47 protein-coding genes (1 of these 47 only partly in view) are annotated in these 56,870 nt (G+C 46.7%); 21 read left to right on the forward strand and 26 right to left on the reverse strand.

All coding sequences use genetic code 11. The features are described from left to right. From EIZ48_RS19875 to EIZ48_RS19895, 5 genes are all read left to right on the forward strand, one after another. Nucleotides 1-476 carry the end of a glyceraldehyde-3-phosphate dehydrogenase gene (locus EIZ48_RS19875; protein ID WP_160655240.1) on the forward strand. Its footprint begins 964 nt before the window's first position, so 476 of the gene's 1,440 nt are visible here — the last part of the coding sequence; its start codon lies beyond the left edge, outside the window; the stop codon is at nucleotides 474-476. Nucleotides 477-851: 375 nt separating this feature from the next. Beyond that, on the forward strand, nucleotides 852-1,718 hold the full coding sequence (locus EIZ48_RS19880; RefSeq protein ID WP_160655243.1) for an ABC transporter six-transmembrane domain-containing protein: 867 nt from the start codon (nucleotides 852-854) through the stop codon (nucleotides 1,716-1,718). 10 nt (nucleotides 1,719-1,728) lie between these two features. Further along, entirely contained in the window at nucleotides 1,729-2,892 is a 1,164-nt protein-coding gene (locus EIZ48_RS19885) for an efflux RND transporter periplasmic adaptor subunit (RefSeq protein ID WP_160655246.1), read from the forward strand. Beyond that, nucleotides 2,889-6,023, forward strand: coding sequence for an efflux RND transporter permease subunit (locus EIZ48_RS19890; protein WP_160655249.1), 3,135 nt, complete (start codon nucleotides 2,889-2,891; stop codon nucleotides 6,021-6,023). The genes EIZ48_RS19885 and EIZ48_RS19890 overlap by 4 nt, the downstream gene beginning before the upstream one ends. 16 nt (nucleotides 6,024-6,039) lie before the next feature. Continuing rightward, nucleotides 6,040-6,942 carry a helix-turn-helix transcriptional regulator gene (locus EIZ48_RS19895; protein WP_160655252.1) on the forward strand — a complete coding sequence of 301 codons (903 nt, stop codon included), beginning with the start codon at nucleotides 6,040-6,042 and terminating at the stop codon, nucleotides 6,940-6,942. A gap of 10 nt (nucleotides 6,943-6,952) precedes the next feature. Here EIZ48_RS19895 and EIZ48_RS19900 read toward each other — a convergent pair whose 3' ends face one another. Beyond that, nucleotides 6,953-7,885 carry a LysR family transcriptional regulator gene (locus EIZ48_RS19900; protein ID WP_160655255.1) on the reverse strand — a complete coding sequence of 311 codons (933 nt, stop codon included), beginning with the start codon at nucleotides 7,883-7,885 and terminating at the stop codon, nucleotides 6,953-6,955. Nucleotides 7,886-8,052: 167 nt separating this feature from the next. Here EIZ48_RS19900 and EIZ48_RS19905 point away from each other — a divergent pair, with 167 nt between their 5' ends. Next, nucleotides 8,053-9,078, forward strand: a complete 1,026-nt coding sequence (locus tag EIZ48_RS19905; protein WP_160655257.1) for a zinc-binding alcohol dehydrogenase family protein — start codon at nucleotides 8,053-8,055, stop codon at nucleotides 9,076-9,078. Between the two features lie 87 nt (nucleotides 9,079-9,165). On the opposite strand, the gene EIZ48_RS19910 is transcribed toward EIZ48_RS19905, so the two are convergent. Then, on the reverse strand, nucleotides 9,166-9,657 hold the full coding sequence (locus EIZ48_RS19910) for a hypothetical protein (protein WP_240153032.1): 492 nt from the start codon (nucleotides 9,655-9,657) through the stop codon (nucleotides 9,166-9,168). 394 nt (nucleotides 9,658-10,051) lie between these two features. Between EIZ48_RS19910 and EIZ48_RS19915 the strand changes: the two genes are divergently transcribed. From EIZ48_RS19915 to gntH (EIZ48_RS19925), 3 genes are all read left to right on the forward strand, one after another. After that, nucleotides 10,052-10,858, forward strand: a complete 807-nt coding sequence (locus tag EIZ48_RS19915) for a hypothetical protein (RefSeq protein ID WP_160655261.1) — start codon at nucleotides 10,052-10,054, stop codon at nucleotides 10,856-10,858. Nucleotides 10,859-11,046: 188 nt separating this feature from the next. Beyond that, on the forward strand, nucleotides 11,047-12,288 hold the full coding sequence (gene gntH / locus EIZ48_RS19920; RefSeq protein ID WP_160655264.1) for a guanitoxin biosynthesis MBL fold metallo-hydrolase GntH: 1,242 nt from the start codon (nucleotides 11,047-11,049) through the stop codon (nucleotides 12,286-12,288). Nucleotides 12,289-12,416: 128 nt separating this feature from the next. Then, the gene (gene gntH / locus EIZ48_RS19925) at nucleotides 12,417-13,544 is read left to right on the forward strand and encodes a guanitoxin biosynthesis MBL fold metallo-hydrolase GntH (protein WP_160655267.1); all 1,128 of its coding nucleotides are present in this window, start codon (nucleotides 12,417-12,419) and stop codon (nucleotides 13,542-13,544) included. Between the two features lie 122 nt (nucleotides 13,545-13,666). Here the strand turns inward: gntH (EIZ48_RS19925) and EIZ48_RS19930 are convergent, their stop codons facing one another. From EIZ48_RS19930 to EIZ48_RS19965, 8 genes are all read right to left on the reverse strand, one after another. Then, nucleotides 13,667-14,614, reverse strand: coding sequence for a metal ABC transporter substrate-binding protein (locus EIZ48_RS19930; RefSeq protein WP_160655270.1), 948 nt, complete (start codon nucleotides 14,612-14,614; stop codon nucleotides 13,667-13,669). 20 nt (nucleotides 14,615-14,634) lie between these two features. Next, entirely contained in the window at nucleotides 14,635-15,813 is a 1,179-nt protein-coding gene (locus EIZ48_RS19935; RefSeq protein WP_338046934.1) for an ABC transporter permease, read from the reverse strand. A 3-nt stretch (nucleotides 15,814-15,816) separates the two neighbouring features. Beyond that, entirely contained in the window at nucleotides 15,817-16,485 is a 669-nt protein-coding gene (locus tag EIZ48_RS19940; RefSeq protein WP_160655276.1) for an ABC transporter ATP-binding protein, read from the reverse strand. Nucleotides 16,486-16,493: 8 nt separating this feature from the next. Continuing rightward, a complete protein-coding gene (locus EIZ48_RS19945) occupies nucleotides 16,494-18,212 on the reverse strand; it encodes a hypothetical protein (protein ID WP_160655279.1) in 1,719 nt (572 codons plus the stop codon). Between the two features lie 354 nt (nucleotides 18,213-18,566). Next, the gene (locus EIZ48_RS19950) at nucleotides 18,567-19,754 is read right to left on the reverse strand and encodes a MerR family transcriptional regulator (protein ID WP_160655282.1); all 1,188 of its coding nucleotides are present in this window, start codon (nucleotides 19,752-19,754) and stop codon (nucleotides 18,567-18,569) included. Nucleotides 19,755-19,780: 26 nt separating this feature from the next. Then, the gene (locus tag EIZ48_RS19955; protein WP_160655285.1) at nucleotides 19,781-20,317 is read right to left on the reverse strand and encodes a GNAT family N-acetyltransferase; all 537 of its coding nucleotides are present in this window, start codon (nucleotides 20,315-20,317) and stop codon (nucleotides 19,781-19,783) included. Nucleotides 20,318-20,455: 138 nt separating this feature from the next. After that, entirely contained in the window at nucleotides 20,456-21,706 is a 1,251-nt protein-coding gene (locus tag EIZ48_RS19960; RefSeq protein WP_160655288.1) for a hypothetical protein, read from the reverse strand. A gap of 3 nt (nucleotides 21,707-21,709) precedes the next feature. Next, entirely contained in the window at nucleotides 21,710-22,297 is a 588-nt protein-coding gene (locus EIZ48_RS19965) for an AAA family ATPase (RefSeq protein WP_075765575.1), read from the reverse strand. 156 nt (nucleotides 22,298-22,453) lie between these two features. On the opposite strand from EIZ48_RS19965, the gene EIZ48_RS19970 reads away from it, so the two are divergent. From EIZ48_RS19970 to EIZ48_RS19980, 3 genes are all read left to right on the forward strand, one after another. Then, nucleotides 22,454-23,068 (forward strand): LysE family translocator, encoded by a 615-nt coding sequence (locus EIZ48_RS19970; RefSeq protein ID WP_160655291.1) that lies wholly within the window; start codon nucleotides 22,454-22,456, stop codon nucleotides 23,066-23,068. Between the two features lie 109 nt (nucleotides 23,069-23,177). Continuing rightward, nucleotides 23,178-23,411 carry a hypothetical protein gene (locus EIZ48_RS19975; protein ID WP_160655294.1) on the forward strand — a complete coding sequence of 78 codons (234 nt, stop codon included), beginning with the start codon at nucleotides 23,178-23,180 and terminating at the stop codon, nucleotides 23,409-23,411. Between the two features lie 236 nt (nucleotides 23,412-23,647). Next, the gene (locus EIZ48_RS19980) at nucleotides 23,648-24,049 is read left to right on the forward strand and encodes an H-NS family histone-like protein (RefSeq protein WP_075765569.1); all 402 of its coding nucleotides are present in this window, start codon (nucleotides 23,648-23,650) and stop codon (nucleotides 24,047-24,049) included. A 93-nt stretch (nucleotides 24,050-24,142) separates the two neighbouring features. On the opposite strand, the gene EIZ48_RS19985 is transcribed toward EIZ48_RS19980, so the two are convergent. Next, nucleotides 24,143-24,694, reverse strand: a complete 552-nt coding sequence (locus EIZ48_RS19985; RefSeq protein ID WP_160655297.1) for a dihydrofolate reductase family protein — start codon at nucleotides 24,692-24,694, stop codon at nucleotides 24,143-24,145. Nucleotides 24,695-24,815: 121 nt separating this feature from the next. Here EIZ48_RS19985 and EIZ48_RS19990 point away from each other — a divergent pair, with 121 nt between their 5' ends. Beyond that, nucleotides 24,816-25,376 (forward strand): TetR/AcrR family transcriptional regulator, encoded by a 561-nt coding sequence (locus EIZ48_RS19990; protein WP_160655300.1) that lies wholly within the window; start codon nucleotides 24,816-24,818, stop codon nucleotides 25,374-25,376. A gap of 11 nt (nucleotides 25,377-25,387) precedes the next feature. On the opposite strand, the gene EIZ48_RS19995 is transcribed toward EIZ48_RS19990, so the two are convergent. After that, on the reverse strand, nucleotides 25,388-26,524 hold the full coding sequence (locus EIZ48_RS19995; protein WP_160655303.1) for a diguanylate cyclase: 1,137 nt from the start codon (nucleotides 26,522-26,524) through the stop codon (nucleotides 25,388-25,390). A 273-nt stretch (nucleotides 26,525-26,797) separates the two neighbouring features. On the opposite strand from EIZ48_RS19995, the gene EIZ48_RS20000 reads away from it, so the two are divergent. Next, entirely contained in the window at nucleotides 26,798-26,950 is a 153-nt protein-coding gene (locus tag EIZ48_RS20000; protein ID WP_160655306.1) for a hypothetical protein, read from the forward strand. Between the two features lie 246 nt (nucleotides 26,951-27,196). Here EIZ48_RS20000 and EIZ48_RS20005 read toward each other — a convergent pair whose 3' ends face one another. Beyond that, the gene (locus EIZ48_RS20005; RefSeq protein ID WP_160655309.1) at nucleotides 27,197-29,440 is read right to left on the reverse strand and encodes a peptidase U32 family protein; all 2,244 of its coding nucleotides are present in this window, start codon (nucleotides 29,438-29,440) and stop codon (nucleotides 27,197-27,199) included. A 244-nt stretch (nucleotides 29,441-29,684) separates the two neighbouring features. After that, nucleotides 29,685-32,054: a phosphoenolpyruvate synthase gene (gene ppsA / locus EIZ48_RS20010; RefSeq protein ID WP_160655312.1), complete on the reverse strand. Its 2,370-nt coding sequence runs from the start codon at nucleotides 32,052-32,054 to the stop codon at nucleotides 29,685-29,687. A 219-nt stretch (nucleotides 32,055-32,273) separates the two neighbouring features. On the opposite strand from ppsA, the gene ppsR reads away from it, so the two are divergent. Both ppsR and EIZ48_RS20020 read left to right on the forward strand, forming a co-directional pair. Further along, nucleotides 32,274-33,107, forward strand: coding sequence for a posphoenolpyruvate synthetase regulatory kinase/phosphorylase PpsR (ppsR, locus tag EIZ48_RS20015; protein WP_160655315.1), 834 nt, complete (start codon nucleotides 32,274-32,276; stop codon nucleotides 33,105-33,107). 409 nt (nucleotides 33,108-33,516) lie between these two features. Beyond that, nucleotides 33,517-34,125, forward strand: a complete 609-nt coding sequence (locus EIZ48_RS20020) for a hypothetical protein (RefSeq protein ID WP_160655318.1) — start codon at nucleotides 33,517-33,519, stop codon at nucleotides 34,123-34,125. A gap of 298 nt (nucleotides 34,126-34,423) precedes the next feature. On the opposite strand, the gene fruA is transcribed toward EIZ48_RS20020, so the two are convergent. The 3 genes from fruA to fruB are packed head-to-tail and all read right to left on the reverse strand — an operon-like array spanning nucleotide 34,424 to nucleotide 38,309. Then, nucleotides 34,424-36,175 carry a PTS fructose transporter subunit IIBC gene (gene fruA, locus EIZ48_RS20025; protein WP_160655374.1) on the reverse strand — a complete coding sequence of 584 codons (1,752 nt, stop codon included), beginning with the start codon at nucleotides 36,173-36,175 and terminating at the stop codon, nucleotides 34,424-34,426. Beyond that, entirely contained in the window at nucleotides 36,175-37,155 is a 981-nt protein-coding gene (pfkB, locus tag EIZ48_RS20030; RefSeq protein ID WP_160655377.1) for a 1-phosphofructokinase, read from the reverse strand. Before pfkB ends, fruA begins: the two co-directional genes overlap by 1 nt. Before the next feature lie 35 nt (nucleotides 37,156-37,190). Further along, nucleotides 37,191-38,309: a fused PTS fructose transporter subunit IIA/HPr protein gene (gene fruB, locus EIZ48_RS20035; protein WP_160655321.1), complete on the reverse strand. Its 1,119-nt coding sequence runs from the start codon at nucleotides 38,307-38,309 to the stop codon at nucleotides 37,191-37,193. 272 nt (nucleotides 38,310-38,581) lie between these two features. On the opposite strand from fruB, the gene cra reads away from it, so the two are divergent. Further along, nucleotides 38,582-39,565: a catabolite repressor/activator gene (cra, locus tag EIZ48_RS20040; RefSeq protein ID WP_160655324.1), complete on the forward strand. Its 984-nt coding sequence runs from the start codon at nucleotides 38,582-38,584 to the stop codon at nucleotides 39,563-39,565. 66 nt (nucleotides 39,566-39,631) lie between these two features. Here the strand turns inward: cra and EIZ48_RS20045 are convergent, their stop codons facing one another. Continuing rightward, nucleotides 39,632-41,197 carry a methyl-accepting chemotaxis protein gene (locus EIZ48_RS20045; protein ID WP_160655327.1) on the reverse strand — a complete coding sequence of 522 codons (1,566 nt, stop codon included), beginning with the start codon at nucleotides 41,195-41,197 and terminating at the stop codon, nucleotides 39,632-39,634. A 514-nt stretch (nucleotides 41,198-41,711) separates the two neighbouring features. Between EIZ48_RS20045 and EIZ48_RS20050 the strand changes: the two genes are divergently transcribed. The 4 genes from EIZ48_RS20050 (at nucleotide 41,712) to EIZ48_RS20065 (ending at nucleotide 47,286) form a co-directional block, all read left to right on the forward strand. Further along, on the forward strand, nucleotides 41,712-43,745 hold the full coding sequence (locus EIZ48_RS20050) for a S8 family serine peptidase (RefSeq protein ID WP_160655330.1): 2,034 nt from the start codon (nucleotides 41,712-41,714) through the stop codon (nucleotides 43,743-43,745). Between the two features lie 9 nt (nucleotides 43,746-43,754). Continuing rightward, on the forward strand, nucleotides 43,755-44,159 hold the full coding sequence (locus tag EIZ48_RS20055) for a hypothetical protein (RefSeq protein WP_160655333.1): 405 nt from the start codon (nucleotides 43,755-43,757) through the stop codon (nucleotides 44,157-44,159). 304 nt (nucleotides 44,160-44,463) lie between these two features. Then, the gene (locus EIZ48_RS20060; RefSeq protein ID WP_160655336.1) at nucleotides 44,464-45,621 is read left to right on the forward strand and encodes a cyclic di-GMP phosphodiesterase; all 1,158 of its coding nucleotides are present in this window, start codon (nucleotides 44,464-44,466) and stop codon (nucleotides 45,619-45,621) included. A 129-nt stretch (nucleotides 45,622-45,750) separates the two neighbouring features. Beyond that, complete coding sequence (locus tag EIZ48_RS20065; RefSeq protein ID WP_160655339.1) at nucleotides 45,751-47,286, forward strand: bifunctional GNAT family N-acetyltransferase/carbon-nitrogen hydrolase family protein; 1,536 nt, start codon at nucleotides 45,751-45,753, stop codon at nucleotides 47,284-47,286. A gap of 4 nt (nucleotides 47,287-47,290) precedes the next feature. Here the strand turns inward: EIZ48_RS20065 and EIZ48_RS20070 are convergent, their stop codons facing one another. The 8 genes from EIZ48_RS20070 to EIZ48_RS20105 all read right to left on the reverse strand — a co-directional run bounded on the left by EIZ48_RS20070 (nucleotide 47,291) and on the right by EIZ48_RS20105 (nucleotide 56,541). Continuing rightward, the gene (locus EIZ48_RS20070) at nucleotides 47,291-48,118 is read right to left on the reverse strand and encodes a phytanoyl-CoA dioxygenase family protein (RefSeq protein ID WP_160655341.1); all 828 of its coding nucleotides are present in this window, start codon (nucleotides 48,116-48,118) and stop codon (nucleotides 47,291-47,293) included. A 358-nt stretch (nucleotides 48,119-48,476) separates the two neighbouring features. Next, nucleotides 48,477-49,427 (reverse strand): hypothetical protein, encoded by a 951-nt coding sequence (locus EIZ48_RS20075; protein ID WP_160655344.1) that lies wholly within the window; start codon nucleotides 49,425-49,427, stop codon nucleotides 48,477-48,479. A 251-nt stretch (nucleotides 49,428-49,678) separates the two neighbouring features. Continuing rightward, complete coding sequence (gene can / locus EIZ48_RS20080; RefSeq protein ID WP_160655347.1) at nucleotides 49,679-50,332, reverse strand: carbonate dehydratase; 654 nt, start codon at nucleotides 50,330-50,332, stop codon at nucleotides 49,679-49,681. Between the two features lie 117 nt (nucleotides 50,333-50,449). After that, complete coding sequence (locus tag EIZ48_RS20085) at nucleotides 50,450-51,463, reverse strand: SLAC1 anion channel family protein (RefSeq protein ID WP_240153033.1); 1,014 nt, start codon at nucleotides 51,461-51,463, stop codon at nucleotides 50,450-50,452. A gap of 273 nt (nucleotides 51,464-51,736) precedes the next feature. Then, entirely contained in the window at nucleotides 51,737-52,582 is an 846-nt protein-coding gene (modD, locus tag EIZ48_RS20090; RefSeq protein WP_160655350.1) for a ModD protein, read from the reverse strand. A 189-nt stretch (nucleotides 52,583-52,771) separates the two neighbouring features. Continuing rightward, nucleotides 52,772-54,325 carry a GTPase family protein gene (locus tag EIZ48_RS20095; protein WP_160655352.1) on the reverse strand — a complete coding sequence of 518 codons (1,554 nt, stop codon included), beginning with the start codon at nucleotides 54,323-54,325 and terminating at the stop codon, nucleotides 52,772-52,774. After that, complete coding sequence (locus EIZ48_RS20100) at nucleotides 54,306-55,415, reverse strand: YcjF family protein (protein WP_160655355.1); 1,110 nt, start codon at nucleotides 55,413-55,415, stop codon at nucleotides 54,306-54,308. The genes EIZ48_RS20095 and EIZ48_RS20100 overlap by 20 nt, the downstream gene beginning before the upstream one ends. A gap of 175 nt (nucleotides 55,416-55,590) precedes the next feature. Beyond that, a complete protein-coding gene (locus tag EIZ48_RS20105) occupies nucleotides 55,591-56,541 on the reverse strand; it encodes an SDR family oxidoreductase (RefSeq protein ID WP_160655358.1) in 951 nt (316 codons plus the stop codon). Between the last annotated feature and the right edge of the window lie 329 nt (nucleotides 56,542-56,870).

A 56,870-nucleotide genomic window follows, 5' to 3' on the forward strand; every position in this document is an offset into this window, starting at 1 on the left:
ACCTGATCGATAACTTCCACAGCGGCGAACGTCGTGGTCGCTCTGCTGCATTGAACATGGTTCTTACCTCTACAGGTGCTGCTAAGGCCGTTGCCAAGGCGCTGCCTGAGCTAGCCGGAAAACTGACGGGTAATGCTATTCGCGTTCCGACCCCGAACGTTTCTATGGCTATTGCCAACCTCAACCTGGATTCTGACGTTGATGCCGAAGCGCTTAACACGTACCTGCGTGAAATGGCCCTGAACTCACCGCTTTCCGGCCAGATTGATTACACGCAGTCTACCGAGATTGTATCAACCGATATCGTTGGTTCTCGTCATGCCGGTGTGGTTGATGGCGCCGCGACTATCGCGCAGGACAAACGCTGTGTACTCTACATTTGGTACGACAACGAATTTGGCTACAGCTGCCAGGTTGTACACTGCATGGAACAAATGATGGGTGTGCGTTACAAAACCTACCCTGAAGCTAAATAACACTGCTATAAGATAACTATAATATCCCCTCTTGCTATTTGCCGCCTACGCTCCACTAGGCGGCTTTTTCATCTCATAGTCCAGAATATTCTCCCTGTCATTCAATTACCTGAACTCAATCTTCACAACTAGTACCTTCAGATTTATTCACCCAGAGCATAAATTCGTCAGCATTACAGCAAAAGCGGACACGTTTTTCCTGTTTGGAGCAGGGACAATAGCGCCATGACCAAATTTTACCTAGAAGTCGATACCCGATTTTTATGCTTTGGAATCAATGCTCTGAAATATGTTAACTCACAAACATTCGCCTGTTAACCGTCATCCCGGTGTAACGCCCTTTCCTGCAGATCCACTAAACAGGGAGAACAACTAATGTGGCCTTATCACATCGACCTTATCGCCATTATCAAAATGTTTAAATGGCGAATGCTCATCACCTGGCTACTCGTCATCGTCGAAAATGTACTGTTAGCCTTGATCCCGCTTTTTATCGGCCTGTCGATAGACGGTCTGCTGGCAGGTGATATTCACTCCCTCCAACTATTAGCGATTGTACTGGCAAGTATTACTGTGGTTAGCGTAGCTAGACGCCTGTATGACACCCGTGCCTATGGACAGATCCGGGTGGAGCTAGCTCGAGAAATTAACGTTCGTCTGTCACGCCTCCCGGTTTCGATCCGCAACGCCCGGCTCGAAATGTCCCGTGAACTGGTCGATTTTCTTGAAGAGGAACTACCGCCACTGTTTACCGCCTGTATCCAAATCATCGCTTCGGTTGTCATCCTGTTTGGGTTTTCCCAGTCACTAGCGGTGTCAGCTTGTATCTCAACTATCTTGATGCTGGTGATGTACAGCTTGTTCCATCAGCGATTTATCCGGTTAAACAGCGCGTTAAACGAACAGAAAGAAAAGCAGGTCCATATTCTTCACAGTCGGAATCCTCGACAGCTGTTAACCCACCTTCGACGTTTGTGTCAGCGTGAGATCCAGCTCTCCGACGCCGAGGCCATCCTATATGGCATGATCTTTCTCGTTCAGTTCGGCTTTATCGTCGCCAACCTTTGGCTGGCAGCTTCATTACCAAGCATTACACCCGGCAGTATTTTTTCCATCATCAGCTATTCGTGGGAGTACGTAGAGTCAGCCATCATGCTGCCTGTCGCACTGCAGACGTTATCCCGGTTACATGAAATTACAGCAAGAATTAACTGTGTTCAGCTTGCACCTGTAAACAAATAAGGTGAGAAACATGAAATCAATCAAAAAGAAAGTCCCTATCACCTTGGCGGTGTTATCTCTAGCCGGCGTCTTGCTGGTGCTGGACTCACTCCCCGATAGCTCATTACCGGTAACTACAGGAGTTCCCGCGGCTCAAGTCGTGACGGTACTACCATCGTCACCGGCGAAGCGACAGCTCTCCGTATCAACAGTTGGTATCACCCAGTCCCGCTGGCAAACAGAGCTAAAAGCGACAACCAACGGCAACCTGACGGAGTTCAACACTGACATTGAGCCGGGCAGCTTGATAGAGAAAGGTGACTTTCTCGCACAAATTGACCCGACGCACATAGCAGCCGAAGTTGAACAAGCCAAAAGCCATCTGGCCAGTACTCGCCTGAAGCTTGAGCGAGAAAATCACGAACAGACCGTCGCCAAGAAAATACTGCCACAAAACGTAAGTTCTGCCTTTGCCCGCCGTGAGCCACAGGTCGCCGCGGCAGCTGCCGAAGTTCATCATGCCGAACAGGCTTTGGCCAGCGTGAGACAACGACTGATCGAAAGCCGTGTAGCCGCGCCGTTTGATGCCGTCATTCTCAAGCGATTTGCCTCGCCAGCCCAGCATGTCGAATCAGGTACGCCTCTCTACATCATTGCTTCGAGTCACAGCGTCGATATTGAGGTATCACTCTCTAAACGCCTATGGCAAAGACTCGGTGGCAAGATAGAGCCAAGCCAGATCTCCGTTGTCGATAGAGATAACAACACCTGGCCGGTAAAGCTGCGCTACATTGCTCCGGAGTTCGATGCGGCTACCCGCCAGCGTCAGTTGGTTCTTGCCGTGGAAAATCCATTCCAGCAGCCTAAGGCTTTACTACCACTGCAACAGGTTAAGGTCATATTTAACATCACCCCCGATGCGCCTGTTCATCGCCTGCCAATCTCAGTTTTAACTCTCGACGGCGCGGTTTGGTGCGTCAATGGTGATAACAAGCTCGTACTCGAGCCAATTATCCAGCTCAATGAAGACGGCAACGAGGTGTGGTTCCAGTTCAACAAAGAGCCTGAACGCAGTCGAAACATTGTCAAATACCCCTTATTGACCATGTTACCCGGATCTAAAGTCGAGCCTATTTATACCAATAGCAACTCTGCCAATAACAGCTATGCCAATAACAGCGAGGAATCGCAATGAAATGGTTAACACGCTGGTTTCTGGATAACCCCGTTGCAGCTAATTTATTAATGGTCGCGATTCTGGCCCTGGGTGCGCTCTCGCTTACCACACTACGAGTAGAAAGTTTTCCGCAAACCAAGCCAACTAGCCTGGTAGTGAGTGTCACTTACCCCGGCGGAACGGCTAGTCAAGTCGATGAAGGGATCACACAACGAATCGAGGAAGCAATCAGTGATCTTGCGGGAATAAAACAAATTACCAGCCGCTCTTCAGTTGGCCTGTCTACTGTCAGGGTGAAAAAACGCACAGATACCAACCTGGAACGCCTGATCGAGGATGTCAGAAACCGGGTAAACAGCATTGTTGGCTTCCCTGAACTGGCAGAGAATCCGCAGATCTTTCGTGATGAATTTAGCAACCTGGCCTCATTTGTCGTGATCTCTGGTGAACGAAGTGATGACGAGCTGCAGCCCGTAGCAAGACAGCTAGAGATTGCATTAAAAAAACATGCTGCCATCTCCGCTGTCAAAAACTGGGGCAAACGCACATCACAACTGGTAATCGAACCGGATCCGGATAGTCTTCGTCATTACGGGATCTCATTTAACGATCTTGCGTACCATATCCGCCAGGCATCGTTGGAAACCAGAAGCGGTACCATTAAAAATGGTCAGGGCAAGCTGCTGCTGCGCGGAGACGGCTATGCTGATACAGTCAGAAAACTTCGCAAAGTCGTTGTAAAAACAACCCCAACCAGCGAAGTGCTACTTGAAGATATTGCCCAGATCCGCCGTGAATACGTCAAGACTGATGCCTTGGTTCGCAACAATGGTAATAATGCAATCGCACTACTGGTTTCCACCAGTAGAAAAGACAACCTGTTGCGTGTCAGCGAGGCGATAGAAGAAGTCCTGCAGCAGCAACGAGCCCTATTGCCTGATGATATTTACCTCGACACCATGGCCGATATGGCTCCCTATGTCGAAGACCAACTTGCCCGCCTCGGCAACAATGCATGGCAAGGGCTGCTGATTGTCGTCGTACTCCTTGGCCTGTTTCTCAATCTAAAACTCGCTTTCTGGGTTGCTATCGGGATCCCGGTCTCGATTGCCGGCACACTCGGTGTGATGGGTTTACCGGCGCTGGATTACAGCATTAACGACATCACCTTGTTTGGTCTGATTTTAGTACTGGGGATCCTGGTTGATGATGCCGTTGTCGTCGGCGAGAGTATTCATCAGGCACGCGGCAAATATTCCGATCCCAAACAGGCCGCCGGAAAAGGTGTGGAGGCCGTTAGCGTTGCCACCGTCTTCGGTGTACTCACCACCATTGCCGCATTCTCGCCCATGCTATGGATCGAAAATGAACTGGCAAAAGTACTGGCCGGGTTCTCGGCGGTAGTCATTCTGGCGCTGCTGTTTTCACTGGTAGAAAGTAAGTTCATTCTTCCCGCTCACCTAAGCTCACCGCCAGAGGGAGAGCCTAAGCATTGGCTAAGCCGCAACTTCAAGCGTCTGCAGCAGTTTTGCGATAAGCAGCTCCAGCGCTTTACTTTCGAGGTGTACAAACCGATGCTGGATTACGTCATTCGCTATCGGTATGCGAGCCTGATTGGCTTTATCAGTACCCTGGTTCTTGCCTATGGCCTGTGGTTCAGCGGCAACATCAAATCAAGCCTGTTTCCGGAGATCCCCGGACGATATTTAAGTGCCGATATCTCTCTGGAAGACGGTGCGCCTCATGAATTACTGGCTCTGCATGCCAAACAGCTTGAGGGCGCGGCTAGCTCGCTGAACAACAAAATACGCGCTGAATTTGGTCTGGAAGAGTCGCCAATCATTAACCTGCTTGTTGCAACAAACGGCAGTAGCAATGTCGAAGCCACCGTCGAGCTCACAACCGAAGCACTGAGTAAGCTACCCAACAACTATCTGCTTAATGAATGGAAAGGGGCCAGCGGTCGCTTTGAAGGCGCTTATGCCGTTAAATTTACCGCTACCGATGACTGGTCTGGCGGTACCGCTATCAGTATCAGAGCGCCTGAACGCCGAATAGCCAAGCAGGCTGCTGAGGCGTTACGCCACCAGCTCAGTAATATCCCGGGAGTTAATGATATCTATGACGACGGACAATCTGGCCTACCTCAGCTTCGTTTTACCCTAAACCGATATGGAAAGCACCTTGGGCTGACCCAGTCAGATCTTGCCAATATCATTAGCGGTGCTTTCGGCCAATATGATATCCACCGCCTGCTCCACCAGGCTGAGGAAACCAAGGTTGTCCTGCAGTTTAGTGACGACAAACGACGCAGCCTGCAAAGTGTACTCGACTCTCCGGTATTCTTACCGTCTGGGCAGTACCTGACACTGGGAGACATTGCCAATGCAGCCTACGAACAAGAGCCGCATACCCTATACCGACGAAACCGCAATGAGGTTATCACGGTGTACTGGCGCCAAGACCGAACCGTTCAGGCACCGGAAGCGGTGTGGAAGACTGTTGAGCAGGATATTTTGCCAACACTCAGCAAACAATATCCAAGTGCCGTCGTAAAGCCCGTTGGTGAGTTTGAAGAGATCAACGAAGTGCAGACAGGTTTTAAAAAGGCCATGATCCTCACTCTGCTGCTGATCTATACCCTGCTGGCGATCCCGCTTAAATCTTACTGGCAGCCACTAATTATTATGGCGGTGATCCCATTCGGCTTTGCGGGCGCCATATTTGGCCATGCCATAATGGGTCTGCCTATCAGCATACTGTCTTTGTTCGGTATGATGGCAATGACCGGTGTTGTGGTAAACGACTCACTGATATTAATCACCCGCTTCAACAAAAACTACCGAAGTGGTATGCCAAGGCTTGAGGCACTCATTAATACCGGTACCAGCCGAGTCCGAGCCATATTTCTGACGACCGTCACCACGGTGTGCGGTTTGCTGCCGCTACTTAGCGAAAGCTCGGAACAGGCACAGTATCTTAAGCCTGCTGCGGTCTCATTGGTGTTCGGCGAGCTATTTGCTACCACCGTTACCCTGCTGCTGATACCAATACTACTGCAGATTTTTACCCGCAAAGATCGTTGCGATACAATTCCTGACACTCAGGCGCCTCAGGCTTTGCCCAATACAGCGATTCATGAAGGATAATACAAAGGTTAACGTTATGGATTCACAACACCTTGTTCCCGAGCTTGCTCTGATTGAAGAACTACCGGAACACTGGAAAAGCCGGTTCGAGAAAGCACTCTATATGTTGTATGAGTCTTTGGAACAATCACCTGCGTTGGCCTGGGAAGAAATTGCTATTTCCTGTGCAATCTCCCCCCACCATTTCCACCGCGTATTCCGGGCTGTCTTCAACGAGGCGCCGGGGCAATACCTGCGTCGACTTCGACTGCAAACCGTGGTTGAAAAGCTTATCTATACCTCCGACAGCATTACCGATATCGCTGTCGGAAGCGGCTTTTCCTCTTCTCAGGCATTGGCCAAGGCGCTAAAACGAGAGCTCAATACCTCAGCCAAAGCCATTCGGAAATTACGGGAGCGGGACAGTTATGATTACTTGGATGAGCTATATAACAAGCTTGGCCACCCGACATCACAATCACACAAGACGATGGAATCGCAGATCGTGGAGCAACTAAACACCGAGCTGCGCACCTACCCCGAACGACATCTTCCGTCCAAACGCTTTAGCATTCCGGAGTTTGAAAAAATCATGGATGAACCGGGTGATGAAGAGTTCGAGGTAATTGTTGCTACCGATGTAGAGCAGCTCAACAACTGCTTTGATGATATAACCGTCCATGTTGGTGAGGAATTTACCTCGGCCTTCAGAGCAAACCTGGCTATTGCTGCGGGCAAATATCTTTGCTGTAAAACCAATATAAGTACTGATGTAGGCTACTACGCCGTTTGGAACGAACTCTACCGCCGTGCAGTCCTGGAAGGTTACGAACTCTGTGAGCAAGGCTACACCGTTGAATACTTACGTAACGCTTCGACTAAATTACCCTATGGAATGGAGATCGAGCTTCAACTGCCTGTCGAGGATGTAGACGGGTAAACGTCTTTCTTCAAGGTAAGAGTGATTGTTCACTTCCAAGCAACGCCTTAAACTTCTCACGCAACCTATCCCGCAGCAATAACACTGCGGGAGTCACTTGCTTTCGACTCGGGCAAATCAACCACAAGCTCGTTGATTTTGCTCTAAAACCAGGCATGACTTCTACCACCCGCCCGGCTTTCAGATCGGCAAACATATCCAGCCTTGATTTCAGCGCTATACCTTTACCCGATACCACCCAACGCCTCACGATATCACCGTCATTGCAGATACGATTACTGCTGACTTTAACCTTCTTCGTTATTGGTTCCGAGTTTCCAGTCCCCTTATTGGTAAACTCCCACTGATTGAAAATTTGATCGCCAAGCCGATACAATAAGCAGTTGTGCTGCAGCAACTCTTCCGGAGTCTGAGGCGTACCATGACGCTCAAGATACTCGGGAGATGCGCACGCAATGCGATCCACATCTATCAACTGGAAAGCCACCATTGATGAGTCTTCTGGTTGCCCGTAGCGCAATGCCACATCGACCCTGTCCATATAAAAGTCAGCCAACGAATCTCCCAGGCTCAACTGAACGCTGAGCTCAGGATTGCTATCCATTACATCATCAAGCAACGGCAAGAGCATGTTTCGCCCCAGATCCGAGGACACCGACATGCGGATTTCGCCTGCTATCTCTCCTTGCATTTCGACAAGCGATGCCTTGGCATACTCCAGCGATTCAATTGCCTGACGACAATGCAGCAGAAAACGCTCTCCTTCAGCGGTAATACGTAACTGACGGGTCGAACGGATAAAAAGCTCAACGCCTAGCTGCTTTTCAAGTCGCTTCAGCGCCGCACTGGCTGCAGCCGGACTGGTATCCAGCAAGCCTGCCGCGGCAGTGATACTGCCGCAGTCAGCAGTTCGTATAAATAACTCAAGATCAGATGTATTCATAGCAGGCTTATTTTCAAAAAATTATTGAAAAAGTTTAAACCATTACCCTGTTTTTGCTTAGCGATTTCTTCCTTAATATCACTACAACAATTCAATATCCAACAATGTTAACGCCAGTGGCTGTCACACTTTAGCGTTAGCTCATATACGAAAAAGAGAGAAGAGTCATGAAAGCCATCGGATATCTCACCCCAAAAACCATTGACCAACAAGACGCACTCGTTGATTTCGAGCTACCGACACCAACGGCGACAGGCCGTGACTTGCTGGTAAAAGTCAAAGCTATTTCCGTCAACCCGGTCGATACCAAGGTCAGGGCAAGTGCCGCACCAGAGGAAGGTCAGTATAAAGTGCTTGGCTGGGATGCTGTCGGCGAAGTGACTGCTGTTGGCGAAGAGGTTGAGCATTACCAGGTTGGTGATAAAGTTTGGTATGCCGGTGATATTTCCCGCTCCGGAACAAACGCCGAATACCACCTTGTTGACGAACGTATTGTCGGCAAGCAACCAACCACGGTTTCTGACACACAAGCAGCAGCCCTGCCTTTGACCGCAATCACGGCCTGGGAGCTTCTCTTCGACCGTTTACAGTTCGATCTTACTCCTAATGCCGAAAAATCTGCCAAGGTACGCTTGCTGATCATCGGGGCATCCGGCGGTGTAGGTTCAATCCTGACTCAGCTAGCTGCCAAGCTCACCAATGCCACCATCATCGGAACCGCCTCTCGGCCAGAAAGTCAGAAGTGGGTAACCGACCTTGGTGCCGATTATGTGATTGATCACTCTAAGCCTTTGACCGAAGAGCTCAAACGAATTGAGATTGATAACGTTACCCATGTGATCAGCCTGACTCAGACCCAAGCCCATTTTGACCAGATTGTCGAAGCATTGGCACCGCAAGGACATCTAGCACTCATAGATGATCCAACAGAGCCTCTGGATATCATGAAGCTAAAAAGAAAATCGCTATCTTTGCACTGGGAACTGATGTTCACCCGTTCTCTCTATCAGACAGGAGATATGGATAAACAGCGCCAGCTATTGAATTCAGTGTCATCAATGATTGACGATGGCGAGCTTGTCACAACCCTTGGCCAGCACTTTGGCAAAATAAACGCCGAGAACCTGATAAAGGCCCACGCGTATATCGAATCGGGTAAATCAATCGGGAAAGTAGTACTCGAAGATTTTTGATCAATCTTTACAGGCATTCATTAACCCGCTACCGGGCGGGTTAATGGGTATTCCATTTTTTAACTGCTCTTAATTGAGTGTATCAAGTCAAAACTGATAGCCATTCGCCCCTGCCACTGCGCCAAGTACAGCAATCAAGCTTAGACTGAGTAAGACTTGGTGCATTCGATGCAACCAGACGAAAGCCCGCTCGCTGTCTTTCTGTGCTTGTTGATGAAACCAGCGATGCAATACTAAAGGCTCCAGCACAAACAATACCAGGGTGAAGATCATCCATACCAACGTCATTAAATGCATCCACCAAAACTGCGGCAACAAATAGCGATCCCAAGCATTCATCACCTCCAGCATATAGTATCCCGACGCGCCGGTTATCAATGTGGTGATTTTCGCCTGAAGACTGAACCGCCCTTCTAGCTGCTCAAATAGATCCAAGCGATTCTCCGCATTTGACACTCTTCTCAATGACGGAATAAGTACCGTCGTCACAAACGCAACGCCGCCTATCCACATCACGACACCAAACACATGCAATACTCGCGCTAACACAAAAAAGTCAAAATCGTTCATAGCTGTCATCACTACCGTTACTGCGAATGCGATTAATAATATATATCATATACATGTTATAAAGTGTAGCGTTTACAGCTTCCATTAACAGCAGTAGAACGACATTCTTACCGGGATTTCCTACTTGAGAATGATCAAGATAATGCTAGTGCCTATAGCCGAGAGGCGACCCAAGTTAGGCTTATTATGGGATGCAACTTGGCTACGCAATTGATTTGTCCAAATAAGAAACACAACCGTATATTGTCTTTAATATAAGACTAAATAATAGATGATAACGTTCTGTCGGAGATGACATGTACCGACTATAAAAATTGAAACTATAGTTAGAATCTGCGCCAGTGTAGTATCACAACAAAACAGCAACTGGCATCTTTTTTTTCATTCAATACAGGATGGTGATATGAGAAGAATATGCATATCAATAATCTCAATCACAGCTAGCCTGATGGCACCTTCCGTTTTATCCAACCCTACTTTTGAGTCAAAAGGAGATGGATGGACATTATCAACAGGTCTGTACCTTATCACCCAAAATATAGAAGCAGATTCAACCGTTAATACACCTGGTGGTGGCACATCAACTCTTCCTGTATCACTGGGATTCGGTGATATTATGGATAATCAAGACGGCCTAGGAGCATTTTTTTTCCGGTACGGTAACGGTACCTGGGGCGTAGAGCTTGATTATGCATTCATCTCATTGAAAAACAGCCCAAATCAAGTTGTCGGCCCGATCACCATTAATAAAATTACATTTGATGTCGAAGAGCTTGAAATTTATGGTACCTACCGTCTGTACCATGACGATTTCACGACAGATTTATTAGCCGGTTTTCGCTATATCAATCATGAACTAGAAATAGATCAAACAATCCAAACGCCCCAACCTGTTCCAACATCACAATCAATATCAGCCAGCTTTGGCGATGAATGGACTGATCCCTTTTTAGGTTTCCGGCTAATCAACAACATTGCAGATACCAACTGGTTTTACCTGACACGCTTTGATATTGGTGGGTTTGGTGTCGGCTCTGATCTGACATGGCGATTTGACTTGGGCGGAGGCTATGCATGGGATAACGGCTGGCAGGCTGTTGCAAAGTACAAGAGACTTGATGTCGACTTTGATAATAACTCATCCAGCGACCGCTATAGCTATGATGGCTATGAGCATGGAATATTAATCGGAGCGGCCTACTCTTTTTAATCTATTTGTTACCCATAAAAAGCTCAATACGAAAAAAAGAAAAGCGAGTGATAAAAACTGTATGACTCAACGCGGCTATGCCGTCCTTAATTAATCAAAAAAATAGCCATGTCAACAATGATTCCATTACGAACTCATCAGCAGCCCGTAGAAGGTTGCTGTCGAAAGAATAAGGAGCGAAAAGGACAATGAGAATACTTACATTGCTTTTTACATCCGCCTTTATGTGCTGGACTGGTTATAGCTTTGGTGCCGGGGGCGTTGTAACATCGCCTACAGGTACAGCACCCGATAGATATGCATATTACCCTGGTACCGAGGAGCTTGCTAAAGAAGAGATACGCGTTATTGCCTGCGGTACCGGCTTGCCAGCTGCTCGCCGCAGCCAAGCGGCTACATGCTTCCTGATCGAAACCGGCAACGGAGACAAATTCCTGTTTGATATAGGTACAGGCTCGATGGCCAATATTGCCGCCCTGATGATTCCTTACCAATATCTCGACAAAGTGTTCCTCTCCCACCTACATACCGATCACATGGGAGATATTCTGGGGCTGTGGGCAGGAGGCTGGACTGCAGGACGACCCAACGCACTGCAGGTTTGGGGGCCTTCCGGACAGACACCGGAGATGGGTACCGCCTATGCGATGGAGCACTTTCTCAAGTTCGTCAACTGGGATAAGGTAACCCGTGAATACAAAATCACCCCAGTGCCAGGTCAAATCGAGACCCATGAATTCGACTACAAGGGCGTGGACCAGATCGTCTATCAGGAAAACGGAGTGACCATCCGTTCCTACCCCGCCATCCATACAGGTGACGGTCCAGTCAGCTACAAGCTGGAATACGCTGGCATGAGCGTGTTATTCAGTGGTGATACCGTACCCAACAAATGGTATGTAGAGCATGGCAAAGGCGTAGACTTAGCGCTACATGAGGCGTTCCAGGCACCGGAGCAGCTGGTGAAATTCTATAACCAGCCGCCACAACTTGCCTGGCGCGCCTGCTGCGAGTTCCACACCTCGCCCCAATCCTTTGGCAAGATCATGAGCACGATCCAACCCCGACACGCGGTGGCGTTCCATTTCTTCAACGAGGAGGGAACCCGCTATGGTATCTACGAGGGCATCCGGGAAACCTATGACGGCCCCTTATCGATGGCGATAGACATGATGGTATGGAACATCACCAAAGATAAGATCACCGAGCGAATGGCAGTATCTGTTGATGAAGCCTGGTCGGTACCCGGCACAGCTCTCCAGCCACCACCAGAAAAAGGACGCCCTAACCCCTCCTCTGAGTGGATTGAAAACGGCCGTTGGTTAGACGGCTTCAAGGCACAGGACGCAATGCTGGATGATTATATGAAAGAGTATGGTCTGGAAAAACAGGACTGGCGCCCGGCTATGTACAAAGAACTTGAAAAATAACTGGCTATCATTCTAATGAAACAAAGCCTCCGCCCATCACGGGGGCTTTATGTATTGACTGAAAAGGAGAGTTGTTAATGTATAGAACATTACGAGCTATAGGTCTACTGTGCGCAGTGCTCGCGTTCATGTCCGACGACGCAGACTTCGTCAAAGACGCCGTAGCTGAACAATCTCCAACGGAAACACCAAGCGCATGGTACCCTCGCACGGAAAAACTCAGACCTAACGAGATGTTTGTTGTGGCGCTGGGTACCGGCATGCCGACGCCCATTACCCGTGGGCAAAAGTCTTCGGCTTGGTACGTTGAACTGGGTAATGGCGACATCTTCATGTTCGACGTTGGCAGCGGTTCGATGGAAAACCTGTTCGCCCTGCGTCCGGAATTTCACCGCGTCGATAAAGTCTTCGCGAGCCATTTGCACACTGACCACGTGGGTGATGCTGCTGCGCTCTGGGTTGGTGGCTGGCTGAGCGGACGCTACACCCCCCTGCACATTTACGGACCTTCAGGCTCCAAGCCTGAGCTTGGGACTGCCGCTTTTGTCGAGGGACTTAAAAAGGCCTATGCTTGGGACATTGCTGGTCGCTCGGGCATACTGCCTGACGCCGGTGGTCAATTGATTGCACATGAGTTCGACTTCAAACAGGACGGTGGCGTGGTCTACGAGAAGAACGGAGTAAAGATCACCTCTTTTCCCGCCGTACATGTTCTCGATGGCTCGGTTAGCTATCGACTCGACTGGAAAGGTTTGAGCTTCGTCTTTGGTGGTGATTCGGCTCCTAACAAATGGTTCATTGAGCGAGCCAAGGGCGCCGACTTCGTGATCCACGAATTATTCTACACGCCCGAAGGGCTCGCCAAGACGCTTGGCTGGGAGGCTCGACAAGCAACCTTCGTATCATCATATATCCACACTCCGCCCTCGGGCTTCGGCAAGATTATGGCTGAAGTTAAACCACGACTGGCAGTGGGTTACCACACAATTCGTCAACCCGAACTGGACATGATGATGATTGAGGAAGTCCGAAAAGTCTACGATGGACCGCTGGTGATCGCAAACGACTTGATGGCATGGAGCATTACCAAGGACCAGATAAAACAACGTGAAGTGGTGAGTTCCGAGCGTGTTCAAGCACCACCGACAACTCAAGCCTACAAGGAGGCCAAGCGAAGTGGTGAGGCAAAATATTCAGAGTTCATCAACAACGGCAAGTGGAAAGGTTATACGCCCCCCCCACTTCCAGAGAAATAATATTTAATCGGAGTCATAACTCACATTTTGGTCAAACGGGGCTACGGCCCCGTTTGTTATATTGTGTTACTACAATTGGGTTAATGACGATGAAAGAGCAATAACAGAACGCTACATTGACTCTACAACTTAGCTGTTTCCAGCAAACTATCAAGCAGTTCAGCCAAGCGATCAATATTGGCGCTTTGTACCGTTAACCAATCTCCTTTTGCTGAAGTGTTCGCCGCAGGGCTAATAACAACACTGTGTATCCCCAAATTATCTAATCGCCTACGGGTTTCGGCCATAGGCTCCCCTTCCCAAATCATGATTCGTACCGGCTTCTCGGCCAGCATCTGCTGCAGTTCCTGCCACTGAGCATCCGTTGGTGCCTGATCCGGCTCCCAGTGCAAAGAGCTGCCATTCACCTGGTAGCGACGTTGGAAGTACTGATATACCGGGTGTGAAAAGATAACCGACTCGCCTTCCAGGCGGGATAATTGCTGCTGAAAACGCGTATCCAGTAGTAAGAGTTGTTGCTGGAGAACAGCCAGACGGCTTTCAAAACCGGCAGCCTGCTCCGGCCAACGCTGGATTAATTCTTCGCCCATATTGTTTACCTGCTGGGAGGCCTGAAGCATATCCATCCAGGTAGTTATCGCGTAGCCGCGATGATTGTGTTCACCCTCAAGACCATGGCTATGAGTAACACCTCCCTCAATAGGGATCCACTCACGCTGAAAACTCTTGCTGGTGTTAAATAGTTTGGTGGTAGGTAAAGATACCGTGGTTAACCAGCTCTCATAACCGGCACCGTTCAGCACAATCAGATCAGCTTGTTGAAATTCAGTGATGTGTTGCGCAGTAGGTCGCCAAGAAGCCGGGTCACCGGTGGTATCAATGGGAAACTGCACATCAATGTTGTTACCTGCCAACTCTGTGGCGAAATAATAAAGGGGGTTATTACTTACCATGATCAGCGGTTTGGTCCGTGACGCCAACGAGGACTCTGTTTCACTGCCTGTATCAGATGGCTCGCAGCCACTCAGCGCGGTTATCAGGCAAATTAACACAATCAATTGGTGTTCCATATGCGTTGTTCTCCTTTCATTTACGCAATTAACCATTGCTGCAACAAAGCAACACCAAACCGCTGACTGCAAATAAATAGAGCTGTAGCCAATAGCGAACTGGCAACAATGACGACAACAACCTCCGCAGCTAACAGTACCGTCACCTGGCCGCGGCTGGCTCCAATACGGGTCAGGCTTTCCACCTCATTGTGACGCAGGCGCATCGACAACATAAAAACCAGAGCCGCAACCAGCAATGTAGCGCCACCTATTACCGTAACGGCAATAACCACATAATTACGTACGGTAAAAACGGTATCGAGTAACTCTTGCATGACTATCTGGGTACGAACAATCTGATTATCCAGATCCGGAGCAGCAAATCGCCCTTGCAGTAAGACTGCCGCTTTATCACTTTGGGGAACCGGTATCACGCTGCTGATTGGCAGCTGGCGCAGATCACCGTGAAAGTGAAAGCTATCAATGTTGTCCGGAGTAATTTCGTTCCAGTTTTGCACCGAGGCATTAGCAATAATTATGTCGCCATCTTTTTTAAGAATTTGCCGCACCGCCGAGCCTTGGTTAAGATCCTGATGGCCATGGCCTAACCCTTCTATCACCCATGTGGTTTTAATGTCGGTAAAAATAGCTTTATCATCCGGGCCAAAGCTGCGCTTTAATACACCGACAACAGGCATTTTCAGTGGATAAATACCGGCAATGTCAAACACACTCTCCGGTGACGATATTACCGAGTCACCCACACCAATCCCCAGGCTCTCTGCCACTTGCGCACCAATAACAGCCTCCCCCAATAAAGCCATAGAGCGGCCACTGGCAAATTGGTGCCGGCGATAATCAAAATAGGACAGCGTTGTTCCTACAATTGGGAATTGTTGAGAGTGAAAACGAACATAAAGAGGGATAGCCTCGGCCAGTCTCATGGACTCCAGGTTTTCTACGTCAGCATAAGGCATTGGTGCCGGTGTGTCAGAGCGAAAATATAAGGTATTAAGTACCAACTCCAACGGGCTGCCATGACGGCCAACAACCAAGGGAGTTTGATCGGCACGCGCCATTAACTGCTCGGCCGTGCGATCAATCAGTAACTGAATTGTCAACGGTAACCAAAAAACCAAAGTAATCGCCGTGACTAACAGTGCTGTTTTCACACAGTGGTAGCGAAAATACTGATAAGCAAGATAGAGCGCTCCCATCACCTATGACTCCTCAGCACAGATAAAGTCATCAAGATCAACGACCCGGTCAAATTGCCCCAGTAACGAATGGTCATGGGTAACGGTCAGTAATGCACTGTTATTGGCTTTTGTTTCATCAATTATCTTCTCTAAGGCAAGATGCTTATTTCGTGGATCAAGATTACCGGTAGGTTCGTCAGCAAGAATAATTGGAGGCTGTAGCAACAGAGCTCGGCAAATCGCCACACGCTGTCGCTCACCCTGCGAGAGCTCATTAACGGGACGTCGCAGCTTATCCGCGATCCCCAGAGACATAGCCAGTTTATCGGCTCGATGCCTGAGTTCCTCATTAATAGCGAAACCACCCAATAAGCGTGCCGTTAGTAAAATATTGTCGAGTACCGACAGGTAAGGCAGCAACTCAAACCCCTGAAAGACCATACCCACTTGTTGCAAGCGATAACGTCTGGCCTGTGCTGAATGCATCGCTGATATACACTGTTCCCCCATAAATATGGTGCCGCTGTCTGGTTTCAGTATTCCTGCCAACAAATTCAACAACGTGGTTTTCCCCGAGCCACTGGGACCTATCAGTGCCAATGTTTCACCACCGGCAATATCCAGCTTCGCAATGTTTATCTGAAACTGAGTCTGAGAATAAGCAAAGCGGAGCTTTCTGATCCGTAGCATGACCACTCCTACAGGCGTTCTTCGTGTAACACCGTCATTGACGTCAATTTCCATTGTTCTGCTATTGGCTCGATCATCAACTTAGCCTGATACCGATTGTTGCGCTGGTGCACGTGGCCCCAGTGCCCTACTGACCCTTTTACGATCCAACTAACATCAGCCTGAAACCCTTCGCCTTGTGCCGCTTCTGATAAAACAACGGATTGCACTTCAACAGCTTTTACCTTGGCTCTTGCTCCCCCTTGATTAACCAATTCCAGCCCTCGGCGGGTTTCCAAGTAAATATCCGTCAATAAGTCACCGGTGACTGAGCTCGATAAGGTATCGTAAATAGCCCCCTCTTCCCGATAATCAAAAGCACGATAGATATTGTGCAGCAAGCCATCGATTATTTCCTCACCTCGCTGCTCGCTTGGCAGACTGGCTTTGCCTAATGAAGACGTTACTCCGGCAGCCACTGCAACAAACAGTGCCACCAACATAACAGCCCTTCGCCCCTGAGGTTGCCGAGCACTCTTTATCATTATGAGCAGCATAAGCAGACAAATTAGATACAGCAGCCAACGTGCGTCATGAAGCCACTGCTGCCAAGCAGCAGGCGGCGGAGTGATGACTTTTAAAGCGGGTATCGTTGGATTTTTCAGGTAATTTGTCCAAACCAGCTTTTGCCACTCTGGCTGTAAATAGGTCGGTAATGGCCCAGCTTCATCGACCGCGGAAGCCGGTACCAGTTTAATTCGATCATCCCAGAGATCCCAGTTCATCACCACTTCACCCGGTAACTCAGCCTGGGGATAGACAAAAATGGCACCAAGTATTGCACCATCAAGATCCAACTCCTGCGGAGGATCTATAACGCGGGAGCTAGTTAATGTTCGTTCAAGAAAATTCACACTGTCCAGCTGACCTGTAACAGCTTTTCCATTGATGGTAACAGGCTGATGCCGGGATAAAAAATCAGCCACTTTTAGCTTAAGATCGCCCTGCATCGCTATCGGAATCGTTGATTTCCCTTCAAGCCCTAAATCCAGCCAGCGCTGTAGATCTTTAGGCCTGACAATAATCTCTTTACGGACCTCAAGCGGCTCTACATAGATAAAACCACTCATAGGCGCAAAATACTGACGACGTAGGTTGCGGGTATTAAAAGTACTGTACCAAGGGTCCTGCCAGTCTAATGACAATATATAGCCACTGCTCAGATAACGAAAATCATTAACGGCGATACCCTTGTGATAAGCAACAAACCCAATATCAGCTAAACCGTACTTATGTGGTGCCTGAAATACCAGCTCTTTTGGTTGTGACTCAAATCGATAATGAAGAGTGGCTTTCACGACATCTTCTAGGTCGTCTTCCGGTATTGGTAAAGGCTCACCAGTAATTTCGTCGCGAATAACGCGCTTAGCCGGAGTAATGGCAACAAGGCTTGCTGTTAGAGGCTTTTGGTTATCAAAAAGAACCAAGTCTTCAGAAAAAAAATGCGAAAGTCGCTTTGAAAAGGATCTCTGCCCGAAGCCTAAGTACTGATATACAGGATCTGGAAGTAGATTACGAAAGGCTGGAAGAGCGTTTGAACCTATTTCAAGCTCAACCCTAACCCCCTTCTCTTCAATATAGAATTCTGCAATGGTACTGGCTTTCATTGCCTGACTGCGTATCAGGGCATCACCGTAAACAAACCACGGGAAAAGTAATATCAAATATAAAATAATCTTTCTTAGCACTATGCGGTTATCCTTTTTGACCTCAAAGCAACTAATCGATCACGAGAAAAATGAAACTATAACCATGCAGCAATCAATTCACCTATTACCACAACCACTCGACAATCGATTTTGACTGCAAGCCTGAGTTTGCTTTTATGCTAGCAGAAGGAAATATCCACTTGGGTAACCAAGAGTATAGAACAGAATACAACACATAGTTTACGATTAGTCATTGCATTCATTGTTGTAAACATCGAACGCTTATACAACCAAACATTAGAAAATATACAGGAAACCCACATTCACAGCCTATAAGTGAGTTTCTTCCTAAATGAGAGTGGGATATTATCATGTTAGAATAATGTGTCAGATCTAGTAACAAACTCTAAGAATAAACATCTGGTAATCAAATTCACCTGAGCGGGAATGAAAAGCCGACAATTCGCGCTTAAGATCCTCTAATGCTACGGAGCCTTGCAACTGCTCTTTAAGTGCTTCGACTCTGTTCTCGAGCGGCGCATAATAATTCCGCCAACTCTCATCACTTAAAGCAAAGCTGTCTATCACTTCGTAACCGGCTTGCTCTGCCTGTTCTATACGCTGAGCGGCTGTGGTCATATCCGGGTATTCCTTTTGCCAAAAAGCTAACGCCTCCTTGCTTGGCGATTCTACGCTCCAAACCAAATCACTAAGTACCAATACCCCGTGTTTTTTCAGCAAAGGGCGCCAAGCTGTTAGGGCATTATTTACCCCCATGATGTAAGCACTACCCTCACTCCAAATAAGATCAAAACTCTCTGGTTCAAAAGGCAGCTTTTCCATATTGGCACAGACAGTCGAAACCCGATCACCAATACCCTGCTCTTTCAGCGTATTCATCAAAGTTTGCAGAGCAAATTCTTCATTATCCACGGCGGTTATGTTGGCCAAATTATGCTGCGCTAATACCGTGGCTGCCAACACCTTGGTTGCGGTTCCCTGACCGCAGCCAATTTCTAATATTTCTTGCGGTTTATGAGGCAGCAGTTCAAACGCCTTAAGCGTATCTGCCTCAGAGCCTGGTCCCCAGCGCTCAAGCGCTTTGAAAACCAAATTAAAATCATGCATGTACTGTTCGTGACTATTCATATCTTTCGACAACCATTTCAGTCTCATCGCCTGCTTCTCATCGAAGCCTTGTTTGATTAACCATTCCAAGTGCGCCTCGGGCGCTTGCTGCTCCAGCGTTTCATGCCAGTCTGTCAGGCTGCTTTCACCCAACAAGGCAGCAAGTAGCTGACGTGACTTCTGCTTCTGCGCAATCTCTTCATCCAATTGGCGCAAGCGTTCAACCAAAATACTGCGCTCAACCTTTTCATCCAGACAGGCCTGACACTCTTTTAGTGTCAGACCTCCAGCCTGTAGCTTTTGCAGCAGCTTCAGTCGTTGTAAGTCTTTGTCGGTATAGCTCCGATAACCATTATCCAGCCGCTGCCCCTGGATCAGCCCCTGCTTTTCGTAATACAGCAGGGTTGTTCTTGATAAACCCAGCTTTTCAGCCAGTTGAGATATCCGATACATATTAAAGCCTTACACTCTGCTGCGTTTTACCACAACGCTTGTTTATTAAACGCCGGAACACACTTCGAGCACCCGGCAATAGGTGTTAGCTCTTGCTCGGTCAGAGACTGAGCTAACCAGCCATGCGGATAAGATAAAGACAATGGCGCTTTAAACTGTTCTTCTGTTACCTGCCGGAAGCCTACCTTAGAGTAAAAAGCTGGATCACCATAGGTGAAAGCAAGCTCTGCACCTTGCTGCTTTATCGCCTGCAAGCCAACCTTGATCAGTGCCTGACCAATACCCTGCCCCTGATAGTCGGTGCACACCGCTACTGGGGCAAGCAGGAACACCTGTTTGTCAGATTCAAACGTCAATCGGGTAAACAGAATGCTCCCCACCACTCTGTTGTTGTCATTGGCGACAAACACATAAAGATCATTGCTGTCGGTTGTCTCGATCAACTCTTTGACCAACTCACCAATCAGTTTACCTTCGGCCTCCCCTTCTGAATCAGAAAAAGTCTGGGTAAATAGGCCAATAATTTCTTCAGTCTGACTTGGCTCATACTGGCAATAGTTCATTGTTTTTTTCCTCGCTAAACTCATGCTGCCAAGCATAAACTGTAGAGCTGTAGACAGGTCAAGCTTGAATAAACGAAACGTCTATCAAGAAAAGGGAGGCAATCATGAATTAAGAGTTAATGCTGGGAGCTTAGACAGCTAGCAGCTAGTTATTCCTTTCTCTAAATATGTTATTACCAGCGCCAGTAACACGATGGTTTTCTTATCAATTTCAGGATCTTCTGCGAAATAATGATCACTCCCCAGAGCAACGATCGTCATACTATTGGGTGCAATCGCATCTGTAAGTAAAGTGAGCCCGTCATTGGGCCCCTCAGGTTTCAATAATGGGTACTTTCCTATAGAAAATTTGCTGAGTTGGCCGGAGAGCGGAATCCCCAAGTAGTTAATGATTAAAAGCTCGGATTCTATCCTTAGGCGAGAGAAACGACTTCTGCTACGACCCGTTCCCATACTAACAATGGCCTGTTTATCCCAGCCTTGATCCCATACAGCAAAATTGAAGAACCAGCTATGAGGCCATTGTTGGTAGTAGTCAATCAGAGGGCTGCCCTGCAGTATTCCACCGATATTAAACCAAGCCTTAACCGCTCTCCTCTCTTTTTCACTGAGCAATTCTGCTAGAGCAAGATGGATAGCGGGGCCCGCCGAACTAGCACCAGCAAGAATGATCCCTTTTCCTGCTCGGCCATGATGAATAATATCCGTTGCCAGGTATTCTGCATTTTGTTCTACAGAGCCTGTGGGGGGAAGCTCGACGAGATAATTTTCAATTCCTAGCTTGGTTGCCATTGCCCGGGGAGCGTTAAAATCCGCACCAGTCAAATGCCCACTTTCTGCATAGTCCCAACCGGGTACAAAGAGCAGCTTATAGGAAGAAATATTCAACCCTGCGATAGTTGGACTTTCCATTTGATGGGTAAATGAGTTATTCAGTTTTTTATTGCATTCATTCTTTAATAAAAGATCAGCAAGAAACAATGAGGCAAAATCGACGGAGTATTGTTGAGAGATGCCCTTCAGCTCGTCGCGTGATGGGATGGTATTTCTGTACTGTCTGTAAAGGCCTGAAATCCTCTCATCCAGTTCCCGATTACTGAACTCTCCTTGCAGATAACTATCGAGATAGTAACGAGCGACCTCTGAATCAACTGTTGTGAACACATGCTCCCCAAACAACGGACTATCTACAAACATCTTTGGCGTGGAACTACAGGCACCTAAGAGAATAAACGCTAATAAGAAGAGTGAGGCTATAGATAGTCTTCTCTTCAGACAAGGCATAAAAAGGCATAGTCTTAGCCCATCAAGAAGCCCCATCTTATAGCTTTTCGATGACGGCGATAAACAAACTAAGTTCCAGAAAACTGTATCTGTCTTTGCCTTCATTATCTACGGCCTACGGTGCATGTTTATCACATTCTCGATGGTCATGATCCCAAACATGATTTTCCGCACGAATGACTCCGAGCTACTTACAAAGTAGAAATGAGGATGCCTGGACCAAATTTTCTGCAGCTTTACATCTAATTGAGCGGCCTGATCAGTAGACTCGTTTCTTACCGGATTATTACTGCTAATATCATGTCCGGTGATTGCCGCTGATTCAAAAAATATCACGGCATCATAGCGAGCAATTTCATGTTCAAAGGTTGAATTTACCCCCTTAAAAAAATCAGTTTCCGTACCTGGCCAATAGGCCAACCCATCTAGTGATCCGCGATCACAAACCAGCAATCTATCAGGAAACTGCTTTTTATGGATTTCTTCAAAATTTTTCTGCAACTGAAAAATCGTTTTCTGGATTATCTTAACCATTTGCTCATTGTCTGAGCGCGGTATACCTCCGGAGAAAAGCACAGTTGCAGCCTCAGGGACAACGGCAATTTTATCGCCTAGCTCTCTGCGGAAAAGATCCAATGCTGTGGTTTTGCCCCCACCCGGACCACCAGTTACCACAACTTTCAACTGCTTTTTCATATTTGCTCTAACTCGCTTCCTGTGATCTAAGAAGCTTAGCCAATAAAAACGACATCTGTTGGACAATGGTATTGCTGAAGTTCTCCCCGTTTGGTCTTGGTATGGTAAGCTGCCCATCAATGTATAAAAGGGTTTTAGTTTCACAAGGGAAATGTTATGGAAATTTGGAAGTTGCTGCTCTTTATACCAGCGTGTTTTGCACTCAACATAACACCGGGACCTAATAACCTTTTATCTATGAATAACTCAAGATGCTATGGATTCAAATCCGCTTTTATAGCGGGACTAGGCCGAATCACTGCATTTTCAGGAATGATTGCTCTCGCAGCTTCAGGGCTAGCTGTCGTGTTATACACATCGGAAACATTATTCTTTCTTATTAAACTGGCGGGTGCAATTTATTTGCTATGGATAGCCTTTAACCTTTGGCGTTCAGAATCCAGTCCTGTCACTGATATCGAACGAAGAAAAAGTCTTCCTGGGTTAGCAAGGCAAGAGTTTGCACTGGCAGCAGGTAATCCAAAAGCTATCCTAATTTTTACAGCCTTCCTGCCCCAGTTCGTTGACGTAAAAGCTAACGTAAACGCGCAGTTTTTCATGTTAGGTGGTACATTTCTCCTATTAGAAATGCTGGCAATCTCAATCTACGCACTCTTTGGCTTATACCTAAGGCATTGGTTCTCGAAACCCAAAATGGCAAAGCGTTTTAACAAGGCTTGTTCACTATTTTTAGTCTTTTCTGGTGCTAACTTGCTGTTTAGTCGCCAATAGGTTCAACCTATCAAATTGATAAGCCTAAACGATTATAACTATTGGCATGAACACTCCATACTTATTAAATCAAAGAGGACAAACAACTCGAAAAATATGGAGTACCGTTATGACTGTAGACAAATTAAGAGATAGCTTAACACATGCTCGTGCCAACTACTGGATACTGACTTTTGTTTGTAGCGCTATATTAGCGTTATTCTTAAATGAGCTAAATCAGGACGTAAACCCAAGCTATTTAATGACATACTCTATCTCGCTTGCTATTGGCTATTACCTATCCACAGAGCTTAAAAAAACGATAATATCAATTAAGGTTGAACTAGATAACCTTATCTTATAATGATTGGTTAATGATGCGGCATCACCACCTATTCAATTGATATCAAGCCAGGTCAATTAGGATACATTGAGGATTTCTGACAATATGTAGATCTAGTTTTTTTGGAAAGAAATCGCTCATATCTCATCTTCCCTCGCATAAATGCCCAAAAACATTACAAGTATTTTTGTGATTAATAGTCCAATGACTTGATTTAGTGTAAAGTACCCGTTTTATTGACTATCAACATTAATATTATGAGTGACATTTTTAAGACACTACTAAACCTGCGTTCTCTACGCGCCGCTGCACGAGAAGAGTTCACGCTAGAGCAACTTAAAGAAGCCCTTGAGAAACTACAAACTGTAGTTACTGAGCGTGAAGAAGCTGAAGCAGAATCTCGCCAGGCCGACAAAGAAAAAGAAGAAAAATTAAAAGCATACCGCGAGATGTTAATCGCAGATGGCATCGATCCAGAAGAGTTGCTAGCTACTCTGGCCGACGCCCCTAAGAAAGCAAAGCGTGCGCCTCGTCCAGCTAAGTATAAATTCACCGTAGATGGTGAAGAGCGTACTTGGACAGGCCAAGGTCGTATGCCTTCGCCTTTGAAGGAAGCTATCGAAAGTGAAGGAAAATCACTAGATGATTTTCTGATCTAAGCTGTAAAGCCCCGATTCGCGGGGCTTTCACTTGCGCTCACACTTTTTATACCCAAGCTACCTCAAGATGCTCGAGATTAATGGAACCTTGGCTTATTGATAGTTAACCAAATACGTCACTTGAACAAAATCGTTGGCAAAAGCAGTCGCCTTCGCTTGTTCCAGTTTGATCTCTTTTGACGTTTTACCAAACAGCGGGATCCCTTCGCCCAATAGCACTGGAACACGGGTAATGGTCATTTCACTAATTAACTCAAGGTTAAGAAAAGCCTGAATAGTGGCACCACCATCGATATAAGCATGCTGATGACCTTCGCTCTCAAGGCGAGCTATCAAAGCACCAATATCACCAGAGTACATCTCTACTCTACCCTTCATATTGTCTGGCGCTTCTTTCAGCGTATTACTCAGCACAATGATCCGCATATTGCCATACGGCCATTGCTCGGGTGCCAGGTTCATGGCGGAAATTACTTCCATCGTTGAGCGGCCCATAATCAGACAATCAACAGAAGCCAAGTAGTCATCCCAGCCGGTATCGACTTCGACATCAGGCTTGCCTGCAGTATGTAACCAGTCAACACTGCCATCTTTTTTTGCAATAAAACCATCAACACTGGTTGCGATATATACCGAACATTTCATATTTTTGCTCTTTCTGAAAAATGCCGAACTCACCTTAGACCCTTTCTTGGCTTTAAGTTCTGTTTGAGTTACAATTAATTCTACAATGTAGAAATTAATATTAGTCTAGCGAGGATACAAAATGCCTGTCAAGGAGAAAAAACGAGGCCGCCCTAAGGGATCAGGCAGTCAGCTGAGTAAAGAAAGCATCATGGAGGTGGCAAAGAGATTAATGCAGGAAGACGGGAAGATCCCCAGTATTCGTAAGCTCGCAGCATGCCTAAGTGTTGATGCCATGGCGATTTACCATTATTTCAGCAACAAGAATGCACTCTTGGAAGCGATCACCACTTCATTGATCGAAGATATCTATGAACCGAAGGTGAGTGATAACTGGAAATCAGAGCTCAATGAACTGTGCACGAGCTACTTAACGCTATTAAGCCGTTATCCCGGGTTGTTGGAAACACTGCTAGGAATGGACTCGCACAGCCCTGCAGCGGTATTTATCGAACGATTCCGGGTCGTAGTCGAACCATTAGAACTAGACGCTGAATCAGCAAAGAACGCACTGGATCTGTTGGCCGACTACCTTCACGGCTATGCGTTTGCGTTACAGTGCAATAACAGCCAGTCGACGCTTGACTTGAAAATGATCAAAGGTCCCATCGAGTTGTATTGCGTGGCGCTGGAAAATGCTTAAATTCATCCCTATTAAACAACAACGGTATTCCGACCCGAATGTTTAGCGTGATATAGCTTTTCATCTGCACGGGATAAAGCCTCTTGAAAAGACTCATTTTCGTCATTAATCGCAACCCCCGCACTGATCGTTATCTCAAACGCGATGTGATTGTGTTTAAATTTTAATCGTGAGGTTTTTCGCCTTACACGCTCAGCACAGTTGAAAGCGGCTTCTTCATTCTCGAAAAAACCTACAATGACAAACTCCTCCCCGCCAAAGCGAACGCAATAATCATTACTTCTTACATTATCTACCATCACATTCGCGACCTTGGCTAACACTTCATCACCGCATTTGTGTCCAAAGCGATCATTAATCGATTTAAAGTGGTCAATATCTAAAAAGATAATTGCCAAGAGGTTGTCCTTATCTCGTTGTCGTCTATTGATAATTGTGGGTAATATTTCACCTAGAAACCTTTTCGTATAAAGGTTCGTTAGAGGATCTCGAATAGCCACATCTTCAAGCTGCCGAACAAAATAATTGACGAGAAGCAACACCAGGACAACAAAAGAAATAAAGCTGAGAAGCAGAGCACCAGACGCTTTTAATATAATCCGATGAATATTTTCTAGCATATCATCAAGATAAATGCCCGTTCCTAGCGCCCAGTCCCAAGGCTTAAAATAGGATATATAGGAAATTTTGGGGTATTCCAGCGCCGAATGTGGCTTTGGCCAAGAGTAGGAAACCCATCCTCCCCCGTTTTTCGCTTTCCCAATAAAGTCCCTGAAAACTTGCGCTCCATTACTATCAACCCAATCGATCTGGTTTGTACCAACCCTTTCTGGAGTATAGGGCTGCATAAGCAATACGCCATCTCCACTATTAATCCAATAATAGCCGTTTTCACCAAATGTCGCCGACTCAAGCGCGTTCATCGCCAGGGTTTGAGCATCCTCAACGCTGACCTCCCCTCGCGAGGCTAAGATATAAAAAGACTCAATAATGCCGATACCCACTTCGGAGATATATTTGGACTGCGCTCTTTTTTCCTCCTTGAGGCTATTGGAATATGAGAGAAAGAAAAAGTATAGAAAGGCCAAGGCGCCTGCACTGATAAGCAGAAAAACCGAAATCAGCCTCTTATAGATTACTGAGTACATTGTCAGTTACATATCTCTCAAATTAGAATATCCAGTTATAGAGACCTCATATTTTGAATTATTTCAACCTCGCAAATTGTGATACTCACCCCAAAATTTAACCTTCATTTTGTTGGTTTATTGCAATCCTAAGCCTTACGTGAGCACATATGCGCATATTGATCTGGCTAAAAATACAGCTAGGATCACCTTTATCCACATTCATGCTATTCATACATATCCGTTTGCTATTACCATTTCTATGCATCGCAGGGTAATCAGAAAGGCAGCACCATGGAATATTCACATAAACAAGTTCCCATGGAACCAAAAGAAGACGATAACAACACAGAAAAGAGACCAATGGATGAAGTACTCGACAGAGTAACCAAATTGGCATTAGAAACAATAGAGCAGTTATCCTCTAAAAAAAGTAACTCACAATAATTAACACCTCTGAATAAAGGTCACTGTAGTGACCTTTTAAGAAATCAAATCAAACCAGTATTTATCTATTAGCAATGGAGATATATAAAAATAACGTAAATACAAGTACTATCTATTCAATTTACGTTATTAAATAGTTTTAATGTAAATAATAATATGGATTTTCAGCTATGCCGCCCATGCTCTCTGCACAAGGCGGCACCTTGTTGTATTTCCGTATACTCTTAACTAAACGCTCATAACGGCCTACAACCCTTTCTTATACTGCGCATTGGTTGTCGGCAAGATAGCATGCTCTAGCGCCTGTCTGGCCCCTTCCCCACCGTTGATTAGGTTCTGGAACAGCTGGATCACACTGGCCTTATCTTCTTTGACGGTAGTTTGCGTTTTGATATCTCTTAGATCAACAAAGAAGCTCGAAAACATTCCTTCGAGATCAGACGAAATCTCGGTATTCAGGAAGTTATGTTCACTGTAAAGCGAGTTGTGATCGCCCTTTTGCTTATCAAGAACGAAAGAGGCATCTTTCAGATTGATAATCGACGCAGACTTCTTGCACTTCCTAAGACACTTCGCATCAAAGGCTTTCTTCTTGCAGCCCACTGTCTGGTGGAACAGGCACTGGCGGCTGGTCATCAGCAGAATCGGATGGTAAATACTGTAGAACAACTTGAAGTTGTCTGGTCTTGCAATAGGCTTAATCTGTTTCTTGTTGATTTCATTAGAGATGAATGAGCCAACACAGTTAAACTCTTCCTTCATGCAAAGGAGGCTAAATGAGTTCGTTACATTGAGGTAAGGGCCTGCGATCCAATCAATACCTTTCTCATAGGCCGAGTGGGCAATACCCGTATTGTTGGTCACTATCAGTTTAGGTTGCACCTGATCAAGAAACTTAACAGCAGCGGTATAGTTTTCGCCTATCAAAATAGACGGGAACCAAGGGATCAGTTGCTCATTCTCAGTAAAAAGGTCAACCAAGCGTGGAAGTTCATGATGAAGAGAGTCTGGCAACTGATAATAAATATCCGCCGTGGTAGAAGCGCACAGATCGATACCCTGTTTTGAAGAGATCAGTACCGACAAGGACGGCTTGTCCTGCAGTTTAGGTAACTTCTTCACCTTTGGCGCATCAATCGGTGCAATACGGGCTTTGTCGCCATTCAAATTAAAGAATATTTGTTCTTTAATCGCAGTCAGCTCGTTAAACGGCAGGAATACGCCTTCCTTAATATGATCTACACACAATGACTCAATATAGTATTCAGCATTATTCAGATTGTTAAGCCATTTCTCTATTACATCTTGTTCTAGAGTATATTTATCTGAGTGAATTACCGGGTTGTCTGAATACACTTTAAACGTCCGGTCGGGTGTCGACACCGATACAGTTAATGGACAGTTCGCCTGTACAGACACAGTTATACTTAACGGAAGCTTATCTGTATTAAAGTCTTTAATTTTCTCTGCAACTGTCGTGATAATAGCCGTTTTATCATCATAGAGCTTTTTCTTGACCTGTTTTACACTCTCTTCCGTTGTGCAGTTATAGACTTTGGAAAAGTGCTTGGCTGAGTGATCGCGAGGGTTATCAATAAACATATTTTTATTGATATCGCCGACCAGATAAGAGTTTGAGAAGTCACGGTTAAACACCGTATAGAGCTCAGTGGTATCCGTAAACAACTCATTGCCATCGCAGAAATTGTCGATTTGTTTACGCCAGTTATCTACGACTGTATACACATAGTGTGACTTCTTAATTCGCCCTTCAACTTTAAGCGAATACACCCCGGCATCGGCTAGCTCTTCAAGGTTCGAATAGGCCGAGTTATCTTTAAGATTTAGAGGATAATCTTTTCCAGCCTCGGTCGTTTGGTACTTGTCTCGGCAAGGCTGGCTGCATCTACCGCGGTTGCCCGAGCTGCCGTTTTTCACCGAGCTGATATAACACAGGCCAGAGAAGCCAATGCAATACGAGCCGTGAACGAACACTTCCATCAGCACATTATGTTCATGCCCAACCTGTGCCAGATGCTTAATCTCTTTGATATTCAGTTCGCGAGATAAGTTAACGCGACTTGCTGTTAATTTATTCAGAAAGAAGATTTGACCATCATTATGGGTATTAGCCTGAGTCGAGGCATGAACATCAAGATCTTTAAAGTGTTCTTTTAGTATATAAAACAGACCTATATCTTGAACGATCACGCCATCAATCTTGGTATTTACCAGCTTATTCAGCAATCGAATAATCGCTGGAATTTCACTTTCCAAAATGATGATATTTAATGTTAGAAAAATTTTGCAGTTATGTTCATGAGCCAGTCTTACAACGCCACTCAGGTTATCAAAAGTTAAATTTGTCGCTCTATTTCTGGCGTTGAAGTTATCGAGTCCGCAGTATATCGCATCTGCACCTGCTGCTATGGCCGCTTTTATCGACTCAATATCGCCACCTGGTGCCAATAATTCAAACTGATTTCTCATTGCGATATAACCCACTTTCTAACATTGCATATTTCAAAGGGGCGTATTCTACGTGGTTCTTTTATTCATTACCAATGTTGCCATACAGGGTGTTGGTAATGATAACTAAACGTATTTACAGGCTATTAATGAAACGCTCGGACATTATTAGAAAAGTATTTCTCGGAACAGGAGAATCAAAAAACCTGCACCACCCTTTATAGGCAAAGGTGATACAGGTTTTACTTATCGGCGATTAATTCGCTTAGTTAGATTTACTGCCTAGGTGCAGCCAAGTTTCGACAACAGTATCCGGGTTAAGTGATACCGAATCAATACCCTGCTCCATCAGCCAGTCAGCTAAATCTTCATGATCCGATGGTCCCTGACCACAGATACCGACATATTTGCCAGCTTTGTTGGCAGCTTTAATCGCCATCGCCAGCATCGCTTTAACCGCGTCATTGCGCTCGTCGAACATGTGGGCAATCTCACCCGAGTCACGGTCTAGGCCAAGTGTCAGCTGAGTCATATCGTTCGAGCCAATCGAGAAGCCATCAAAGTACTTGAGGAACTCTTCAGCCAGAATGGCGTTCGACGGCAGTTCGCACATCATGATGACTTTAAGGCCATTCTCGCCACGACGAAGGTCGAACTTCGCCAGCAGGTCGATAACTGAAGCCGCTTCGCTCACAGTACGGACGAACGGGATCATGATCTCAACGTTCTTCAGCCCCATGCGCTCACGCACACGCTTGATGGCTTCACACTCAAGAGCAAAGCAGTCCTCGAACTTCGGCGAGATATAACGCGATGCACCTCGGAAACCAAGCATCGGGTTTTCTTCTGTCGGCTCGAAATGTACGCCGCCAACCAGGTTGCGATACTCGTTCGACTTGAAGTCTGACATACGAACGATGACACGCTTCGGCCAGAATGCCGAAGCCAGCGTCGAAATACCTTCGGTCAGTTTCTCAATGTAGAACTCGACTGGATCGTCATAGCCCACAATGCGCTGGTCGATCTCGGCTTTCAGCTCATCAGACTGTGAATCGTAGTTCAGCAACGCTTTCGGGTGGATACCGATCATCTTGTTGATAATGAACTCAAGACGGGCAAGGCCCACACCTTCATTCGGGATACAGGCGAAATCAAATGCACGGTCCGGGTTACCGACGTTCATCATCACTTTCAGTGGTAGTGTCGGTAGGTCGTCAACCGCCGAGCGGCGAACCTCGAACTCCAGCTCACCTTGGTAGATGTAGCCAGTCTCGCCCTGTGCACATGAAACCGTCACTTCCTGTCCTGTCGACAGCAGCTCAGTCGCATCACCACAGCCAACAACGGCCGGAATGCCCAGTTCACGCGCGATAATCGCAGCGTGACATGTACGCCCACCGCGGTTGGTAACAATCGCAGCCGCCTTCTTCATCACAGGCTCCCAGTCAGGGTCTGTCATGTCAGCCACCAGCACGTCGCCCGCCTGAACCTGATCCATTTGGCTTAGATCCGATACAACACGCACAGCACCAGAGCCGATACGCTGACCGATTGCACGGCCTTCTGTCAGCACCGTACCTGACCCATTGAGGTGGAATCGCTCCATCACCTGAGCATCATCACGGGAGCGTACCGTCTCAGGACGGGCCTGAACGATAAATAGCTCACCAGTGACACCATCTTTGGCCCATTCGATATCCATCGGGCGGCCGTAGTGTTTTTCGATGATCATGGCCTGCTTGGCCAGTGATTCAATCTCAGCATCAGTCAGAGAGTACTGCTGACGCTCTTCATCCGTAGTATCAATTATTTCTACCTGGGTACCCAGCTCTTTGCCTTCCGCGTAAACCATCTTGATTTGCTTAGAGCCGAAGGTACGGCGAACAACGGCAGGGTTACCGGCCTGTAGGGTTGGTTTGTGAACATAGAATTCATCCGGGTTCACCGCCCCCTGCACAACCATCTCACCCAGTCCCCATGAAGAGGTGATAAACACAACCTGATCGAAACCAGATTCTGTATCCAGGGTAAACATTACACCCGATGAGGCGACATCCGAGCGAACCATGCGCTGGATACCCGCAGACAATGCGACACCTTTGTGCTCAAAGCCCTGATGGACACGGTAAGAGATCGCACGGTCGTTAAACAGAGAGGCAAATACATGCTTTACGGCTTCAATGACAGCATCAATGCCACGTACGTTAAGGAAAGTTTCCTGCTGGCCAGCAAACGAGGCGTCAGGTAAGTCTTCTGCTGTCGCTGATGAGCGAACGGCAACAGAGAGCATCTCATCGCCTTCACCCAGCTCGCTATAGCAGCTACGGATTTCATGTTCCAAATCGGCCGGAAGCGGTGCTTCTAGAACCCAATTTCGGATAGTTTCTCCTGCCTGCTGCAGCGCATTCACATCGTCAACATCTAACTTCTCAAGCAGATTGTAGATACGATCATTCAGGTCATTTGCATCAAGAAACTGGTTAAATGCATATGACGTTGTCGCATAGCCGTTAGGCACTTTTACGCCTGCACTGGCTAGGTTTGCAACCATTTCACCCAGTGATGCATTCTTTCCACCCACTTTATCAACATCGTTCATTGATAAAGCATCATACCAAACAACATTCTGTTGCACGGCAACTCTCCTTTAATTGGATTCAACAGTTTATGTGGGCAACCTCTCAACGAAAACGATTGCATTCGCAGTCAAAAAAATACTGCGTACAATATGCCTCCGTCTAGGTATTCTTCTCTACATAGTATATGTAAAAGAAGAATAGATACCCTGTAAGGTTATTGTTATAAGTATTAATGAGCTTAACGTTACAGATATTTTTTAAGGATTCAACTTTTTATGCAGCGCAAATCCAATTTTCGTGATGTATTTTACGTTTCTGACGGTACAGCGATTACTTCTGAAACACTTGGGCATGCAATTTTGGCTCAATTTCCCATTGAGACCCGACAAATGACCCTGCCCTTCGTCGAGTCAGTCGATCGCGCCCTCAACGTGCAAAAACAGATCAACCGTATCTATGAAGAAACAGGCGTAAAACCCTTGGTTTTCTACTCGGTGGTGCTCCCTGAAGTGAAAGCGATTATCGAAGATTGCTCGGCCAATCTCTACGATGTACTGAATGCGCTTGTTGAACCACTCAAGCATGATCTGGATATGGAGCCCATGCCCCAACTGCAACGCTCGCACAGTATCAGCAAAGATGCTGCCAGCTATCAGGATCGAATCGCCGCCATCGAGTACACACTCGCCCACGACGACGGTGTTTCACTGAACAATCTCGAGCAGGCCGATATCATTCTGCTCGGGGTGTCACGGTGCGGAAAAACCCCGACCAGCCTGTATCTTGCCATGCAGTTCGGGATCCGAGCCGTCAACTATCCGTTCATTGCCGAAGACATGACGAGCCTGAAACTGCCGCAGGCGATTGAGCCGTTCCGCTATAAAACTTATGGCCTGACCATAGATACCGGCCGCCTGGTTGCTATCCGAAACGGGCGCTACGCCAACAGTGATTATGCCAGCCTGCAACAGTGTGAATCCGAACTTAACAAAGTCGAAAGTATGTTCCGCCGCGAAGCGATTCCCTACCTCAACACGACCTCTTTGTCGGTTGAGGAAATCTCGACGCGCTTGCTGGATATGAGCGGTTTGAAACGCCGTATGTGCTAATGATAGACATTTTTATCCTCACAAAATAACAGAGTGGTTTTGTCAGGCATTTCTGCTCGAATCACAGTAACGAAAATGCTTGCCGTTCCTTTGCGGCAAGCACTCCTCTCACACTGTTTTCGTTTTTGCCCAATTGACTCAAATGGGATAAAAAACATATCGACCTATGCATCTTACTGATGTCTCATCATATTTTCTCACTCTTGAGAGCTTGATTAAGCTTTAAATTCAGTCACTTATTAAAAACTCAATTTTCTCCCTGTGATTCATCAAAAAATCACTAATTCTTGCAATATGCTTACTTTGAGCTTCGCAAATAATTACAACAGAGGTTCCTAACATGATTAGGCCAGCGCTCACAATGTGTATTGCTTTGTATATTACAGGATGTGGTGGAGACAGTGACTCAGTGCAAGAATTATTGCCTGAAAGTGAGCTTGGCGGTGCGCCGCAAGTTGACATCGATTTCGTCAATACAGCCAGTAAATCCATTGATTACTTTGTTAAACAATCCGGCGGAACAGAAACACTTTTTGATACGAGTGCGCAGGTTGCTTCAAACAACAACTCAGAAGTAGCACGCCATTCAATAAGTTGGTCATCCCCCACCCCGATAACGCTTGATATCGGCGCATGGGATACCAATTCTCAGTCAGATACGAGCGAATCTTTGGAAGTCATGCTTAACCGTTCAGACAAACTCTGGGCCATTGCGTGGCTAGACAATGATGAACTGGCTCTGACGACCGTCAGGCAGCAGCCTTCCAGTCAGGAAGGAAAATACAGTGTTCGGGTGTTCAGCCATTCAGATTCGCGGATACAGGTTATCTCGTCGGTTATTTCTGCCATAGAAGCAAAAAAAGGACAGATAACACCTTACCTGACTATTGAAAATTGTAGTGGTGAGTTATTTTTTGCAGCTGAATCAATCAGCTTGTGCAATTTGGACCCTGGGAAGTCCTATCTGCTGGTCACCGATGGTGAAGATCTGCTAATAGCAGCAGAAGAAGAAGAATAACAATAAAAAATAATAATAATTAGGGGATAACAACAATAAATAAAACTAAAGCGCTATTACAGTGGCAACACTGTTTTGCAAACGCAGGGAAAGCCTACAACTTATAAAAGATGTGTTTGTTCTTTTGAGCTCGGTTGTGCATTGGCACGCTGTGCCGCCGAAGGGGAGGAAGAGCTCAACGGATCGGCCTTGTCGGTCAAGAACAAGCCCAATCAATACGTAGGCAGCGGTGGCAAAAGCCCCGGCATGACTATCATGCCGGGGCTTTCATTATTATAGCAATGTGCTCTGCCAGCGATTATTTAGCCGTTGCAGCCACCAGCTGTTCTTCATCCGATTTTTTCAGGAAGGCATAGGTTACGCCTGTCACAATCGTACCTGCTGCAATCGCAACCAGATACATCAGTACTGGTGTAATCGCATTCGGGATGAACAGTACAAACAGGCCACCGTGTGGTGCCATCAGTTTTGCACCGAACAGCATAGATAACGCGCCCGTTAATGCACCGCCTACCATACAACTTGGAATGACACGCATTGGATCACGCGCTGCAAACGGAATTGCCCCTTCTGAAATAAAGCAAAGTCCCAATACGAATGATGCTTTACCCGCCTCTGCCTCACTGGCATTAAACTTACGCTTGGCAAGGAAAGTCGCCAACCCCATTCCCAGAGCCGGAACCATACCGGCTGCCATAATTGCCGCCATTGGCGCATAAGTTTGCGACGCCAGCAGACCGACACCAAATGTATAGGCAGCCTTGTTAACAGGACCACCCAGGTCGAAACACATCATGCTGCCAAGAATAATACCCAGCAAGACTGCATTCGCCGAGCCCATGTTGTTCAGGAAGTCAGTCAGACCATTCATTGCCGCAGAAACCGGGCCGCCAACAATGTAGATCATGATAAGCCCTGTCACCAGGCTTGATAGCAACGGAATGATCAGGATAGGCTTCAGCGCTTCCATGGACTGAGGCAGCTTGAGGTTATCGGCAATAAACTTGGCACTGTAACCAGCCAGGAAACCCGCTACGATACCACCAAGGAAACCAGCACCTGTTGAGCTTGCCAGCATACCGCCAATCAGACCCGGAGCCAGGCCCGGACGGTCTGCAATCGAGAAGGCGATGAAACCAGCCAGCACTGGCACCATTAACGCAAACGCCGAACCGCCACCGATTGTCATCAGTGCGGCTGCCAGAGTGCCCTCTTCTTTAAAGGCCTCGATACCGAACACGAACGACAGTGCAATCGCCAGACCACCGGCAACCACCAGCGGAAGCATGTGAGAAACACCTGTCATCAAGTGTTTATAGGCGCCGGTCTTTTCCTGCTTCTGCCCTTCACTTGCCGAGCTGCCTTCGTGCTTATAAACAGTCGCAGTTGAGAATGCTTTTTCCAGCTCCTGCGAGGTTTTCTTCAGCGCAAGTCCTGTACTGGTTTTATACAGTTTCTTACCGTCAAAGCGAGACAGATCGACTTCAATATCAGCAGCAATAACCACTAGATCGGCGGCAGCAATTTCTTCAGCTGTCAGCTGGTTCTTCGCCCCCACAGAGCCACGAGTTTCAACCTTGATGCTGTGTCCTTGACGCTTGCCTTCTTCATCCAGCGCCTCTGCTGCCATAAAGGTATGAGCGACACCCGTTGGACAGGCCGTGATTGCAACAATCTTCTTGGCACCTGACGCCACCTCAGCGACTGGTTCGCTGGATGCTACAACCGTCTGAACATTCTTCAATTCTGACGCCTTGGCGAGAGCTTGCTCAAGAAAGGCTTTCGGATCAGCCAGACAGGCATCAATACCTGACTGATAGACCTTCTTACCTTTAAAGCGGGTTGTATCAACAGCTGTATTGGCTGCGATAACAATACACTCCGCCTCTTTAATCTGTACGGCTGTCAACGCCTTGACCGGCATGACTGTCGACTGACATTCAATGTTGGCCGTTAGTTTGAGTTCTGCAGCGGCTTTTTCCATTAAGCCTGCGGCAATAACACTGTTTGCAATACCACTCGGGCAAGCTGTTACAACTGCAATTTTCATCATGATACCCTCTGTTCCGTTTTAGCGTTCACATTGCTATCTAATTGTTGGACACTTTCTTTGATTGCCAGTACGGCATCGAGATCGTCAACGCCGACCCCAACCTGACTCACAGCCAACGCCGAGAGCGCGGTGGCAAAACTCAGTGTCTCTTGTTTGTTCCAGTTATTGAGTTGCCCCCAGCACAGACCTGCCACCAATGTGTCACCTGCACCAACAGTACTCACAACATTCATTTTCGGAGGCTGCGAACTTAGCCATCCGTCGTTATCTAGCCACATCACCCCTTCGGCACCTAATGAAACCACGACATTCGCAATTCCCTTTTGTGCCAGTTGTTCTGCAACTTGTGTTAGATCTTGTTTGGTCGACAATGCGCGACCGGCCCAGTCTGACAGTTCCTCATCATTGGGTTTCACCAACCATGGCGCAGCGTTCAAGCCCGCGGTCAATGCCGCCTTACTGCTGTCAAAGAAAACATGCTTGCCGCGCTCTTGTAGCTGAGCGACCCAGCTGGCACACAGTTCCGGAGAGATGCCCTGCGGCAGGCTACCTGCCATCACAAACACGTCATGGCTGTCAGCCAGCTCAAACAGCGTTTGCTCAAAGGCCTGAATGTCTTGTTCAGATACTGCAACGCCAGGGAAGTTGATATCACTGACCTGTCCGCTTGCCTCAACCAGTTTCACGTTGATCCGGCTCGCACCGTTAACCCGAACAAACTGATCGCTGGCACCCAAGGCTTCAAACAACTGGCAAAACGGTTCCTGGTTATCGGCTCCAAGCAAGCCTGTTACCGTGACATCGGCACCAAGCTCTGCCAGTACCTTGGCCACATTCACTCCTTTACCCGCAGGATGAAGGCTCCCCTTTTCAACCAGATTCACCGTTCCTGCCGTTAAAGTATTGAGGTTGCCGGTCAAGTCCAATGCCGGGTTCAACGTTACTGTTACGACCTTCGGCTTTTTACTGCTTGCCATCATTTGTTCATTCGCCATCACGTTAAGACCACTCATTACTTACCCTCGCCCAAGCCGTCGGCAATGGCCTGTCCGATAGCCGCCAGTGCCGCTTCAGCATCGTCACCCTGGGCGGTGAATTGCAGCTCATGCCCCTGCTTCACACCCAGGGCAATCACTTTCATCAGGCTCTTGGCATTTACTGCCTTGCCATCACCATTGAGGTTGGCAACCAAAATGTTCGATTCGAATTTCTTGGCGACACTGACCAGCATGGCACCGGGACGAGCATGCAGACCGTGAGGATTGCGGATTTTAAATACGTCGCTGTTACCTTCGAGGACTTCCTGCGTCAGCAGCGATACGACTTTTTCTTCATCCGCCGTAAATAACTTGTCGGCCTGCTGTTTGTATAAAAGCTGCGCCAGGTAGTTCATGTTGTTCAGGTGAGCGCCGTTGCAAGCTGCCACCATCAGCAGCCCCTTGACCGGTTTGCCCTGCTCATCGAATTCTGTTGCCGGAGTGACAAAGGACAGAGCAGTTTTAGTCACCTCTTTGTCAGTTTTGGCAAGCCATAAACCTTGTCCGAGGTAGCTCGCACCTGTGGCTATGGCATCGGCAACACTGGTGTTACCCGCAGCCTGGCGATTTTTGATTAATCCAGCTGCAACCGCTGTCAGCTGAATCAGATCTGTCGCCGGAAAGGCCAGTTGAACAAGACCTGCATCCAGTTCGGCTTCTAGCTGTTCGTCCCCATTCAGAATGGCAATCAATCCTTCAGCGCTATTACAGTGCTTAAGCTTTTCTTCCACACCGTCAGCCGATAACACTTTCGTTAGCTGTTTTAAGATGCCAAGGTGCTCATCCGATTTCGCCGCAATGCCAATCGCAAGATAGGCTGTCTTCCCCTCTCCCCAATCAACACCTTGTGGAAAGTGATGTACACGAACACCGGTTTGCTTTACCAACCCCCGCGTATCTGTTGTTCCGTGAGGGATTGCAATGCCATTGCCTAGAAACGTGGAATTTTGCGCTTCTCTATCCAGCATGCCATTGACATACCCTGTATCAACCAGGCCTTGTTGTTCCAGACCGGTAGCCAATGCCTTGATAGCCTGTTGCTTATCAGCAGCAAATTGCTTTAGCTGAATATCACTCTTTGATAATGACAGCATGAACTCTCTCCAGTATTCGATGACTCGGCGAAATAGACTTACGCCCTATCTACACGTCTTTAATTCTAGTTGACTTCAGCAAAAGCTGAATCGATTCAGCTTTTGCTGAAAATAAAAGCTTCAGCAGAACTTTGCTTAAGTAAATTAGCTTTGCTGAAACCTTTCAGCTGACATGCTGAATGGTTTCAGCTAATATTGCAATTGTTCTGTGTCAGATCATTTGCGAATATATGATCAGGCGCACAAATTCTACTAAAGATTAAGAATCGAGAATGAAGTTAGACGAAATAGCCAAACTGGCTGGGGTGTCACGAACGACAGCCAGCTATGTCATCAATGGCAAAGCGGCAAAGTACCGGATCAGCGAGAAAACCCAGCAAAAAGTGATGGCTGTAGTTGATGAGTTTAACTACCGGCCTGACCATGCCGCCACCTCTCTGCGAGCCGGAAGCAGCCGCTCTTTTGGCCTGATCATCCCGGATCTGGAAAACAGCAGTTATGCCAAGCTGGCAAAACTGCTGGAACGCGATGCCCGCAAAGCCGGTTATCAGCTCATTATTTCCTGCTCGGATGATGATATCGACACAGAAATGAAAGTCGCGGAAACCCTGCTTAGCAGACGCATTGACGCCTTACTGGTTGCCAGTGCCCTGCCCGCCGATCATACCTTCTATAAAAAAATCCAGGCCGGCGGCGTACCGGTTATCGCGATTGACCGTGCCCTGGATGACGAAGAATTTGCCAGTGTGATCAGCGAAGATCTCGAAGGAGCTTTCGAATTGACGCAAAGCCTGCTCGCCAAGAACATCGCCAGTATTGGCCTGGTCGGTGCCGTGCCGGATCTGGGCGTATCAAAAGAGCGTGAGCAGGGCTTCTATTCAGCCATTCATACCCAGCCGCAAGCGCTGGAAACATTTGTCACCTATGGCGATCACTTCAGCCAGCAGCAAGGCCAACAGCAGGTTCAGCAGTGGATCGACAACAATACCCTGCCCGACGCTATATTAGCGACCTCATACACGCTGTTCGAAGGTATCCTGGACTGCCTGTTAGCCAATCCTGAGCTAATGCAGAAAACTCACCTTGCTACTTTTGGTGATAACCGGTTGCTGGATTTCTTGCCGATTAAGATTCAGTCTCTTCCGCAACAGTTCGAACTGATTGCAGATAATGCCCTGGAGCTGGCACTTAATGCTGCTGCCGGACGCTACCGGACAGGTATTGAAGTGGTGCCGCGGAAAATCAAACGCCGCTGACACTTAACGCTACGCATTAAAAAGCCCCTGAAAAGGGGCTAATTATTAAGTGGAAAGATAAATTGGCTAGCGGCCTATTTTGAAAGAACCGACATGGCGATCCAACGTCTGAGCCAACTCTGCCAGATCCTGGCTCGATCTTTCCAACTCTTCGCTAGCAGCAAGCCCCACTTTTACCGAGCTATCTACCGTATCCATATTGAGGTTGATTTCATTGGCGACACTTGTCTGCTGCTCGGTCGCAGTGGCAACCTGCGTATTCATATCAAGAATTGTCATCACCAGTGCAGAAATCTTTTCCAGTGCCTGCTGCGCTTCTTCTGTTGCCTGAGAACCTTCAGCGGTTAACGACTGGCTGCTATCCATTGCCTCAACCGCATTTTTGGCTTCATTCTGCAGTTGATCAATCATGGCCTGAATTTCATTGGTTGACTGGGCCGTTTTGGTCGCCAGGTTTCTTACCTCATCGGCAACCACCGCAAAACCACGGCCGGCCTCGCCCGCACGCGCTGCTTCAATCGCTGCATTCAGTGCCAGCAAGTTAGTCTGCTCCGAAATACCTCGAATCACTTCAAGAATAGAGCCGATAGATTGGGTTCTGTCAGCCAAAGAAGTGATCACCCCTGACATGTCATTCATTTGATCGGCAAGGCCAGTAATAGTTGTTGTGGCTTCCTGCAGGATCCTCTGCCCTTCCTGAGTCTCGATATTGGCATTCTCGGCAGACTCCGCAGCACCCGCTGCATTCTGTGAAATCTCACCTATGGTCGCAATCATCTCGTTCATTGAGGTAACCACCAGCAGCGACTGCTCGCTCTGTTCATGGCCGCGTGACAATGCCTGCTGAGACTGGCCTCGTAACTCTGTGGCAGTTCGGCCGAGATCGACGCCGGTATTGACGACCTGACCAATTATTTCATTGATTTTACCGACAAAGATATTGAAGGCTGTTGAGATATGGGCAATTTCATCATTGCCTCGAACAGGTAACCGAATAGTCAGGTCACCATCCCCCTTCGATATATCTTCCAGCGCATCTTGTAGTCCCGACAGTGGCCTTAACAGTTTGCCAAGCAAACCCATTAAGACACATCCGCACAGGATGAAGATACCCAAAATGGCTACCAATTGAGTGATAACGATGCCTTTCGCCGCGTCACTGACTTCTGTGATCGGAATACCAATATCAAAGGTACCGTACAGTTCACCGTTAACATAAATAGGAGAAAGAATGTCATAAACCCAGACTTGCTGAACATCGGCATACCATTTGGAATGCTGCGGAATGCCTCTCGTTGCCCCGTCGACCGTGTAGTTATCTTTGTAGACTTTGTTTAGCTTTTCGGCATCACTATGGGCGACTGCCTGAACATTTTTATCGATAACAACCGCATAGCTAATATCAGAACGGGCTTTCAGCGACTGCATCAACTTTTGCAAGTCATCCAGAGGCTGTGAAGAAGTACTCAGGACATACTCGACGTTTTTGGCAAGCAGCTCGGCCTGAGCCTGAGATTTCTTCAAGATAATCTTGTCGATTTCATGATGAGAGATATAAGACGTTGAAGAGATACTTGTTATTGCTGCGATTGCAAACATAATACAAACGGCAATTAATATGGTTTTTTTCATCTATATGTACCTTAGTGCCACTAACAGCAGTATATCGCTGATTTTATCGGAAAATAGTACACAACAAGCTCGCATATCACTTCAACGCATAGCAAAAAGGTTGATATAGCTCTCTGTATTCGTGCAAATACTCAAATATACCCAGGCAGCCGCATACTTTTTGACGACATACTAAACAATCTCGCCCCTTCATACTGGCAAGACTATTAATAACTCAACAAAGCAACTGACTACATATCGCAACTAAATACTCACGTAAAGTACATAACTTTTCAGTCTATTTACCCAAGCAATCCATCAAGATCAAGATATTCACACCCCCAATGTTAACCGTTCCAGTTGATAATCTGATACCCACCTAGTTTCTTAACATATCTTTCAAATTAATTTTTCATCTTAGATGAGTTAGAGCTATATGTAACACGTTGCCTATGTGGCGTTTTTATTCATCAAAAGTGAATAAAGATCATTAGGTTACAAAATACAAATATGCTCATTAATAAGGAAAGAGCGAATGAATAACAAAAAAAATATGGCCGTTGTCAGTTGTCTCTTACCACTAGCCGCCTTAGCTGCTGGTGCCAGTGCAACCGCAAGCGCAAATACGTTGGCTACGTTTGACAAACCAAATATCCCAGTGAAATACATTGTTAAATTCAAAGAGCAACCGTCAAGCGAGATTTCTCTCAGGAGTGCAAGCTCGGTGTTCTCTGGTGAACGCGTTGCCCAGCGCTCACTGCTGGATCGTCTAAGCGCCGACAACATCGAAAAGTTCGGCACTGATGCAACATACAGCGCCCAACTCGACGAAGACGCAATACAGCAACTTCAAAACAACCCAGACGTTGATTATGTTGAGATCGACCCGCCTCGTTATCTGCTATCCCAAACTCTACCTTGGGGACAGACTTTCGTTGGTGCGACATTGCTTGATGACAGCAATGCCGGTAACAGAACGGTATGTATCATCGATTCTGGTTATGATCTTGCCCACAACGATCTTAGCGGTAACCAGGTAAACGGTACCAATGACAGCGGAACAGGCAGCTGGTCTTCACCGGGTCAGCACAATGCTCACGGTACCCACGTTGCCGGTACCATTGCGGCAATCTCGAATACTGAAGGTGTGGTAGGCGTATTACCAAACCAAAATGTCAATTTGCATATCGTTAAGGTATTTAATGAATCAGGTTGGGGCTATTCATCCGGTCTGGTGAAGGCCATTGATACCTGTGTCGCCAATAACGCCAATGTGATCAACATGAGCCTGGGTGGCAGCAACTCCAGCCGAACCGAAGAAGCGGCACTCAAAACCCACTATGACAACGGCGTGTTATTAATTGCCGCAGCGGGTAATGACGGCAATACCGCTCATAGCTACCCGGCGTCATACGATTCGGTCATGTCTGTTGCTGCCGTGGATAACCAAAAACACCACGCGGATTTCTCACAGGCAACCAATCAGGTTGAGATTGCAGCGCCCGGCGAGGCAATTCTGTCTACCGTCACTCTGGGTGAAGGCCGCCTTGCCGATATTAACCTGGCCGGACAAAGCTACTTCGACCGCGGTGTTGTCCCTCATAACCGTTTAGTGAATATCAACGGTAGCTATCAGCCAAGTCCGGTTCCCGGCTCTGTGACTGCCGAACTTGCCCGCTGTGATGTTTCATCTGGGGCTTATAACTGTGGCAACATGAGCGGCAAAGTCTGTCTGACTGAGCGTATCGGTAACCAGCTATCTGGTACCTACCCTGAAGTTGATGCTGTTAAAGCCTGTTATAACGCAGGAGCTTCAGCTGCTATCGTATACAGTAATGCCGAACTGGCCGGTCTGCAAAACCCATTCCTTGTCGATACTAACAGTAGCTATGACCTCGTGTCGGTCTCTGTTGATCGTGCCCTTGGACAAGAGTTAGAAAATGCCGTAGGCCAGACAATAACGGTTAATAGCTCTATTAACGAAGACTACGAGTACTATAACGGGACGTCCATGGCAACGCCGCATGTTGCAGGGGTCGCTGCCTTGGTGTGGAGCTACCACCCTCAATGTACTGCCAGTCAGGTTCGTAGTGCGATGACCGCGACCGCTGAAGATATTGATGTCGCAGGTCGTGATAACCAAACTGGTTTTGGCCTGATTGATGCTGTATCCGCCAAGGAATACCTCGACGCCGGGTGTAACGGCCCAGAAGGCAATGGAAATAGCACCAGCTTTGAAAATACTCAGGCTACAGCCATTCCTGATAACTCGCTTTCCGGTATTACCAGCGAAATCAACGTAACCCGCGCAGGCGATGCTGGTGTGCTGACCGTTGATCTCAACATAACTCACACCTACATCGGTGATCTAAATGTCAAATTGATTGCCCCAACAGGTGAGTATGTGGTCCTGCATAACCACAGCGGAGGCTCAAGCAACAACATCCTGAACTCTTATACGGTTGACTATACTGGTATCGAATCTCAGGGGACTTGGCAGCTAAAAGTCTATGATAACGCCCGCCGCGATACAGGAACACTCAATAGCTGGCGTATCAACTTTAAATAAGGTTGGCATATGCAAAATAGACATGCTTCGACGTTATATTCAGGTATAAAGCCCATTTGTGGATTGGTATTGAGTGCTGCGCTTTTTTCTAGCTTTTCGGTTCAGGCCTATAACAAAGGTATGCCTGCTCCCGGCGCAAAAAAGCAAGCCGAGCTCAGCCAGGAAAACAGTCAGGCAAGCTATTACCTGAAATATAAACCCGACATGGAAGCACAAGCGAAGTCTTTGGTAACCAAGTTGGGTGGAACAATCACAGACACAATGCCGGAACGGCGTGTTTTGATCGTCTCACTCGACAAGAGTGATGTTGATAATCTCACCGCTAATCGAAAGCAATATAGCGATATCATCGATTACGTCGAGATCAACCCACAGCGACAGTTGCTAGAGAAGAAAACCAGCTTGTCTTACTAAGAAGCCAAGATAGTGGGGGATTGTTGATGATTAGTTGCAATCATTCGTGAACATATTCACTCTTCACTATAAGTACTAAGAAAGAGGGATGTGCATTTGCACCTCCCTTTTCTTTGTCAGTTAATTAAATCGTATAGATTAGGCTCTAATACTTCATTTTAAGCGCCTTATAATGAAACTTGAGGCATAGCCTTTCTGACGTTAGGTCTCAATTTCGAATAATTGCTCTGATATCAATACGACTGTATCTGACTTTTGGTCTAACATGCTCAATGGACTATGCAAGGATGGTGATTAATCGAATATGGTTCAGGCAGTTGCAGTTGAAGATCTCTGCGAAGGATTATTTGTCGTTGCACTGGAAAACGCCAAAGGCCGATTACGAGTCAACAAGCCGGGTAGAATTCACTCTATCGACTTGATTAACAGGATAAAGGCCAATGGTATACAAACCGTGTGGGTGGACTTCGAGCAATCGGACTTAAGCGACTATGTACCCGATCACTATCAATATAACCCGAAACCTCCCAAGACCACCTCGATGGATACCGAGCGAAAAAGAGCAGAGTCGATATTAGTCAAATCGAAAGACTTGCTGAGCAAGGCTATCGATAATTTGTATGAAGGCAAAAATATCGATATAGCTCCAATTGCCGACCTATCTGAAAGTATTGTCGACTCCATTCGCTGTAACCCCGATGCCATCCATTGCGTCGCGGCATTACGTAATAAAGACAGCTACCTGCTAGAACACTCCCTCAACGTTGCTTTCCTGATGGTGAGCTTTGGTCGCCACCTTGGCTTAAATCAGCAGGTACTCAAACAACTGGCCATTGGCGGCCTATTGCATGACATTGGCAAAACCCAGGTCAAACTTGAGGTACTCAACAAACCGGCCCGATTGACCCCGGAAGAATTTGAGCACATGAAGCTTCATCAGGTGCTCTCTGAACCTTTACTAGATTGCATTCCGGGCCTGTCCGACATGAGCCGACAAGTCAGCCTTCTTCACCATGAAAAACTTGACGGAAGCGGCTACCCCCGCGGTTTATATGGTGACGAAATCTCACTGGTAGGCCGAATGAGTGCCATTGTCGATATTTACGATGCCTTAACAGCGACCCGCTGTTACAAGGAGTCTATGAGTCCGACCGCTGCGTTTAACATTCTCAAATCCATGACACCGCATCAGTTAGATAGTGAGCTACTGAATGAGTTTATTCGCAATGTCGGCGTCTACCCGGTTGGGTCGCTGGTCGAGTTATCAGATGAGCGTGCTGGCTTAGTGTGGGAGTCCAATGACGAATCCTTCCTCCAGCCCATCGTAAAATGCTTCTATTCAATGAAGTATGGTCGCTACCTAGATGTAGAAATGGTCAACCTCGCAGAGAGAAAACAGTTAGTCATAGAACGGGGGTTAAGTCCGGGAAAGGAAAACATAGACCCGACTCCCTATCGTTAGTTAATTGAAGTCCCACGTTCAGCACGTGAAATGACACTGATTTTTTTAAGCTCGATTAGCAATAATCAGAACAATTAAACGAATTCTTTAATTCATACTGTATATATTCTGAGCGCCGAGATAGTTGAAATGGATACCAATACTCCCTTGCTAAACCTTCGTACTATAGCCTCTAGTGATTATGACGAACTGGCTGCCTTGATGAACTTGGTGTTTGATGATGTCGGGGGAGCATGGCCACGAATGACGATTATGGATTTGATTCATCAATTTCCAGACGGTCAGATCTGCATTGAAGATAGTGGCAAAATCATCGGGGCAGCTCTGACTATCAAGGTGGATTACAATCGCTTTTCACTCAACCATACCTACACCGATATCATCAATGAGCAAAATGTCATTCAGCACCAAGACACTGGTGATGCGTTATACGGACTGGATGTGTTTGTACATCCTGATTATCGAGGGCTTCGCCTCGGACGGCGCCTTTACGATGCTCGCAAGGAGCTTTGCCGAAACACTAACCTTAAAGCGATTTTAGCCGGGGGCCGGATCCCTCACTACCAGCAAGTTGCCGACCAGCTATCTGTCCTTGAGTACATTGAAAAAGTCAAACGCAAGGAGCTTCACGACCCTATCCTGTCTTTCCAGCTAGCCAATGATTTTGATGTTAAACGACTGATGAAGCACTACCTGCCAGAAGACACCAAGTCTTGCGGTTATGCCACCCTGCTGGAATGGGATAATGTTTTTTATGATGAGGTTGCTCCGTCAATCCTCGATACCGAGAAAACCTTGGTCCGTCTGGGCATTGTTCAGTGGCAAATGCGGATGATGGTCTCGGTGGACGACTTAATTGATCAGGCTGAATTTTTTGTCTCATCCCTTTCGGGCTATCAAGCCGACTTTGCTCTCTTCCCGGAGTTTTTCAATGCCCCTCTGATGGGGTTGAAGCCTGAACATAGCTCAGTAGAAGCCATCCGTTTTTTGAGTGAATTTACGGAAGAGATAAAACAACGATTTTCTCAGCTGGCAGTCACGTACAATATCAATATTATCTCGGGAAGCATGCCCGAGCTGAAAGATGACCGCCTTTATAATGTTTCTTACCTGCTACACCGCGATGGCAGCATCGACGAGCAGTATAAAATCCATATTACTCCCCACGAACAACGGGACTGGGTGATTGATGGTGGAGACAAGGTGAAGGTATTCGAGACGGATGCCGGGCGCGTTGGCATTTTGATTTGCTACGATGCGGAGTTTCCTGAGCTCGGCCGTATGCTAGCCGAACAAGGCGTACAAATTATGTTTGTGCCTTTCTGGACTGACACCAAAAATGGCTACTTGCGAGTCAGGTTATGTGCACAGGCAAGAGCAATCGAAAATGAATGCTACGTTGCCATCGGAGGCAGCATCGGTAACTTACCTCGGGTCAATAATGTTGACATCCAATATGCTCAATCAGCGGTATTTTCTCCATCCGATATTTACTTTCCCCACGATGCAACAATCACCGAAGCAAGCCCAAACACCGAAATGATAATTTTTGCCGATGTAGAACTCGATAAACTCAAATACCTCAATACGGAGGGGTCTGTCACCAACCTGCGCCATCGCCGTCTTGATCTTTACGGTGGCTTCACCAGTTCCAAGCAAAAGTAATGGTTTATATTTGCTCGAACCGGAAACAATAATGCCCGGCTTCAAGGTTAACGGATAACGCATAAAGCTCTGAAATAAACTGGCTGTCCGGTACGGTGTCATGACTCGCGTATTCTAATAACTCTATTCGTTTATCAATCCAAGCCTGACTGAGTCTTGGATTCTTATTTACATGAGACAGCGAACGAAATTCAAAGTAAATAGTTTTCCGCTGGCCCGCCTCTTTTCTGGCCTTAGATGAATGGGCTAACATAACATCATGGATGATCACATCACCGGGCTGTGCTTCTACTTCTATAGCCTTAAGCCTCCCAGCAGCTAATTCATCTTCAAAATAGCAGATATCACCAGACATTTTATGCGAACCAGGAATGACACAAAGCGCGTCTTGAGAAGCATCTGAATGATCTAAATATATCCCAACCGTAATAATAACGTCTGACTGCTCGCGCTTCATATCCCAATGCCAACCAATCTCCGAATTCTGCCCGGCTTCTTTAATCAACAGAGATTCATACATTGGAACTATAGGTTCACCAATCACTGCCTTCAGGCCGTTCAACAATTCCGGCTGTAGCAGTGCTTGAGAGAAAACAGGATCACTATGAAGCAGTTGATTGATCCGAAACACCGAAGGTGGATTAGAATTTGATGAATAAGCGATTTGTGAAGAAATAATACCAGCATGATAGTCACTTAAAGCGCGATCAATCGTACACGCCGACGCAGTTTGTAACGCTTTGACTAAGGCTTCCGGCAAACAACCTTTAAGTACCACGAAGCCATTTTCCCTGAAGTGACGAACATGGTGCTCGTCTATATTAATACTCATTTAATTCCTCACACTTTACCAACTCACTCAATCATTAAGCTCCATTATTTTCGAAAAATTACGTAATGGAGACATATTGATGTACTGAACAACTCAGGCCCTCGCACTCGTATTTGCTCTGCTTCCATGAGGGAATGCATGATACCAGTTTTCAGGTGTATCTCGGTTTATCCCTGCTTTTTCCCAAATCAACGCTTCGGTTTCTTTACACTGTTGCGATTGCCTCAGGGCACGGACCCTCATTAAGTCAGCATTAAAACGTTGCACTGTGAGAGGACTCGGTAAGCCAGCAGTCTCACAGACCCAATCTTCCGGTTTTGTTCTTGCTGCTAACTGTGTCATTGTGGCCGCCTCTTATTTAACCCCCAGAATATTGAGTTTCTATTTCGCTCTGCCTTGCCTGAATTTGATTTAATACTTCAGGTAATAATGTCTTGTCTTTGTCATGGTCATCTTCAAATACACGGCATTTATCTTTAGCATGATATGTCAACACATTGTGGTACTCACTGGATGCAGGCTGGCCAAGAATATCTTTAAAGATATTCTCCGGCATGTCGTTATAAGATAGTTTTTTCAACTGATTATCTTTCGATAACTGCCAACCACGCTTATAAATGCCCGCCAGAACATCAAGCATATATTCGGAAGGTTCCATAAACCGAACTCCGGGCTCAGGTAGACCAAAATAGGCTGATGGAACTAACTGAGGAATAAGAAATGCCCCTTTTATTTTTAGCTGTGAAGCAATAACCTGGCTAAGATCGCGGTACAGGAAGTAGTATTGAGTTTGTGGGAAGCAATCGGCTATAAAGTCGAAGTCATGTATCAGCCAACAATCAAGCTTAATAAAACAACGTGAAAAACCTGGCGACAAGTAATGAAGCCACATTTGGGTGAAAGCGCGCAGCAAGCTTATTTGTTCTTCGGGTGGAACCACTCCCTTCAAGGTTCGAATAATCTGATCGGCAAACTGAGGCTCTGACAGACAAATGCATGAGGGGGTATGGGAAATTAATTGAGAAGCAAGTGTAGAACCACATCGAGATGTATGAAATAAAAGGCCAGACAATTGGCATCTGTTTGAGAGATCTTTCGCACATTGATATAACAAAGAGACATCACTTTTAATGACCGTACGTCCATTTCTGCATCGTACTTTTGAAATCGTATCTGATAAAAAAGGTGACGTTAAGTCTGCCCCTTTCATGTCTAACCAACAGACAGTAATTTCATTATCTGTACATTCAATGGCAACGGGAAGGTAACTTGTGTCCGAGTTTTGTATGATCTGTTGAGTTAATGGCATATCATTCTCGATTAAAATGTAGTCATAGAAGACTCAACGTCTAGCCCATTAACGTAGCTATTTTCAGCAAATAGTATTAGAACCAGCAATGTTAAGTTATCACTTCAATTTGCCATCAAATGCAACCTAATTGCAACAAAAGCCCCAGCCACATATGCAACAACACACCTCCGATCACACTAATCACTACAGTTCATTTAATAATGAACGGTAGTGATTATTGAAAGGCACAGATATCAATGTCGATAAAGCTATTTTAACGGTAATAACAGTGCTGACATGGCAGCCTGATAGCTGGCCTCAAGAGATTTCCGACAAATTGCGGTGACGCCGAGATCTTTCAGAACACCATTGCCGGTTCCATATACCAAGCCATGAATAGTGATATCCTGACCACGCTCCCAAGCTTGCTGCATGATGGTGGAATGACCCAAGTTATTGACTTGTGTGACAACATTTATTTCACACATTTTATTCTCCAACTCTTCGCGGGATAATGCCTCCAGGACACTTTGATGTTTTAAACGTAAATCACGAATATGCAATAGCCAGTTATTGATCAGCCCCAATGGCGGATTATCAATAGCTGCAGTCACCCCTTTGCAACCGTAATGGCCACAAATAATAATATGCTTGACCTTTAGTACATCAACGGCATATTGAACCACGGACAAGCAGTTCAAATCAGTGTGAACGACCTGATTGGCAACATTACGATGAACAAACAGTTCTCCTGAACCCAAGCCGGTCAGAAGCTCTGCTGGAACTCGACTATCAGAACAACCAATCCAGAGATATTCCGGATATTGTGTTTGTGCCAAATGAGAAAAAAATTCTGGCCTTTCTTCCTTAACGCTCTCCGACCAAGAGAGATTATTTGCAAATAACTGCTTTATATCTGTCATGATGACGCCTTATATACACAAGCCGGACTGATTGCTAATCGGATGAATAATAAGTTTCCTAACATCAATACGGCTGCCGATGGTAACTGAATTCTAAATTTGAAGATAAATTGAGGACTACTTCAGTTCTGGAGTGCAAACCTTTCCCTTCATCGCTGCTTGTATCGTTCGAAATACTAACCAACTCACAATAACTGACAGTAATATCACCAACAAACGTGCCAACCAGCTTAAACACGGTTGTTGACTGAGCTCAGCCATCTTGATGGTGGCGATGGAAAGAGCGGCTAGAGGAAAAGAGAAAGCCCACGATGAGAGAACAAATGGCACACGCCAGAAGCGTATCGCATTGCAGCCCAGCAACATAGCCCAGAATAGTGCACAATAATAAAGTAACCGGGCTCCGTTATCCAAACCGCCAATCAGCCCAGAATAAGAGATAAAACCAACAGAAGGAGGAGCTAACAAAATAAAATATGTTGGTAACAGGCGAAGTGGTAGTTGTTCATGAAATAGAAGGCGATACATAACAATAACCAGAAGCACCAACCAAAATAGCAGCCCAACACTGAAGAAAAACCAGCTGATCTCTTCATAACCTAGAAATATCCCATTAATAGGAACCACAATATTGCCAACCATTGGAATAAACCAGCTAGGATTGACATGTTCAATACTGAAGTGACTGTGATTAAGCCAGCTACTCATTACATAAATTGTTAATACTAATTGTAACAACATACCAGCAGTCCATAACGTTATGGCTAGCATGGACGTTGATTGCCAAAATACAGAGAGGAGCAACATATTAACCGAAATTGTCGGGAAGAAATTTAGGCGCACAGGGTGATGTAATTCAGTTCGAACTTCATCGGTATGGCGAAGGGTTTTCCAACCGTACATACCTAATAGAATAATGAAGAGTACAGATGCAAAAAGACCGATGGAAAGAGAAAGCGCGTGTGCAACTGATGATCCTGGAAAACATTTTTGCCAGGCGATAGCTAACCCACTGAGTCCCATGACTACTGAAAATAACGTTATAGGTAAATAGGCCACACTTCTTTTCATTGGCGAGATCCCTTCACGGGGTATCCCCTCTGAAGGCTCTGTCATTACAGATGAAGACATGATGTATCCATTAAAAATAAGACTGATATTAACAAGGCTCCCGGACTGTCTCAGGAGTCGAATCATTACTTGTGCTAACAAAGCTCAGCTCTCTGAGCGCATACGGTAAAAAGGAAAATTGCAACAATCGTAGCGACCTTCATATATAGCATATGCCAGTTATACACCTAGTTACTGGCATATGCCAGTAACTTTTGTGTGATGAATCTATGAGAAGATGTTCTATGGTTGCAATCTAGATGGATAGTTTGCCGCTGGCTACGAAAATGGCCTCTAAACGGGCGTGATAATTACTTTGATATCTTCGGGCGCGGCATAATATGGCGCCGATGTAATAAACAAGGTTACTCCTGTTTGCGCATATTCCGCAGCGTTACTACGATTGATACCGCCAGCAACAGACAGCATTGTTGGTTGGCAGGATTCGGCTAGCAGTTGTTGTGATTGGAGCACCTCAGCCACAGAGAACTTATCAAGCTGAATAATATCCGGAGCCGCTTTTACTAGCTCTGCTACTTGATCAAGTGTATCTGCTTCTACGGTAATCTTATTTTCAGGAGCCTGCTGTCGTAACCGGCTGACATGCCGCTGCCAATTTTCGGGTTCATGGCATAAGCGCCGATGGTTCGTAAACACCAATAACGATTCACTAAGGCCCGCACGATGAATATGCCCCCCACCAGCCAATACCGCGGCTGTTGCTAATTTACGGGTTCCCGGAATACTTTTTCGGGTACAAGCGACAATGCCATCCGGGTTGACCTGCTGAACCTGTGTAACCATATCAGCAGTATACTGAGCGACACCACAGCACCACTCAAGCACTACCTGAGCCGCTTTCCAACCCGTATGCAACTGTTCAGCTTTCCCTTCGACTTCAAGCAAAATCGTACCAGCATCGACGTCAACACCATCTTCAATATGTATAACGGGCTGAAGTCCGAGCTTGGTCAGCAAAGCGTACGCTACTGCTACCCCTGCCACCCGACCCGCTTGTTTTCTCTTAAATACCATTTTGCCTTTATGTTGCCCGATCCCCAGGCTGCGGGTCGTTAAATCCCCCCGATAAGCGTCTTCCAGCAAATAGGTATCGAGTTCATAATCTGAAAAATACAGCATGTTATCTCCTGTTAATGGATTACACGCCCGGCGACAATATAAAACATGGCGATCATAAGGGGCCGAGCCTCATAAGCAACTCGTTGTATTGTAAAGCTGTGTCAGTGACATTGCTAATTTAGCAATAGATAAATTAGCTCGACTATGACGAAACTAATTGGCTGCGCTCATTCACATAACAGTTGCTAACTATAAAGCTGTATTCCTCCGGACATCCCGAAAGGCCTTTTCACCCAATCGATAAAGGCGTATTACCTGCTCGGCAAAATTGACTTTGTTATGCTCCAAGCGTCGCCTGTTAAGCTGGGTGTTTATCCCATTTTCGTAGTTATACAATAGCAACTCAGCAATTTGCTCAATGTTATAATTTTCTTTGTCGTTGCAGACAGCTACCGGAATGATCTCGTCAGGGGCCAATTGTTGCTGGTTATATGCCAAGGCAGCATTGATAGTCTGTTCCTTAGTTGATTTCGGGTTGGTTAGATCATACGGTGGTTGCCATTCATTTACCGGCTGTAGCCTATCCACCTGATTAAGCAGCGCCAGTATCATTGGCCTCTTTCTATTACGCTGTTTCTCGTCACTGTAGAACGCTTCAACTTTCTGTCTTAGCGCAATGTCTAGCTGCCTGGCAGACTGATTGGCTTTTAATACCCAAAAGACCAAATCACTATTGGTAATCTGTTCGACCAGCAACGCATCCGTTTCCGGCGTGCCATCAATCCCCGGCAGATCGGCCAAATGAATCCAGTCTACACCGTCAACCTCACAGCGGTGAATCGTCAGACGGTCTGTAGAAGGCAGTGCACTGACTTCAGCCACCATGTGGCCGGCTATGACATTGATCAACGAGGATTTACCCGCACTGACCTGTCCGATAACAGCGACCCGAAGTGGCTCAATGTCAGTGGCAACTTTATCTTGATCAGAAGACTGAACCGAACTTGCACCTAGTTCACTGTCTTTTGCCGCAAAGCGACCGCTATACAAATCAATCGCCACTGAGGCAACTTCCTGAAGCAGCACCCGTTTTAACTTGGATTGAACTTCGTCACTGACTTCGTCAAAAATGCGGCCAAGGATCTGACCTCTTGCCTCTGCAACCAGACCCGCGGGCGTCATCGCCCTGAAAACACGATAGATATCGTAAACTTGCTTTGCCACACCTAGCTTGTCTTTCTGCTGGTAACCTTGCTTGAGCGTAGTGATTCGGATCTTCTCCGCAAAAGGCACATGGTTAAGCAGAAAATGACGGTAACGATGACTGACTTCTTCAACCATCAACAGAAATTCCGGCGCAGTAAAAGCGAGCTCTTTGGACGGCTTATCAGGGTGGTAATGCTGAGCAGTTTCGTTCACCAGCACCAGCGCATGATCGCGAAGACTCTCCCACTCAGCATCCGAGTTCAGCAACACATCAATGCGCTGGTTTAGGGTTTGCCAGGTTTCGGTATCAAACTTACTCCACTGCCCTGAAGGCTCAACATCGTATTCAGGTATGCTCTCCAGCGCCTGTTCATCCGCTTTACGCAGATTTCTTAACAAGACATAAGGAATGATGGCTGCCACGGACGATATTGTGACCAGAGCAGCAAAAAGTAGCCAGCGGCCATCCTGGATCAGGCTGACGACTCCAATACCTGCCAATATCAAAACAGGAACAAACACCGAAGCGATGAGCAGCGGGATAGCTCCGCTCGAGAGCTGTGACAGCGCACCCAGACTATTTCGCGTTCTTTTCATGCAAATCCTTCACCGTATTGAGCGCTTCTTGCAGAGCTTGTCTGATTTCCGCTTCGGAGGCTGGCTCCCCCCTGCTGATTGAATAAAGGTATTTGCATGCAGCCCGGCCGATGCCATAAGTTGAAGCAACGCTCAATGCTGCCGCGGTGGCGCTGCCAACCGTTTGTCCATACACAGGAATAAACTTAACCACTTGTCGAAGCCCGAGCTTAGACAAGTATTGCACCACAAAGCTGGTACCCAGCAGGCCGGCAAACTCGCTAAAGCGTTTTTTGTCCCACTCTATGCCGTACTGGCTGGCAAGACTGTGCAGCATTTTGCCCTGAATGGCCGGTACAGAAACCAAACCGACGGCAGGAAGCGCATCGCTGGCCCCGGCAATTCCCGCGTACCACATAACTTCACGTTTTAACTGGTTAAAGTTGGCTTCTTCACGGTTTTGATGGGCCTTTTCATCAACCAATAAATAGAGGATCGGCAACATCTCAGCCAGCGCGGTTCTCAATACTTCCAGCCCTACCGGTTGCTCATCATCAGGGGCAAAATCTATCTTTACCGATTTCAGCTCTTCCTGCCACACGGCTTCAACCTGGGACTGGTTGTAACAAATAGCACGTTCGCGCTCATCAGGGTCTGACAGAGACATAATTCCGGTATGAACAACCAACAACTGTTTAATTTCACCTGAGTTTTTTATCTTTCGCAGTGCTGCCAGCACATCACTTTGTTCAGGCTCTTCAGCCTTCATGACGATAAGCAATGCATGGCTTTGATGCTGACAGGCGGCAATATCGTCGGCAGGATCATAGCTGGCTTCTGCCAACCCGCGGGTATCGAGAAAAGCCAGCAGCGGATTGGGTTCTGGGTAGCGATAGATAGCCGAAGCACGGGTGCAGGGCTGGAAACCATTCCCAACTTCAACAGCCGAGTTATTGGTTATAGCCTGAACCAGCGATGACTTCCCTGCCCCTGTTTTGCCCAGCAACCAGACAGTCGGTAACTGTGACTGCCAGCGTGAAGCGGCGGGCTCCAGATCCGGGTTTACCATCGGATTGATATAACGGTAGATTTGCCTAAAAAAATGATTCATTACTTCGCGTATGTCCTCGCTTTAACACCAGCGCATCTACTTCGATATACCTGCTTTTGTTTGAACCACAGATGAACGAAGCTATGATCTTATTAAATATCATAGCTTTATTTGGACGTGCAAGTGACTTCCGAGCGCTGGTTTTAACGAGAAATTTCAGCTCAATTGACAGCAGTTAATCTAAAAATAGATCCCGCTGCAGGCTTGCTCCCGGCTGACAGGCGTAATGGGTAAAATCGGTCACCCCTTGATGCCTGAGCACCTCTTCATCAACAAAGAAGTTCCCCGTACACTGCTTAGCATCCCGGGTAATAATTTCATAGCAGGCATCGGCCATTATCTCCGGCTGGCGTGAACGCGCCCCGAGCAGTTTTCCGCCCGCCATATTCAGTATCGCTGAGGTTGCAATGGCTGTCTTCGGCCACAGGGAATTCGAGGCAATATCATAGGCTTTGAACTCTTCGGCAAACGTCATCGCCATCATCGACATGGCGTACTTTGATGAGGTATAGGCGCCATAGTTCTTGAACCACTTAGGCTGAAGGTTAATAGGCGGTGACAGAGTCAGGATATGGGGATTGCTCGATTTTTTCAGGTAAGGCAAGCATGCCTGTGTCAGTAGATAGGTGCCGCGAACATTGATCGAAAACATCAAATCAAACTTTTTGCTCGGGGTATTTTCAGTGTTTTCCAGATGTATGGCACTGGCATTATTGATAACAACATCGAGCCCTGATGTTTGCTCACACGCTTGTTCTACCGCCTGTTTAATCGCCTCCTCATCACGAATATCTAATACAACGGGAATAGCCTTGCCTTTTCCCATCTGATTAATCTCATCCGCCGCGGTATAAATGGTGCCCGGCAGTTTAGGATGGGGGTCCGTTGTTTTTGCTGCGATGATCACCGTTGCTCCCGCCTCGGCACAACGTTTCGCAATGGCAAAACCGATCCCTCGCGAGCCACCACTGATAAAAACGGTTTTATTTTCCAGCCCTTCAGACTGTACAGTCAGCGGTGCACTGGTATTCGCTTCATTATCTTTAACTTTGGGTAGGGTAAAGGTATTGGTTAGCCCTTCTAACTTATTGATTGCTCTCCTGGCCTTATCGAATATTGTCCCCATCGCTTTTCACATCCTTTTGCTTTAATAACTTCTGGTTGACGTCAATCCTCAACGCCGCTCCTGATTCAGTATAGAGCAATTATTCAAATTAAGGCGTTACGCTTCCTGTCCTATAAGCAAAAGGTTCTGAAGACCATTAAACGGATACCGATAAATAGAAGAAAAGAGTCTAAGTATTATATATACCCAAGCTACCTCAAGATGCTCGTTTCAGCGAGAATTACTTGGCTTGTAGGCTAGGCGCCGATTTGAAGATCTAGTGGCTCTAAATCAATAATCGGTAACAACGCATGGAAGCCAAGTAAACTCGCCCTTTGGGAGTGAGCCAG

It is taken from the genome of Photobacterium alginatilyticum, from assembly GCF_009910675.1.
GTDB lineage: Bacteria > Pseudomonadota > Gammaproteobacteria > Enterobacterales > Vibrionaceae > Photobacterium > Photobacterium alginatilyticum.

Coding starts and splice junctions, on each gene's coding strand:
- EIZ48_RS20065 (WP_160655339.1), top strand. CDS start 45,751: ATGGATACCAATACTCCCTTGCTAAACCTTCGTACTATAGCCTCTAGT.
- EIZ48_RS19895 (WP_160655252.1), top strand. CDS start 6,040: ATGGATTCACAACACCTTGTTCCCGAGCTTGCTCTGATTGAAGAACTA.
- gntH (WP_160655267.1), top strand. CDS start 12,417: ATGTCCGACGACGCAGACTTCGTCAAAGACGCCGTAGCTGAACAATCT.
- EIZ48_RS19940 (WP_160655276.1), bottom strand. CDS start 16,485: ATGCTACGGATCAGAAAGCTCCGCTTTGCTTATTCTCAGACTCAGTTT.
- EIZ48_RS19910 (WP_240153032.1), bottom strand. CDS start 9,657: ATGACAGCTATGAACGATTTTGACTTTTTTGTGTTAGCGCGAGTATTG.
- EIZ48_RS19985 (WP_160655297.1), bottom strand. CDS start 24,694: ATGAAATGTTCGGTATATATCGCAACCAGTGTTGATGGTTTTATTGCA.
- EIZ48_RS20005 (WP_160655309.1), bottom strand. CDS start 29,440: ATGAGAAATCAGTTTGAATTATTGGCACCAGGTGGCGATATTGAGTCG.
- fruB (WP_160655321.1), bottom strand. CDS start 38,309: ATGCTGTCATTATCAAAGAGTGATATTCAGCTAAAGCAATTTGCTGCT.
- EIZ48_RS19980 (WP_075765569.1), top strand. CDS start 23,648: ATGAGTGACATTTTTAAGACACTACTAAACCTGCGTTCTCTACGCGCC.
- EIZ48_RS19935 (WP_338046934.1), bottom strand. CDS start 15,813: ATGGGAGCGCTCTATCTTGCTTATCAGTATTTTCGCTACCACTGTGTG.
- EIZ48_RS19975 (WP_160655294.1), top strand. CDS start 23,178: ATGACTGTAGACAAATTAAGAGATAGCTTAACACATGCTCGTGCCAAC.
- EIZ48_RS19915 (WP_160655261.1), top strand. CDS start 10,052: ATGAGAAGAATATGCATATCAATAATCTCAATCACAGCTAGCCTGATG.
- EIZ48_RS19930 (WP_160655270.1), bottom strand. CDS start 14,614: ATGGAACACCAATTGATTGTGTTAATTTGCCTGATAACCGCGCTGAGT.
- EIZ48_RS20055 (WP_160655333.1), top strand. CDS start 43,755: ATGCAAAATAGACATGCTTCGACGTTATATTCAGGTATAAAGCCCATT.
- EIZ48_RS19950 (WP_160655282.1), bottom strand. CDS start 19,754: ATGTATCGGATATCTCAACTGGCTGAAAAGCTGGGTTTATCAAGAACA.
- EIZ48_RS19880 (WP_160655243.1), top strand. CDS start 852: ATGTGGCCTTATCACATCGACCTTATCGCCATTATCAAAATGTTTAAA.
- EIZ48_RS19965 (WP_075765575.1), bottom strand. CDS start 22,297: ATGAAAAAGCAGTTGAAAGTTGTGGTAACTGGTGGTCCGGGTGGGGGC.
- EIZ48_RS20095 (WP_160655352.1), bottom strand. CDS start 54,325: ATGAAAAGAACGCGAAATAGTCTGGGTGCGCTGTCACAGCTCTCGAGC.
- EIZ48_RS20075 (WP_160655344.1), bottom strand. CDS start 49,427: ATGCCATTAACTCAACAGATCATACAAAACTCGGACACAAGTTACCTT.
- EIZ48_RS19905 (WP_160655257.1), top strand. CDS start 8,053: ATGAAAGCCATCGGATATCTCACCCCAAAAACCATTGACCAACAAGAC.
- EIZ48_RS20050 (WP_160655330.1), top strand. CDS start 41,712: ATGAATAACAAAAAAAATATGGCCGTTGTCAGTTGTCTCTTACCACTA.
- EIZ48_RS19955 (WP_160655285.1), bottom strand. CDS start 20,317: ATGAACTATTGCCAGTATGAGCCAAGTCAGACTGAAGAAATTATTGGC.
- EIZ48_RS19995 (WP_160655303.1), bottom strand. CDS start 26,524: ATGTACTCAGTAATCTATAAGAGGCTGATTTCGGTTTTTCTGCTTATC.
- EIZ48_RS20085 (WP_240153033.1), bottom strand. CDS start 51,463: ATGTCTTCATCTGTAATGACAGAGCCTTCAGAGGGGATACCCCGTGAA.
- gntH (WP_160655264.1), top strand. CDS start 11,047: ATGAGAATACTTACATTGCTTTTTACATCCGCCTTTATGTGCTGGACT.
- EIZ48_RS20045 (WP_160655327.1), bottom strand. CDS start 41,197: ATGAAAAAAACCATATTAATTGCCGTTTGTATTATGTTTGCAATCGCA.
- EIZ48_RS19900 (WP_160655255.1), bottom strand. CDS start 7,885: ATGAATACATCTGATCTTGAGTTATTTATACGAACTGCTGACTGCGGC.
- ppsR (WP_160655315.1), top strand. CDS start 32,274: ATGCAGCGCAAATCCAATTTTCGTGATGTATTTTACGTTTCTGACGGT.
- EIZ48_RS19890 (WP_160655249.1), top strand. CDS start 2,889: ATGAAATGGTTAACACGCTGGTTTCTGGATAACCCCGTTGCAGCTAAT.
- pfkB (WP_160655377.1), bottom strand. CDS start 37,155: ATGGCAAGCAGTAAAAAGCCGAAGGTCGTAACAGTAACGTTGAACCCG.
- modD (WP_160655350.1), bottom strand. CDS start 52,582: ATGCTGTATTTTTCAGATTATGAACTCGATACCTATTTGCTGGAAGAC.
- can (WP_160655347.1), bottom strand. CDS start 50,332: ATGACAGATATAAAGCAGTTATTTGCAAATAATCTCTCTTGGTCGGAG.
- cra (WP_160655324.1), top strand. CDS start 38,582: ATGAAGTTAGACGAAATAGCCAAACTGGCTGGGGTGTCACGAACGACA.
- fruA (WP_160655374.1), bottom strand. CDS start 36,175: ATGAAAATTGCAGTTGTAACAGCTTGCCCGAGTGGTATTGCAAACAGT.
- EIZ48_RS20000 (WP_160655306.1), top strand. CDS start 26,798: ATGGAATATTCACATAAACAAGTTCCCATGGAACCAAAAGAAGACGAT.
- EIZ48_RS19970 (WP_160655291.1), top strand. CDS start 22,454: ATGGAAATTTGGAAGTTGCTGCTCTTTATACCAGCGTGTTTTGCACTC.
- EIZ48_RS20060 (WP_160655336.1), top strand. CDS start 44,464: ATGGTTCAGGCAGTTGCAGTTGAAGATCTCTGCGAAGGATTATTTGTC.
- EIZ48_RS20070 (WP_160655341.1), bottom strand. CDS start 48,118: ATGAGTATTAATATAGACGAGCACCATGTTCGTCACTTCAGGGAAAAT.
- EIZ48_RS19960 (WP_160655288.1), bottom strand. CDS start 21,706: ATGAAGGCAAAGACAGATACAGTTTTCTGGAACTTAGTTTGTTTATCG.
- EIZ48_RS19885 (WP_160655246.1), top strand. CDS start 1,729: ATGAAATCAATCAAAAAGAAAGTCCCTATCACCTTGGCGGTGTTATCT.
- EIZ48_RS20105 (WP_160655358.1), bottom strand. CDS start 56,541: ATGGGGACAATATTCGATAAGGCCAGGAGAGCAATCAATAAGTTAGAA.
- EIZ48_RS19990 (WP_160655300.1), top strand. CDS start 24,816: ATGCCTGTCAAGGAGAAAAAACGAGGCCGCCCTAAGGGATCAGGCAGT.
- EIZ48_RS20100 (WP_160655355.1), bottom strand. CDS start 55,415: ATGAATCATTTTTTTAGGCAAATCTACCGTTATATCAATCCGATGGTA.